This window comes from Exiguobacterium sp. s133, from assembly GCF_018618595.1.
Taxonomy (GTDB): Bacteria; Bacillota; Bacilli; order Exiguobacteriales; family Exiguobacteriaceae; genus Exiguobacterium_A; species Exiguobacterium_A oxidotolerans.
The window spans coordinates 345,770-403,440 of sequence record NZ_JACSMK010000001.1 but is presented as its reverse complement, the minus strand read 5'-3'; the positions used below and the strand labels follow the sequence as shown (position 1 = coordinate 403,440).

General features: G+C 47.2%; 53 protein-coding genes, 1 other RNA gene, 1 pseudogene and 3 other annotated features (2 of these 58 running past the window's edge). Of the genes and pseudogenes, 49 read left to right on the top strand and 6 right to left on the bottom strand.

What is annotated here, in order from left to right; all coding sequences use genetic code 11:
* From KNP96_RS02035 to KNP96_RS01995, 9 genes are all read left to right on the top strand, one after another.
* On the top strand, positions 1-421 hold the 3' portion of the coding sequence (locus KNP96_RS02035; RefSeq protein WP_214768687.1) for a septum site-determining protein MinC. The gene continues 254 nt to the left of window position 1, outside the view; the window shows 421 of its 675 coding nt (coding positions 255-675); the start codon falls outside the window, past its left edge; its stop codon occupies positions 419-421.
* A gap of 5 nt (positions 422-426) precedes the next feature.
* A complete protein-coding gene (gene minD, locus KNP96_RS02030) occupies positions 427-1,275 on the top strand; it encodes a septum site-determining protein MinD (protein WP_051667297.1) in 849 nt (282 codons plus the stop codon).
* A gap of 63 nt (positions 1,276-1,338) precedes the next feature.
* Complete coding sequence (locus KNP96_RS02025) at positions 1,339-2,685, top strand: ribonuclease E/G (protein WP_214768686.1); 1,347 nt, start codon at positions 1,339-1,341, stop codon at positions 2,683-2,685.
* Positions 2,686-2,751: 66 nt separating this feature from the next.
* Positions 2,752-2,821 (top strand) — a sequence feature (ribosomal protein L21 leader region).
* A 15-nt stretch (positions 2,822-2,836) separates the two neighbouring features.
* A complete protein-coding gene (gene rplU, locus KNP96_RS02020; protein ID WP_012370978.1) occupies positions 2,837-3,145 on the top strand; it encodes a 50S ribosomal protein L21 in 309 nt (102 codons plus the stop codon).
* A 3-nt stretch (positions 3,146-3,148) separates the two neighbouring features.
* On the top strand, positions 3,149-3,487 hold the full coding sequence (locus KNP96_RS02015) for a ribosomal-processing cysteine protease Prp (protein WP_029331048.1): 339 nt from the start codon (positions 3,149-3,151) through the stop codon (positions 3,485-3,487).
* A gap of 14 nt (positions 3,488-3,501) precedes the next feature.
* Positions 3,502-3,780: a 50S ribosomal protein L27 gene (gene rpmA / locus KNP96_RS02010; protein ID WP_012370976.1), complete on the top strand. Its 279-nt coding sequence runs from the start codon at positions 3,502-3,504 to the stop codon at positions 3,778-3,780.
* 68 nt (positions 3,781-3,848) lie between these two features.
* Positions 3,849-4,334 carry a Spo0B domain-containing protein gene (locus KNP96_RS02005; protein ID WP_029331047.1) on the top strand — a complete coding sequence of 162 codons (486 nt, stop codon included), beginning with the start codon at positions 3,849-3,851 and terminating at the stop codon, positions 4,332-4,334.
* Between the two features lie 15 nt (positions 4,335-4,349).
* A complete protein-coding gene (gene obgE / locus KNP96_RS02000) occupies positions 4,350-5,645 on the top strand; it encodes a GTPase ObgE (protein WP_029331046.1) in 1,296 nt (431 codons plus the stop codon).
* 45 nt (positions 5,646-5,690) lie between these two features.
* Positions 5,691-6,968, top strand: a complete 1,278-nt coding sequence (locus KNP96_RS01995; protein WP_088837530.1) for a hemolysin family protein — start codon at positions 5,691-5,693, stop codon at positions 6,966-6,968.
* 389 nt (positions 6,969-7,357) lie between these two features.
* Here the strand turns inward: KNP96_RS01995 and KNP96_RS01990 are convergent, their stop codons facing one another.
* Complete coding sequence (locus KNP96_RS01990) at positions 7,358-7,900, bottom strand: transcription repressor NadR (protein ID WP_088837529.1); 543 nt, start codon at positions 7,898-7,900, stop codon at positions 7,358-7,360.
* 26 nt (positions 7,901-7,926) lie between these two features.
* Positions 7,927-9,012 carry a cysteine desulfurase family protein gene (locus KNP96_RS01985; protein WP_214768685.1) on the bottom strand — a complete coding sequence of 362 codons (1,086 nt, stop codon included), beginning with the start codon at positions 9,010-9,012 and terminating at the stop codon, positions 7,927-7,929.
* Positions 9,013-9,109: 97 nt separating this feature from the next.
* On the opposite strand from KNP96_RS01985, the gene KNP96_RS01980 reads away from it, so the two are divergent.
* The 19 genes and pseudogenes from KNP96_RS01980 to KNP96_RS01885 all read left to right on the top strand — a co-directional run bounded on the left by KNP96_RS01980 (position 9,110) and on the right by KNP96_RS01885 (position 31,455).
* Positions 9,110-10,540 (top strand): L-aspartate oxidase, encoded by a 1,431-nt coding sequence (locus KNP96_RS01980; RefSeq protein ID WP_214768683.1) that lies wholly within the window; start codon positions 9,110-9,112, stop codon positions 10,538-10,540.
* Positions 10,509-11,351 (top strand): carboxylating nicotinate-nucleotide diphosphorylase, encoded by an 843-nt coding sequence (gene nadC, locus KNP96_RS01975; RefSeq protein WP_214768680.1) that lies wholly within the window; start codon positions 10,509-10,511, stop codon positions 11,349-11,351. Before KNP96_RS01980 ends, nadC begins: the two co-directional genes overlap by 32 nt.
* Positions 11,341-12,438 carry a quinolinate synthase NadA gene (gene nadA / locus KNP96_RS01970; protein ID WP_214768679.1) on the top strand — a complete coding sequence of 366 codons (1,098 nt, stop codon included), beginning with the start codon at positions 11,341-11,343 and terminating at the stop codon, positions 12,436-12,438. Before nadC ends, nadA begins: the two co-directional genes overlap by 11 nt.
* Before the next feature lie 127 nt (positions 12,439-12,565).
* Entirely contained in the window at positions 12,566-13,159 is a 594-nt protein-coding gene (gene ruvA / locus KNP96_RS01965; RefSeq protein ID WP_029331039.1) for a Holliday junction branch migration protein RuvA, read from the top strand.
* Positions 13,160-13,166: 7 nt separating this feature from the next.
* Positions 13,167-14,162: a Holliday junction branch migration DNA helicase RuvB gene (gene ruvB / locus KNP96_RS01960; protein ID WP_088837524.1), complete on the top strand. Its 996-nt coding sequence runs from the start codon at positions 13,167-13,169 to the stop codon at positions 14,160-14,162.
* Positions 14,163-14,165: 3 nt separating this feature from the next.
* A complete protein-coding gene (gene queA, locus KNP96_RS01955) occupies positions 14,166-15,209 on the top strand; it encodes a tRNA preQ1(34) S-adenosylmethionine ribosyltransferase-isomerase QueA (protein ID WP_088837523.1) in 1,044 nt (347 codons plus the stop codon).
* Entirely contained in the window at positions 15,206-16,351 is a 1,146-nt protein-coding gene (gene tgt / locus KNP96_RS01950) for a tRNA guanosine(34) transglycosylase Tgt (protein ID WP_088837522.1), read from the top strand. Before queA ends, tgt begins: the two co-directional genes overlap by 4 nt.
* 70 nt (positions 16,352-16,421) lie before the next feature.
* A complete protein-coding gene (yajC, locus tag KNP96_RS01945; protein ID WP_029331035.1) occupies positions 16,422-16,712 on the top strand; it encodes a preprotein translocase subunit YajC in 291 nt (96 codons plus the stop codon).
* A 153-nt stretch (positions 16,713-16,865) separates the two neighbouring features.
* Positions 16,866-19,077: pseudogene (gene secD, locus KNP96_RS16660) on the top strand (protein translocase subunit SecD).
* 70 nt (positions 19,078-19,147) lie between these two features.
* Positions 19,148-21,457: a single-stranded-DNA-specific exonuclease RecJ gene (recJ, locus tag KNP96_RS01930; RefSeq protein ID WP_088837521.1), complete on the top strand. Its 2,310-nt coding sequence runs from the start codon at positions 19,148-19,150 to the stop codon at positions 21,455-21,457.
* Positions 21,436-21,954 carry an adenine phosphoribosyltransferase gene (locus KNP96_RS01925; protein WP_029331033.1) on the top strand — a complete coding sequence of 173 codons (519 nt, stop codon included), beginning with the start codon at positions 21,436-21,438 and terminating at the stop codon, positions 21,952-21,954. The genes recJ and KNP96_RS01925 overlap by 22 nt, the downstream gene beginning before the upstream one ends.
* Before the next feature lie 140 nt (positions 21,955-22,094).
* Positions 22,095-24,293 (top strand): RelA/SpoT family protein, encoded by a 2,199-nt coding sequence (locus KNP96_RS01920; protein WP_088837520.1) that lies wholly within the window; start codon positions 22,095-22,097, stop codon positions 24,291-24,293.
* Between the two features lie 12 nt (positions 24,294-24,305).
* The gene (gene dtd, locus KNP96_RS01915; RefSeq protein ID WP_214766476.1) at positions 24,306-24,743 is read left to right on the top strand and encodes a D-aminoacyl-tRNA deacylase; all 438 of its coding nucleotides are present in this window, start codon (positions 24,306-24,308) and stop codon (positions 24,741-24,743) included.
* 56 nt (positions 24,744-24,799) lie between these two features.
* Positions 24,800-25,022 (top strand) — a binding site (T-box leader).
* Between the two features lie 43 nt (positions 25,023-25,065).
* On the top strand, positions 25,066-26,346 hold the full coding sequence (hisS, locus tag KNP96_RS01910; protein ID WP_088837518.1) for a histidine--tRNA ligase: 1,281 nt from the start codon (positions 25,066-25,068) through the stop codon (positions 26,344-26,346).
* Positions 26,343-28,106 carry an aspartate--tRNA ligase gene (gene aspS / locus KNP96_RS01905; protein ID WP_088837517.1) on the top strand — a complete coding sequence of 588 codons (1,764 nt, stop codon included), beginning with the start codon at positions 26,343-26,345 and terminating at the stop codon, positions 28,104-28,106. The genes hisS and aspS overlap by 4 nt, the downstream gene beginning before the upstream one ends.
* A gap of 122 nt (positions 28,107-28,228) precedes the next feature.
* Entirely contained in the window at positions 28,229-28,813 is a 585-nt protein-coding gene (locus KNP96_RS01900; protein ID WP_088837516.1) for a DNA-3-methyladenine glycosylase, read from the top strand.
* Positions 28,814-29,121: 308 nt separating this feature from the next.
* The gene (locus KNP96_RS01895) at positions 29,122-30,309 is read left to right on the top strand and encodes a DASH family cryptochrome (protein WP_214768677.1); all 1,188 of its coding nucleotides are present in this window, start codon (positions 29,122-29,124) and stop codon (positions 30,307-30,309) included.
* Between the two features lie 82 nt (positions 30,310-30,391).
* Positions 30,392-30,581: non-coding RNA, 6S RNA (gene ssrS / locus KNP96_RS01890), on the top strand.
* A 109-nt stretch (positions 30,582-30,690) separates the two neighbouring features.
* Complete coding sequence (locus KNP96_RS01885; RefSeq protein ID WP_088837514.1) at positions 30,691-31,455, top strand: tRNA threonylcarbamoyladenosine dehydratase; 765 nt, start codon at positions 30,691-30,693, stop codon at positions 31,453-31,455.
* Positions 31,456-31,496: 41 nt separating this feature from the next.
* On the opposite strand, the gene KNP96_RS01880 is transcribed toward KNP96_RS01885, so the two are convergent.
* Positions 31,497-32,810: a replication-associated recombination protein A gene (locus tag KNP96_RS01880; protein ID WP_214766470.1), complete on the bottom strand. Its 1,314-nt coding sequence runs from the start codon at positions 32,808-32,810 to the stop codon at positions 31,497-31,499.
* 67 nt (positions 32,811-32,877) lie between these two features.
* On the opposite strand from KNP96_RS01880, the gene cymR reads away from it, so the two are divergent.
* From cymR to KNP96_RS01860, 4 genes are read left to right on the top strand one after another with little or no spacing between them, the layout of a single operon-like run.
* Positions 32,878-33,285: a cysteine metabolism transcriptional regulator CymR gene (gene cymR / locus KNP96_RS01875; protein WP_088838504.1), complete on the top strand. Its 408-nt coding sequence runs from the start codon at positions 32,878-32,880 to the stop codon at positions 33,283-33,285.
* A 13-nt stretch (positions 33,286-33,298) separates the two neighbouring features.
* Positions 33,299-34,429, top strand: a complete 1,131-nt coding sequence (locus KNP96_RS01870) for a cysteine desulfurase family protein (protein ID WP_088837512.1) — start codon at positions 33,299-33,301, stop codon at positions 34,427-34,429.
* 12 nt (positions 34,430-34,441) lie between these two features.
* Positions 34,442-35,566 carry a tRNA 2-thiouridine(34) synthase MnmA gene (mnmA, locus tag KNP96_RS01865; RefSeq protein WP_214768675.1) on the top strand — a complete coding sequence of 375 codons (1,125 nt, stop codon included), beginning with the start codon at positions 34,442-34,444 and terminating at the stop codon, positions 35,564-35,566.
* Positions 35,520-36,236 carry a tetratricopeptide repeat protein gene (locus KNP96_RS01860; protein ID WP_235195163.1) on the top strand — a complete coding sequence of 239 codons (717 nt, stop codon included), beginning with the start codon at positions 35,520-35,522 and terminating at the stop codon, positions 36,234-36,236. Before mnmA ends, KNP96_RS01860 begins: the two co-directional genes overlap by 47 nt.
* A 216-nt stretch (positions 36,237-36,452) precedes the next feature.
* Here KNP96_RS01860 and KNP96_RS01855 read toward each other — a convergent pair whose 3' ends face one another.
* Positions 36,453-37,001 (bottom strand): VOC family protein, encoded by a 549-nt coding sequence (locus KNP96_RS01855; RefSeq protein ID WP_088837511.1) that lies wholly within the window; start codon positions 36,999-37,001, stop codon positions 36,453-36,455.
* Between the two features lie 122 nt (positions 37,002-37,123).
* Here KNP96_RS01855 and recD2 point away from each other — a divergent pair, with 122 nt between their 5' ends.
* The 15 genes from recD2 to KNP96_RS01780 all read left to right on the top strand — a co-directional run bounded on the left by recD2 (position 37,124) and on the right by KNP96_RS01780 (position 53,549).
* Entirely contained in the window at positions 37,124-39,349 is a 2,226-nt protein-coding gene (gene recD2 / locus KNP96_RS01850; RefSeq protein ID WP_088837510.1) for an SF1B family DNA helicase RecD2, read from the top strand.
* A gap of 331 nt (positions 39,350-39,680) precedes the next feature.
* Positions 39,681-42,323: an alanine--tRNA ligase gene (gene alaS, locus KNP96_RS01845; RefSeq protein WP_214768673.1), complete on the top strand. Its 2,643-nt coding sequence runs from the start codon at positions 39,681-39,683 to the stop codon at positions 42,321-42,323.
* A gap of 34 nt (positions 42,324-42,357) precedes the next feature.
* On the top strand, positions 42,358-42,627 hold the full coding sequence (locus tag KNP96_RS01840; RefSeq protein WP_029331017.1) for an IreB family regulatory phosphoprotein: 270 nt from the start codon (positions 42,358-42,360) through the stop codon (positions 42,625-42,627).
* On the top strand, positions 42,624-43,046 hold the full coding sequence (gene ruvX, locus KNP96_RS01835; protein ID WP_029331016.1) for a Holliday junction resolvase RuvX: 423 nt from the start codon (positions 42,624-42,626) through the stop codon (positions 43,044-43,046). The genes KNP96_RS01840 and ruvX overlap by 4 nt, the downstream gene beginning before the upstream one ends.
* Positions 43,047-43,059: 13 nt before the next feature.
* Positions 43,060-43,347 (top strand): DUF1292 domain-containing protein, encoded by a 288-nt coding sequence (locus KNP96_RS01830; RefSeq protein WP_214768670.1) that lies wholly within the window; start codon positions 43,060-43,062, stop codon positions 43,345-43,347.
* The gene (locus tag KNP96_RS01825) at positions 43,334-43,627 is read left to right on the top strand and encodes a DUF1292 domain-containing protein (protein ID WP_029331014.1); all 294 of its coding nucleotides are present in this window, start codon (positions 43,334-43,336) and stop codon (positions 43,625-43,627) included. Before KNP96_RS01830 ends, KNP96_RS01825 begins: the two co-directional genes overlap by 14 nt.
* Before the next feature lie 79 nt (positions 43,628-43,706).
* Positions 43,707-44,855, top strand: coding sequence for an endolytic transglycosylase MltG (mltG, locus tag KNP96_RS01820; protein ID WP_214768668.1), 1,149 nt, complete (start codon positions 43,707-43,709; stop codon positions 44,853-44,855).
* Between the two features lie 71 nt (positions 44,856-44,926).
* Positions 44,927-45,568: an O-methyltransferase gene (locus tag KNP96_RS01815; protein ID WP_029331012.1), complete on the top strand. Its 642-nt coding sequence runs from the start codon at positions 44,927-44,929 to the stop codon at positions 45,566-45,568.
* Positions 45,569-45,584: 16 nt separating this feature from the next.
* Positions 45,585-46,232 (top strand): uridine kinase, encoded by a 648-nt coding sequence (gene udk, locus KNP96_RS01810; protein ID WP_214766460.1) that lies wholly within the window; start codon positions 45,585-45,587, stop codon positions 46,230-46,232.
* A 56-nt stretch (positions 46,233-46,288) separates the two neighbouring features.
* Positions 46,289-46,762 (top strand): transcription elongation factor GreA, encoded by a 474-nt coding sequence (gene greA, locus KNP96_RS01805; RefSeq protein WP_088837506.1) that lies wholly within the window; start codon positions 46,289-46,291, stop codon positions 46,760-46,762.
* Between the two features lie 53 nt (positions 46,763-46,815).
* The gene (gene mtnN / locus KNP96_RS01800) at positions 46,816-47,523 is read left to right on the top strand and encodes a 5'-methylthioadenosine/S-adenosylhomocysteine nucleosidase (protein ID WP_088837505.1); all 708 of its coding nucleotides are present in this window, start codon (positions 46,816-46,818) and stop codon (positions 47,521-47,523) included.
* Between the two features lie 107 nt (positions 47,524-47,630).
* Complete coding sequence (locus KNP96_RS01795; protein WP_088837504.1) at positions 47,631-48,575, top strand: beta-ketoacyl-ACP synthase III; 945 nt, start codon at positions 47,631-47,633, stop codon at positions 48,573-48,575.
* 1 nt (position 48,576) lies between these two features.
* Entirely contained in the window at positions 48,577-49,818 is a 1,242-nt protein-coding gene (gene fabF, locus KNP96_RS01790; RefSeq protein WP_088837503.1) for a beta-ketoacyl-ACP synthase II, read from the top strand.
* A gap of 331 nt (positions 49,819-50,149) precedes the next feature.
* On the top strand, positions 50,150-51,697 hold the full coding sequence (locus KNP96_RS01785; protein WP_088837502.1) for a peptide ABC transporter substrate-binding protein: 1,548 nt from the start codon (positions 50,150-50,152) through the stop codon (positions 51,695-51,697).
* Positions 51,698-51,905: 208 nt separating this feature from the next.
* Positions 51,906-53,549 carry a peptide ABC transporter substrate-binding protein gene (locus KNP96_RS01780; protein ID WP_088837501.1) on the top strand — a complete coding sequence of 548 codons (1,644 nt, stop codon included), beginning with the start codon at positions 51,906-51,908 and terminating at the stop codon, positions 53,547-53,549.
* A 105-nt stretch (positions 53,550-53,654) separates the two neighbouring features.
* Here the strand turns inward: KNP96_RS01780 and trpS are convergent, their stop codons facing one another.
* Together trpS and KNP96_RS01770 are read right to left on the bottom strand one after the other, a co-directional pair.
* Positions 53,655-54,659, bottom strand: a complete 1,005-nt coding sequence (gene trpS, locus KNP96_RS01775; protein ID WP_239456910.1) for a tryptophan--tRNA ligase — start codon at positions 54,657-54,659, stop codon at positions 53,655-53,657.
* A gap of 50 nt (positions 54,660-54,709) precedes the next feature.
* Positions 54,710-54,918 (bottom strand) — a binding site (T-box leader).
* Positions 54,919-54,978: 60 nt separating this feature from the next.
* Positions 54,979-55,359 (bottom strand): DUF3899 domain-containing protein, encoded by a 381-nt coding sequence (locus tag KNP96_RS01770; protein WP_088837499.1) that lies wholly within the window; start codon positions 55,357-55,359, stop codon positions 54,979-54,981.
* A gap of 271 nt (positions 55,360-55,630) precedes the next feature.
* Between KNP96_RS01770 and KNP96_RS01765 the strand changes: the two genes are divergently transcribed.
* The gene (locus tag KNP96_RS01765; protein ID WP_088837498.1) at positions 55,631-57,238 is read left to right on the top strand and encodes a peptide ABC transporter substrate-binding protein; all 1,608 of its coding nucleotides are present in this window, start codon (positions 55,631-55,633) and stop codon (positions 57,236-57,238) included.
* A gap of 337 nt (positions 57,239-57,575) precedes the next feature.
* On the top strand, positions 57,576-57,671 hold the beginning of the coding sequence (opp3b, locus tag KNP96_RS01760) for an oligopeptide ABC transporter permease (protein WP_088837497.1). It continues 831 nt past the right edge of the window; only the first 96 of its 927 coding nucleotides appear in the window; it begins with the start codon at positions 57,576-57,578; its stop codon lies beyond the right edge, outside the window.

Below are 57,671 nucleotides of genomic sequence, written 5' to 3'. Positions count from 1 at the left end.
TGAGTGCCTGACGAAAGATGAAGCAAAAGCATTATACGGGGAACGGACCTTCCACTATTTTGGTGGAACTGCTAGGAGCGGTCATGTCCTTGATATTGAAGGGTCCATCGTCGTCATCGGTGACATCAACCCTGGTGCTGTCGTACATGCGACTGGCAGTATCTATTGTCTCGGAGCATTAAGAGGAACGGTTCACGCCGGTAAAGGTGGTAATGATGAAGCAGTCGTCGCTGCAAGTATGCTACAACCGAAGTGGATTTCGATTTCCGACATCGTCCATGATGAACCGTATGATGCACCGGTACCGGCCTTAGAAATGGGTTGTGCGTTTATAGGGGAAGCGGGAATTGAATTTTCTCGACTCCAAACCGTTCCGCTTGCGCGGATGGATCAGTTTGCGATCGATAGTGAAAGAGGGTGACAGACATGGAACAAGTGAAAGAACAGGTACATAGAGATGCCAAAACGAACGTCGGGCGGGCGATTGTCGTCACGTCTGGTAAAGGTGGCGTCGGGAAAACGACGACGACTGCGAACATCGGAACTGCGCTCGCATTGATGGGCCATTCTGTTTGTCTCGTCGATACGGATATTGGATTACGTAATCTCGATATCGTACTTGGTCTCGATAATCGGAGTATCTATAACATCGTCGACGTCGTGACGGGGCAATGTAAGTTGCACCAAGCACTCGTGCGTGATAAACGTTTTGAAGAGATGTATCTGTTGCCTGCTGCCCAGTCTAAGGACAAATCGTCCGTCACGCCGGAACAGGTGAAAGCGATCATTGACACGTTGAAACTTGAATATGAGTTCGTTCTAATCGATTGCCCTGCTGGAATCGAGCAAGGATTCATGAACGCGATTGCGGGAGCGGATGAAGCCGTCATCGTCACGACACCGGAAAAAGCCGCTGTTCAGGATGCAGACCGAATCATCGGCATGCTCGAACGGTCGGAGCGTGAAATCGTCCCGCGTCTCGTCATCAACCGTGTCCGTTCACACATGATGGCATCAGGCGACATGCTCGACATCGATGAAATCATGCGTATCTTGTCGATCGACCTGCTCGGCTTGATCGTCGACGACGAAGAAGTCATCGCGGCCTCGCACCGTGGCGTCCCTGTGACGATGAATCCGGATAATCGGGCCGGACTCGGTTACCGGAACATCACGCGGCGGATTCTAGGAGAGTCAGTTCCATTACTCGACTTAAACGAACAACCGCAAAAAGGGTTCTTCGTGAAATTGAAAAAAATGCTTGGTATGAAATAAGTTAGGGAAAATAGACGAGAAGAGCTATGTTGCTTCTGGTCTATTTTTTTTGGAGGAATTCGTATGAAATGGATTAGTGAACAAACCCCGTCGCTTGAGCGTGTTGCGTTAGTTGAAGGCGGACGGGTCGTCGAGTACCATGAGCGGATGCGAGATGAGATTCGTGTCGGTACGCTGCTCTACGCGAAAGTCGATCGGCTGCATCCGACGCTTGAGGCTGCCTTTTTGATTGCGACCGATGGAACACCGCTTTACTTACCGATCAACGAAACATTAGAAACGTTACGCCGTTACCCGGATGTCCCGACAATCGGTCAGGCTGTCCAAGTCGGTCAGACCGTTCTCGTTCAGGTCGTCAAGGAAGGCACGGCACCGAAACAGCATAAAGTGACGCAAAACATCACCTATGGCGGACGCTATCTCGTCTATTTCCCGTATGGTCGGCGTGTCCGCTTCAGCCGGAAACTCGATCTCGTCACGCAGCAACAATTAGCGGAGCTGATTCAGACAAGTGAGATGGAAGGCATCTTATACCGGACGGAAGCATCGCAAGCAGAAGCCGGTGTACTTGAGAAAGAACTGTTCCAGTTACGTGCCCGTCATGAACAAATGCTAAAGCAGGATAACTTAGAACAGGGTGAATCATTGATTGTCCAGGAAGCGAAACGGCTCCCGTTCGTCGAAGAAGCCTGTGTATCGAATCGAATGGAGAAAGAACGATTAGAGCAACTCGGATTACGCGTCGATCGTCCTGTATTGAAAGGACGGCTCCCGGAGATGGGGCATGTCGACCGCGTCATCGAGAAAGCGCTCGAAAAAGTCGTTTGGCTCGATGGAGGCGCCTATTTATTGATTGAAGAAGTCGAGACGATGACAGTGATTGACGTCAATAGTGGAAAGATGATTTCCGTCAAAGAGCAAAAGCGGACGTTTGACCAAATCAATGAAGCGGCAGCCGGTGAAATCATGCGCCAATTACGCCTGCGCAACATCAGTGGCATGATTGCCGTCGATTTCCTGCGGGGCTCAAGTAAAGGGCAGACGCGTGTGACGCAATTGCTAAAGGAACGCGCCGCCCAAGAAACGAAGCAAATCGAAGTCTACGGCTTTACGAAGATGGGCCTTTGCGAATTGACGCGGCAACGGCATGGAAAATCGTTACTCGAGCGTTCCATCGTACAAGGGAAGCCGTCACGGATTGCGATTCACCGGCAACTCGAACCGAAGTTGATTGAAATTGCGACCTATGCGGAAGCAGCAGTCGTCCGCGTGCCGACTGGCGAATTAAGTCCGTTGTTGCTACAAGATGCACCGGTCGAGCTGTTGATTGTCGAAGGCGAAACCGGTATCTTATTTACGGGAACGAAGCAGGAATGTGAAGAATTTATCGGTCGTCAGCAAAAACAATAAGAACGTTATTGACAATAGTCAACTTCATTTGGTATTCTGAATAACGTTAGTTCGTTTGGAAGCACCAAATGACTACAACCGCACAGACCGGGTTTTAAAGCATCCGCTGCCCGTGATGGCGAGTCTGAGTTCCTAAGAGGAGGTGCACGTAATGTACGCAATTATTAAAACTGGTGGTAAACAAGTTAAAGTCGAAGCTGGCCAAGAGATCTACGTTGAGAAATTAAACGCAGACGTCGACAGCACAGTAGAATTCGGCGAAGTCTTGATCCTTGGTGGTGACGATGTTAAAGTCGGCGCTCCACTCGTAGAAGGTGCGAAGGTCGTAGCAACGGTCATCAAACACGCTCGCGCGAAAAAGATCACAGTCTTCAAAATGAAAGCTAAAAAGAACTACCGTCGTAAGCAAGGTCACCGTCAACCTTACACGAAGGTCCGCATCGAGAAAATCGAAGCGTAAGCCATGATACGTGTTAAGATTCGACGAGATGAAGCGGATTTGATCCGTTCCATCGAAGTGACAGGACATGCCGAGTTTGCTGAGCCTGGTCTAGATTTAGTCTGTGCCGGCACTTCAAGCGTGATTTTCGGAGCATACAATGCAATCGAGTCACTACTCGGGCAGGTCCTGCTCCTTGAAATGGCAGAACAACAAGAGGGTGGCTACTTTTATGTAGAGCCGTACGCTGACTTAGCACCGGATGTCAGTGAACGCACCCAATTGTTACTGGAGGCGACTTTGGTCCAACTCGGAACCATCGCTGAAAGTTACGGTGAGTATATCCAACTTGAACAAATATAGGAGGTGGATTCCACATGTTGAAACTTAATCTTCAGTTCTTCGCATCGAAAAAAGGGGTAGGTTCGACAAAGAACGGTCGTGACTCGCAATCGAAACGCCTTGGGGCGAAACGTGCAGACGGTCAAACTGTTTCTGCTGGTTCAATCCTCTACCGCCAACGCGGTACGAAGATTCACCCAGGTATGAACGTCGGACGTGGTGGCGATGATACACTTTTCGCAACTGCAACTGGTGTCGTTCGTTTCGAACGTCTTGGACGCGACAAAAAACAAGTCAGCGTTTACCCAGCATAAGTGATCGATGAAGCAGACTCTAGCCACTTTCGGGGGTTAGGGTCTGTTTTTTTAGGAGGGAACGACCGATGAAGGATGAGCAGGTACTTGATCTTTTAAAGACACTTCGTCACGAATGGTTGAATCGATTACAACTCGTTCGTTCGTATAGCGCGATGGGTGACGAGGCGGCGGTTGAATCGATTTGTTCAGTCTATCGCGAGCAAGCGTCACGAGAAGGACGCCTGACGTTGATTGAACTACCGAAAACAGCGCTCACACTTCAACGAGCGGATTGGACAGGCTTGACTGTCGAATATGATGTGATCGAGAAACCGAAGCAGATTGATGACGTACGGCTAGCGAAAATCATCGAGGCTGCGATTGATATGATTGAAGTGGGAGATGGAGAAGTATCCGTGACCTTCCATGAGGGCGTGACCATCGAGGTCTATCGGGATCTACTAGATATGTCGCGCCTTAAGAATCTAGTGACGCCGATGGAAATCGAGTCACAGACAGCCAATGAGTGTGTGATCGAAATTGAAAGTCTTCCTGTAGGGGAAGAGAAGTAATAGGAGGGATCTGACATGTTCGTCGATCAGGTAAATATTTATGTAAAAGCAGGAGATGGTGGACGCGGGCAAGTTGCGTTCCGTCGCGAAAAATATGTTCCAGACGGTGGTCCAGCCGGAGGAGATGGTGGGCACGGTGCTCACGTCGTTCTTGAAGTGGATGAAGGACTTCGTACGTTAATGGACTTCCGTTACAAACGCCATTTTAAAGCCGTTCAAGGTGAAAATGGAATGTCGAAGGGGATGCACGGACGTAAGTCGGAGCACCTCGTCGTTAAAGTACCACCAGGCACGGTCGTCTACGATGATGATACGGATGCAGTCATTGCCGATCTCGTTCATCACGGGCAACAAGCCGTCGTCGCTAAAGGTGGACGTGGTGGACGCGGAAACTCGCGTTTCGCGACACCTGCGAACCCAGCTCCGGAACATGCGGAAAACGGGGAGCCGGGCGAAGAGAAGTACTTGAAACTTGAACTCAAGATGCTCGCTGATGTTGGACTTGTCGGATTCCCGAGTGTCGGGAAATCAACGATGTTATCAATCGTCTCAGCAGCACGTCCGAAAATTGGAGCATATCACTTCACGACAATCACACCGAACATCGGTGTCGTTGAAACGGAAGACAGCCGTAGCTTCATCATGGCCGACTTACCGGGACTCATCGAAGGAGCAAGTGAAGGTGTCGGACTCGGTCACCAATTCCTCCGTCACGTCGAGCGGACGAAAGTCATCGTCCACGTCATCGACATGAGTGGAATGGAAGGGCGCGACCCGGTTGAGGATTACAACATCATCAACAAAGAACTGGCAGACTATAACTTACGTTTGACGGATCGTCCGCAAGTCGTCGTCGCAAACAAGATGGATATGCCGGATGCAGAAGCGAACCTCGAAGCATTCAAAGAAGCTTTCCCGGACCTCGAAGTCTTTGCAATTTCTGCAGCGACGCGTCAAGGATTGCGTGACCTCTTGTTCCGGATCGCCGATCTCGTCGATGCGACACCAGAATTTGGTCTTGAAGAGCTTGAAGAAAAAGCAGCGACACCACGTGTTGTCTATGGTTACGAAGCACCAGAAGCTGGCTTTACGATTTCGAAAGATGAAGATGATTGCTTCGTCATCCAAGGACCACGGATCGAGAAACTCTTCACGATGACGAACTTCATGCGGGAAGAGTCGATTAAACGATTCGCTCGGACATTACGTCAAATGGGCGTCGATGATGAGCTCCGTAAGTTAGGTGCGATTGATGGGGACGTCGTTCGGATCCGTGACTTCGAATTCGAATTCATCGAGTCTTCGTTCTAAAGATCACGTAAATCATTCACTTAGGAAATGGAGTGTGAAATCATCGTGGACCCACTTCCCGCGATTCCGTTTATCTGGCTGCTCGTGTTATTGGTCATCTCAGCGTTCTTCTCTTCTTCTGAAACTGCTTTATCTAGCGCAAACCGCTTACGGATTTTGCATCAATCAGAAGAAGGCGACCGTCGTGCCTCACAAGCACTGCGCTTGTTCCAACGCTATGAAGAAACGCTGACCGCAATTTTGATTGGCAATACGATTTCGAACCTCGGTGTTGCGATGATTGGGGGATGGCTTGCGATGACGATGTCACCGGAGCCGTTACCACGCGTCGGCATCATTTTCGGAACGTTCTTACTGATTTTGTTATTCGGTGAATTGATTCCGAAATCTTACGCACGGGAACATGCTGAAAAGTACGTCCTCTGGATTAGTCGTCCACTGCGCATGTGCCTGAGTCTCTTCAAACCGGGAGTCTTCTTATTCTTAAAGTTGCGCCACGTTGCACTCGTCCTGATTGGTGCTGATCCGAAAGGACCGCTCGTAACGGAACAAGAACTTCGTGCACTCGTAGACATTAGCGAAGAAGAAGGCGTCATGGATGAAGCAGGGGCTGAGCTTGTCCACCGTGCCGTCGATTTTAAGAACATTACTGTCGAAGAAGCGTTGACACCACGAACAGATATTCAAGCGATTGATATCGATGACAGCTTCGAAGAAATTTTACGTGAGGTACAAAAAGGCGGTTTTTCCCGTCTGCCGGTTTATAAGGACTCGATTGACCATATCATCGGTGTTCTATCCGAACGTGATTTCTTACGCGAGTTCGTCAAAAATGGAACCGTCGACATCCGTGAGTGGATTCGACCGGTATCCTTCGTCGTCCCGCAAACCCATTTGATGGATTTGTTACCTGAACTGAAAGTGAAACAGTCACATATGGCTGTCGTACTTGACGAGTTTGGTGGAACGGCCGGATTAATTACGCTTGAAGATATTTTAGAAGAATTAGTCGGTGAAATTTGGGATGAGCATGATGAATCACTTGAATATACGAAACAGATTGGTGTAAACCGTTTCGAATGTCTCGCAGAGTATGATATTGAAGATTTTTGTGACCAATTCGAGTTGACGATGCCGGAAACAGAAGCCCAGTCGCTGGGCGGCTGGATTATGGAACGTGTCGGTCAAATTCCTGAAGTTGGTACAACGATGACATATGAGCGTGTCACGTTCACGGTACTTCATGTTGAAAACCGCCGTGTCCGAAAAATATTAGCAACATTCGCGTCTGAAGTTGCTGAAACGGTCGAAGAACGATCTTGATCGACTTGGAAGAGGTCTGAACACAACACGTTGATTAAAAGCCGATGATAAAAAAAAGAAGGGATTGCCATCTATCATGGATGTGCAATCCCTTCTTTCAGCGTGTAGACAAAGTGATATCTGAAAATAAAAGTGTCTTTTTTCGTTGCTTTCCTCGGGCGAGGCGCGAACTGTTGCTTCTCGATATCACATTTTTACGCTTTATAAGAGTTTGTCTACAGTCTAAAAGTCGAAGAGGCATATGCAATCATCGCTTAAAAATCAAACGTAATGAAAAACAGTTTCGCCCTGTGCGTAAGAAACGCCGATGTTCCCGCTTTTATGCGGAGTCATCGGCGTTTTCTGTACATACTTTTTTCGTTCATGACGGTCAGATGCATGCATTTTGGTTAGACGTCCAACTCGGAAACTAGGATGCCGAGATGATCTAACTTTTCAATTGCTGCTTCAAGCGCCTCATCACTGTCAGCTTCTAACGTATGGATGTGGACACCATCCGTCAGACTCGATAATGGGGTCGCCTGTGTTTCTTCAAGGCGTTCTATTAAAACGCGGACATCACGCCGACTTTTCAGCATCAACTCGCCCGTGATGAAACCGTAGACCGGATGTTCGACGATGACGTCAAGAACGGTGACGCCTTCGTCGACGATGGCGTCACATTCTTCTTTAAGTTGATCGTATCCATGACGGCAGACGATTTTTCGCCGTTTTCGTGAAGAATCGTTTTCTAGTTCATTGAGTAAATACCCGCGAGCCGTAGCTACGACTGGATGACCTTTGGCTTTTAATAACGATAAATCCTGAACGATGACTTGTCGGCTTACACCCGCCTGTTTCGCAAGTGCCGTACCGGTGATCGGATGATCACTATCCTCGATAATCTGTAGGAGTAAGTTTCGACGTTCTTCTCCAGATTGTCTTCTTCCCATTGCCACTCCTGCCCTTCTTCAAAAAATCATGTATCAAGTGTACTTAAAAAATCGATACACCGCTCGACTTCCTCTTTTGTCGTATGAAGTCCAAAACTAAGACGAATCAGGCCGTGTGCTGCCGTTTCATCATACTGGATGGCACGAAGCGTAGAATTCGGTCCATTTTCGCCTGCCCGGCAAGCGCTTCCGGCTGAAACAGCGATTCCAGCCCGGTTCAGGGCAAGTAAAACGAATTGTCCATCCATCCGTTTCGTATGAATGGCACAAATCGAAGCCAGTTGATCGGGTGACTCGACGACATGATAACCCGCATGAGGAAGTCTTTTTTGTAGCATACCACGAAATTTCTGACTTGCGGCTTGGAAGCGAGGATTTTCAGATTGATAGTGCTCACAAGCAGTCAGGAAAGCGACGATTCCCGGGATGTCGACCGTTCCGGGGCGAATTCCAAGCTCGTGGTGGGCAGCGTAGTAAGGGCTAAAGAGCGGACGGCGTAAATAGACGGCACCAAGTCCTTTTGGTCCGTAGACTTTATGACTGCTGCATGTATAGGCATCAAACGAGTCGATTGAGAGGGGGTGTTTGAGAAATCCTTGCACACCGTCACAGTGAAATAAGATCCCTCTCGCCTGACAAAATTGAGCGATTTCTTCAACTGGAAAAATGAAGCCTGTGTCCGAGTTGACGTGTTGAATTGAGACAACACCGACTTCATCCGTGCAGACGGTCTTGAAGTACGTCCAGTCAAATGAACCATTTGGAAGCAGTGGTAAGAGAATCGTGTTTGAGGCGAGCCGCTCCAGTGGCAGGAGAACGGAATCGTGTTCGCAAGCAAGTGTCAAGACAGTTGTCTTTTGACTTTGACGAAGGAGGTGCTGTATCGCAATGTAATTCGCTTCCGAGCCACTACCGGTGAAAACGATATTTCCATCAGTTTGACCGAGTAGAGCTAAGAGCTGTGTACGTGCTCGTTCGAGAATTTGTGCTGCTCGATTTCCTATGTCATGAAGTGAAGAACTGTTGCCGTAAGCTTGTTCAGCCGCCAATCGATACTGTTCAATTGCACCAGGGTACATCGGAGTCGTTGCCGCGTAATCTAAATAAATCATAAATGAATCGGATCCTTTCGTCTTGTCACTCGACTAAAAATATGCCAAACTTATTGTCAAGACAATAGTAAACTAAAAAAACAGAGGTGTAAAACAAATGTCTTTATATAAACATTTCGTGACCGATGTCTTGATTGTCGGGACAGGGCTTGCAGCAATCACGGTCGCACTCCACTTACCGGACAATCTGCGCGCATTACTCGTCACGAAAGGAACTAGAAGTGAGACGAACTCGATGCGGGCACAAGGGGGGATTGCTTCTTCGGCGCTCGAGGATGATCACGAGGCACATCGCGCAGATACAGTCCGCGCTGCAAAAGGATGGGTGAACCCTGAAGCCGTGGAGTTCGTAACACGCGAAGGAAGGACAGTGATTTCTGAACTCGAAGCACTGGGTGTCATCTTCGACCGTCAAGAGAATGGTGAGTACGCGGTTGGGCGCGAGGGAGCGCACGGTCTTCCGCGGATATTCCATAGCGGGGGTGACCAGACTGGGTGCCGGATGATGGAAACACTATCTGAAAAAATCACGCATCCAGTCCTTGAGCAGACCGTCATCACACAATTGTTAACGTCTGGCGGACGTGTCGTCGGAGCAGCAGGATATCGCGGCGAAGAGCGGATTGAAATTTCAGCACGTGCCGTCGTCCTGGCGACAGGGGGAATCGGCGGCCTTTTGTCGACTTCGACGAATGATACTACGATCACCGGAGACGGATTAGCACTTGCTGCTGCCGTCGGGGCAAACTTGTCTGATTTAGGATACGTCCAACACCATCCAACGATTTTAGTCCACCATGGAAAATCCGTTGGCTTAATCACAGAGGCGTTGAGAGGTGCGGGAGCATACTTAATGACGCGCGATGGTCACCGTGTGATGGACAATCATCCGGAAAGGGACTTAGCGGCACGGGACGAAGTGGCGGCTATGATCACGGCAGTCCGAAAACAGGAATCGGTTTACCTCAACACGACACCGGTCAGACAGTTGGCGGAACGATTCCCGACATTCGCTCGAAAATGTGAAGAATTGAACATAAATCCGGAGCTTGTCGAGGTGACGACCGGCGTCCACTTTTTAATGGGCGGAATCGAAACGGATCTTGCAGGGCGAACATCAGTCGCTGGTTTGTACGCAGTCGGAGAGACGGCATCAATCGGATTACACGGCACGAATCGTCTTGCTTCGAACTCGTTGCTTGAATGTTTTGTGATGGGAAAAGCCGTGGCACGGCAGTTACAGCTCGCACCTCGGAGGCCACTCCCTGCATTCCGACAGGTCTTTGGATGTGAGGATGATGTTTTACAGGAGAAGTTGAGTGAAGTCTTAACGGTTGAACTTAAAGAAGACCGTCTTCAAGCCACCCTTGAGCAATTAATGAGCGAGTCGGTTCAGCAAACGGGGCGGCAGGCGGAACAAAATCGATTACACATCATGACGGGACGTCTCCTCCTCGAAGGAGCATTACGTCGATTAAAAGAGGAGCGACAAACGAATGAACAGATGGCACCTGCAGCAACAACTTGAAGGATTTTTAATCGAGGATATCGGACATCAAGACATCACGAGTGAACTTTGTCTGACTGGACACGAGCAAGGGACGGGACGATTCCTTGCGAAAGAGGATGGCATCTTTTGCGGCGTCGCCGTGTTGCGTGAGCTTGCACGATTGCTAGAGGTGACATTCATTCAACAGGTTGAAGATGGACAAGCAATCAAGCGGGGACAAGTTCTTGCGGAATGGACGGGCGACTTGCGTTCGATTTTAAGCGGAGAACGGGTAGCGCTTAATTTGATTCAACGGACGTCAGGTATTGCGACATTGACACGCAGTGCTGTTGACCGGGCAGATGGACGAATTCGCATCGCGGATACACGCAAGACGACACCAGGTCTACGGATGCTTGAAAAACATGCTGTTCGCGTCGGTGGTGGCTTCAATCACCGGGGGCGCCTAGATGACGCCGTGATGATTAAAGATAATCACATCACGGCAGCAGGGTCGATCACGGAGGCAGTCAAACGGGCAAAACGTGCCGTCGGGCATACGACGCCGATCGAAGTCGAAGTCGAGACAGAATCGGAAGTCGACGAAGCGGTCAAAGCCGGTGTCGACATCATCATGCTCGACAACCGAACACCTGCAGAAATCAAACAGCTCCGGCAACTGATCCCATCGCATATCACGGTGGAAATTTCCGGCGGTATTACAGTTGATACGTTGCCAGACTACGCGGATAGCGGAGCAAATGTCATCTCAGTCGGGGCGTTGACACATTCAGCGCCGGCACTCGATATCAGTATGAAAATTCAAGGAGGAAAAAAAGATGAGCTTTGATTTATTGGCGAATCAAGGGATTCCCGGACAGTACTTAGAAAAAACAGAGGCAGAATTAATAGCAATCATTGAAGGGGTCAAACACCGGATGGGCAGTCGGTTGTTTTTGCCGGCGCACCATTATCAAAAGGATGAAGTCGTCCAGTTTGCTGACGCAACAGGGGACTCGCTTCAACTGGCGCAAATCGCGAAACAGATGACGGAGGCCGAGTATACCGTTTTTTGTGGTGTCCATTTCATGGCGGAAACAGCCGATATGTTAACAGATGCTGAACATACGGTCGTCTTACCCGATATGCGTGCCGGCTGTTCGATGGCGGACATGGCGAACGGCTATCAAACGGAACGTGCCTATGCCTATCTCGTCAATCGGCTCGGTGACTCGATTTTACCTTTGACCTACGTCAACTCGACAGCAGAAATCAAAGCGTTCGTCGGACGCCATGGGGGAGCGACGGTGACTTCATCGAATGCTGTCAAGATGGTCGAATGGGCGCTTGCGGAACGGGATATTCTGTTTTTCCTGCCGGATCAACATTTAGGACGAAACACAGCACATGCGCTCGGAATTCCGCTCGAACAGATGGCGGTCTGGGATCCAATCAACGATCAATTAGTATTTGATGGAGAAGACTCGGACATCCGCGTCATTTTATGGAAAGGGCATTGTTCGGTCCACGAAAAGTTCACGGTCGGTCAAATTGAACAGTTCCGGCTGACGGATCCGGCACGCCAGATTCTCGTCCATCCGGAATGCTCGTTTGAGGTCGTGGAAGCAGCAGATTTAAACGGTTCGACAGCGTATATCATCAATCAAGTGAAGCAGGCGGCAGCCGGCACGAAATGGGCGGTCGGAACAGAGATGAATCTCGTCAACCGGTTGGCGAAGGATTTTCCGGAGCAAGATATTGTATCCCTCAATCCATTCATGTGTCCCTGCTTGACGATGAACCGGATTGACTTGCCACACCTCGCCTGGTCACTCGAACAGGTGGAGTGTGGCACACCGGTCAACATCATCAGTGTCGATGCCGAGACGACAGAATATGCCGTCTTGGCACTGGAGCGGATGCTCGACCGATCATAAATCAGACAGCGCCTTGCCGATTAAACTCATCGGTGAGGCGTTTTTTGTCGGAAGAACATTTTGAAGCAAATCGGACTTATATGCTACAATAGCACGAGAGTTTGTAATTGGATGGGAGCGTTCTAAATTGATAGAATTCGTACGCGGCGAGGTCGCTTATGTCTGTGCGGAATTCGTGACGATCGAAGTCGGGGGGATTGGCTACAAAATCGTAGCACCGAACCCGTTTTTTTATCGGACCGGAGACGAACAGGTTATCGTATATACGTATCATTATGTGAGAGAAGATCAAGAAGTATTGTTCGGATTCCGTTCACGACGCGAACGTGCATTGTTCACGAAATTGCTTGGTGTGACAGGAATTGGTCCAAAAGGGGCACTCGCAATCGTCGCGTCAGGAAATGTTGACGCGCTTGTCGAAGCGATTGAACAGGAAAAAGAAAGTTACCTCATCAAGTTCCCGGGCGTCGGTAAAAAGACGGCGAAACAGATGACACTTGATTTAAAAGGGAAATTAGCCGAGCTCGCTCCGGATTATGTACCGAGCGAAGGGCTGTTCGCTCAAAGTAATGCCGAGTTGAACGAAGCATGTGAAGCCTTGACGGCTCTCGGGTACAGTGACCGTGAAGTCGAAAAAGTCAAAAAGGCGCTTCAAGCCGAAGTGCTCTCGACGGATCAATATGTCAAGCGGGCCCTTCAGTTGTTATTGAATGTGAGGTGAGGACAAAATGGAAGAGCGGATTTTATCAGAATCAGCCCATGCAGAAGATCAAGAAGAGTGGAGTCTACGTCCGCAAACACTTGATCAGTACATCGGTCAAGAGAAGGCAAAAGGAAACTTAAGTGTCTTCATCGAAGCGGCGAAGATTCGTCAAGAGACGCTCGATCACGTTCTGCTTTATGGCCCTCCTGGTCTCGGAAAGACGACACTTGCGACGATCATCGCCAATGAGATGGGCGTCGGTGTCAAGACGACAGCAGGACCGGCAATCGAGCGACCGGGTGACTTAGCAGCAATCCTCTCGTCACTCGAACCGGGAGATGTCTTATTCATCGATGAGATTCATCGGCTCAGTCGTTCAATCGAAGAAATTCTGTATCCGGCGATGGAAGATTATTGCCTTGATATCGTGATTGGGCAAGGCGAACTGGCCCGCAGCGTCCGGATTGACTTGCCACCGTTTACGCTCGTCGGTGCGACGACACGGGCCGGGATGCTGTCTGCCCCGCTCCGTGACCGCTTCGGTGTGACACTGAAACTTGAGTATTACACGATGCCGGAGCTCTCAGCGATTGTTACCCGGACGTCACGTCTATTCGGATTTGAAGCAGACCGGATGGCGGCGGAAGCCATCGCGCTCCGCTCGCGTGGAACACCACGGGTCGCCAATCGCTTATTACGCCGGGTGCGTGATTTTGCCCAGGTCGCCCATCAAACAGAAATCGATGCGACACTCGCGACGAGTGCACTCGACCGGCTCCATGTCGATGCGCTCGGACTGGATGATGTCGATCACCGGTTACTCCGTTCACTCGCTGAACGGTTTGCTGGCGGACCCGTCGGACTCGAAACGATTGCCGCAACGATCGGGGAGGACGCACAGACGATTGAAGACGTCTACGAACCGTACCTGTTACAACAAGGATTTTTACAACGAACCCCACGCGGCCGGGTTTTGACACCGTTCGCGCGGCAACATTTAGGATTGAAAGAAGGAAATTGACTCATGGATGTAAACTTATTTGATTTTCATTTGCCGGAAGAACAGATTGCCCAAGTTCCCTTACTCGACCGGACGAGCTCGAAGCTGATGGTGATTGACCGCGAGACGGGAGCGTTACGTCACGAACGGTTCCATGATATCGTCTCGCACTTCAATGCGGGCGACACGCTCGTCATCAATGATACAAAAGTCTTACCAGCCCGTTTGTTTGGTGTCAAAGAAGAAACCGGTGGAAAAATCGAGCTGTTGTTATTGAAGCAGACGAGTGATGATGTCTGGGAGACGCTCGCAAAACCAGCGAAACGTGTGAAGCCGGGAACGGTGATTACGTTTGGTGACGGCTTACTTAAAGCTGAATGCGTCGAAGCGCTCGACGATGGCGGACGAATTTTGAAGTTCTCGTATGACGGTATCTTTTATGAAGTCCTCGACGAGCTCGGGACGATGCCGCTTCCACCGTATATTCACGAGCAACTCGACGATCAAGATCGTTACCAGACGGTGTATGCGCGCGAACGCGGGAGTGCTGCGGCACCGACTGCTGGACTCCACTTCACACCGGAATTGCTGAAAGCATTGACGGATAAAGGCGTTACACTAGCACCGCTCACGTTACATGTCGGTCTCGGTACGTTCCGTCCGGTTTCGGTCGATGACGTCGACAGTCATAAGATGCATAGTGAATATTATGAACTGCCGGAAAGTTCAGCAGCAATTTTACGTGAGACACGAGCGCGCGGCGGACGGATCATCGCGGTCGGAACGACGTCGACGCGGACACTTGAGACAGTTATCCGTGATCATGGTGACTTCGTCGAAGCGACGGGGTGGACGGACATCTTTATTTACCCGGGGCAGGAAGTGAAGGCGATCGATGGTTTGATTACGAATTTCCATTTGCCGAAGTCGACGTTAATCATGCTTGTCTCCGCACTGTCGACCCGGGAACACATTTTACACGCATACGAAGAAGCCGTCGCAAACGGATACCGATTCTTTAGTTTCGGTGACGCGATGTTCTTAACAAGAGAGGAATTAAACCGATGACAAAACACGCAGTAACATACGAACACATTAAGACATGTAAACAATCAGGTGCGCGGTTAGGAATCGTCCACACGCCGCACGGTAGCTTCGAAACACCTGTCTTCATGCCAGTCGGAACGCAAGCGACGGTCAAGACGATGGCACCGGAACAAATCAAGGACATGAACGCAAACATCATTCTCTCGAACACCTATCATCTCTGGGTTCGTCCGGGGCACGACGTCATCAAAGAAGCAGGCGGTCTACACAAGTTCATGAACTGGGATGGCGCGATTTTAACTGATTCTGGTGGTTTCCAGGTCTTCTCACTCGCTGACCTCCGGAACATCACGGAAGAAGGCGTCCACTTCCGGAATCACTTGAACGGGGACAAGCTGTTCCTCTCACCGGAAAAAGCGATGGAGATTCAAAACGCACTCGGTTCAGACATCATGATGGCGTTTGACGAATGTCCGCCGTTCCCGGCGTCACACGAATACATGAAAGCATCGGTTGAACGGACAAGTCGCTGGGCAGAACGTTGCTTGACGGCACATGAACGGCCGCAAGATCAAGCCTTGTTCGGGATCATCCAAGGGGGCGAGTACGAAGACTTACGTCGTCAAAGCGCACGTGACCTTGCATCACTCGACTTCCCAGGCTATGCCGTCGGTGGTTTGTCTGTCGGAGAACCAAAAGACGTCATGTACCGGGCGCTCGAATTCACGACGCCACTCATGCCGGAAGATAAACCACGTTACTTGATGGGTGTCGGATCACCAGATGCCTTGATTGAAGGGGCGATTCGCGGTATCGATATGTTCGACTGTGTCTTACCGACGCGGATTGCGCGTAACGGAACGTTGATGACATCAAGCGGCCGGCTTGTCGTCCGTAATGCGAAATATGCACGCGATTTCCGTCCGCTCGACGAAAAGTGTGATTGCTATGCATGTAAAAATTACTCACGTGCCTACATCCACCACTTGATTCGTGCCCAGGAAACGTTCGGTTTACATCTCTGTTCGACACATAACCTTCACTTCCTCGTCAAATTGATGGAGGGCGTTCGCCAAGCGATTCGAGAGGACCGTTTACTTGATTTCAAGGATGAGTTCTTCGAAGAATACGGTTATAATTTACCAAACGCAAAGAATTTCTGAGTTATCGTCTGACAAATCAATCGTTTCAAGGTATAATGAACGTGATTTGAATGAAAAGGAGCTGAGTCAGATGCAACAACTAATCACATTCCTCCCGATGATTTTGATCTTCGTGGTGTTCTATTTCTTGTTGATTCGTCCACAGAACAAACGCCAGAAGCAAGTCCGTGAAATGCAAACGCAATTATCACGCGGCGACACGGTCGTTACAATCGGTGGACTCCACGGAGTCGTACAAAAGGTTGATGAAACGACAGTTACATTAAAATCAGGGAATTCCCAATTGACGTTCAATCGTAGTGCAGTCGCGGAAGTTACAAAAAAATCAACGACTGTCATGGACGACGAAACCGTCGAATAAGGCAAGAAAAAGACGCTTTCCGAATTTCGGAGCGTCTTTTCTGTCTTTATATGAGAAAAACGATTGCTATGATTACCAATTCTTATGTAAGCTAGGATAGGATACGAAAGTTGTCTGAAAATATACTGGGGTTTAGAGAAAGGACAATGTAGCATGGTTAAGAAAGGAAAACTAGCCACGTTCTTCATTATCGTCGCCGCATTACTCATCTTGATCGGCACGACGTCGACATGGCTCTTGAAAGACACGAAACTCGGTCTTGATTTAAAGGGCGGGTTCGAAGTGTTGTATGAAGTTCAACCCTTAAAAGAGGGGGATGTCATCGATGATACAGCGATGAGCGCGACGTTGACGGCAATCGAAAACCGTGTCAACGTTCTCGGTGTATCGGAGCCGGACATCCGAATCGAAGGGAAAGACCGGATTCGTGTACAACTCGCGGGTGTCAAAAACCAAAGCGAAGCACGTCAGATTCTATCTTCGACAGCCGAGTTATCATTCCGTGATATCGACGATAAGCTGTTGCTTGACGGATCGGATTTAAAGGCGAAGGGTGCGAAAGTCGGATATGATCCGAATACGAACGAACCACTCGTCGAATTAACATTGAAATCAAAAGAGAAGTTCTATGAAGTGACACAACAGATTTCGCAAAAACAAGCGCCGGATAATCGTCTCGTTATTTGGCTTGATTATGCGAAAGGTGACACGTACGAAAAAGAGATTCAAAAAGAAAATTCAAAAATTGTATCTGATGCGTCAGTCAATCAGCCAATCAACTCGGATAAAGCAATCATCTCGGGTGGCGATATCGACGCCGAGTACGGAAAACAATTGTCATCCATTTTAAATGCGGGGGCATTACCGGTTAAGCTTGATGAAATCTACTCGACATCAGTGTCGGCGGCATTCGGGAAAGATGCGCTTGATCAAACATTATTTGCATCAATGATCGGTGTTGCGGCAGTCTTCTTATTCATGTTGCTGTTCTACCGTGTATCTGGTTTCGTCTCAATCATCACGTTGTTGTTCTATATTTACCTCGTCATGATCTTCTTCAACGGAATCAATGCCGTCTTGACCTTACCGGGTATCGCGGCACTCGTCCTTGGAGTCGGGATGGCGGTCGATGCGAACATCATCACTGCAGAGCGGATTAAAGATGAGCTACGTAGTGGGAAATCTGTTTTGTCGGCATTCAAAGCCGGGAATCGCCGTTCATTCGGAACGATTTTAGATGCGAACTTAACGACGCTGATTTCAGCAGGTGTCCTCTATTACTTCGGAACGAGTACCGTCAAAGGGTTTGCGATCATGTTGATGGTTTCGATTGCCGTCACGTTCATCACGAACGTCTTCATCTCTCGTTACTTGATGCAACTTCTTGTCAGTAGCCGTTGGTTTGATAAGAAAAAATCATGGTTTGGCGTAAAGGAGAGTGAAATTCGTGAACTTTAATCCTACGAAATTCGATTATGTAAAACATCGCAAAGTCTACTTCACGATCACAATCGCTTTAGTTCTCCTGTCGGTTCTGTTGCTTTCATTCCGAGGCTTGAATCTCGGGATTGACTTCACGGAAGGGACACGGGTCGAAATTTCTTCGGAAAATCAAATCGAGGAAAGTGAAGTCCGGTCCGTCATTGAAGAAGCGGGAATCGACGCAAAAGAAATCGACGGGATTCAGTTCGCGCAAGGCGGTACGCTCGCGAACGTCACGTTCGTCGGTGAGTTCAGTCAAGAACAAGTCGCGGAAATGAACAAAACGATTGAAGCGAAATATGATAAAGCACCAAGTATTTCAACGGTCTCCCCACAAGTGGGTCGTGAGATCGCCCGAAATGCGATGTACGCTGTCTTGCTCGCTTCAATCGGAATTGTCATCTATGTCTCGTTCCGTTTCCAACCGACGTATGGAATCGCGACAGTGCTTGCTTTGCTCCATGATGCCTTGATGATCATCGCGTTCTTCTCACTCTTCCAAATCGAAGTCAACCTGTACTTCATCGCCGCCGTCCTGACGATTATCGGGTACTCGGTCAATGATACGATCGTGACGTTCGACAGGGTGCGTGAAAATTTAGGGCGTGCTGAAAAAGGCGGCAGAACCGTTTCGTTTGATGAATTATGCGACGTCGTCAACGAATCGATTCAGCAAACGATCATCCGTTCAATCAATACGGTCGTGACCGTCATCATGACGGCTGCCGCCCTCTATATTTTCGGAAGTGAAGCGATTCGTGGTTTCAGTCTTGCCTTGCTTGTCGGTTTGTTCATGGGGATGTATTCATCGATCTTCATCGCTGCGCAACTTTGGCTCGTCATGAAAAAACGCACATTAAAACAACCAAAACAAGCTTCATGAAGACAATCCGCGTTGGGTATCCCTGACGCGGGTTTTGTCTTATAATGGGGAAGTTGATTGGAGGGATTGGATGTATCATTCAAAAAAAACATGGCTCGACAAAGCAGTCGATCCGCTAAAAATAGACGAGCTGGTCGCGCAAGCGTCCGTCTCACCGAACGTAGCCCGTCTGCTAGTCCAGCGTGGTCTCGAGACGCCGGCTCAGGCAACGGCCTTTTTAGAAGCAGGACAAATGCCGTTCCACGATCCATTCCTGTTTCAGGATATGGAAAAAGTCGTCGCGCGGATTAAAGAAGCTGCCGATCAAGGTGAAATGATTTTAATTTATGGGGATTATGATGTCGATGGTGTCAGTTCGGCTGCGATTTTGTGGCATGCGTTAACTGAAATCGGGGCAATGGCAGAATGTTATATCCCGAACCGGTTCACGGAAGGCTACGGACCGAATGAAGCGGCCTTCCGCTGGGCGGTCGAAGAAGGATTCGGATTAATCATCACGGTCGACTGCGGGATTTCAGGTATCAAGGAAGCAGCCGTCTTAAAAGAGTTAGGTGTCGACCTCATCATCACCGATCACCATGAGGCGAAAGAAGTTCTCCCGGACGCCTATGCGATGATTCACCCGGGTGTCGATCGCAACTATCCGTTCTCAAAACTCGCTGGGGCGGGTGTTGCCTTTAAAGTCGCACACGCACTGCTCGAACGTGTCCCGACGGAGTTGCTTGACCTCGCCGTGCTCGGAACGATTGCCGACTTAGTACCGCTCGTCGATGAGAACCGGTTGCTTGCGACAAAAGGAATTGAAGCGTTGAATGGAAGTGAGCGTCCCGGCATCTTGGCACTACGCCAAGTCTGTAGTTTGACGGAAGACGAACTGACGGAAGAATCGGTCGGGTTCGCATTCGGTCCCCGGATCAATGCGGCCGGTCGACTCGATTCCGCGATGCCGGCACTTGAGATGTTACTTGCTGAGACACTCGAGGAAGCCGTCGTACTTGCGAACCAGCTCGACCAACAAAATAAACAACGGCAAGACATCGTCAAACAAATCGCGGAAGAAGCGACAGCACTTGTCGAAGAAAAATATCTAGAAGACCGTGTGCTTGTTGTTGACGCGGACAACTGGAACCCGGGTGTCGTCGGCATCGTCGCCTCACGACTCGTCGAGAAATATCACCGTCCGGTCATCATGCTTTGTCATGATGCGGAGAAGGGGACGGCGAAAGGGTCTGGTCGCTCGATTGCAGCCTTCGATTTATTTGCCGAGTTGACGCTATGTGAAGACATCTTACCGCATTTCGGTGGACACCCGGCAGCTGCCGGCATGACACTCTCGTCGGATGACGTCGTCACGTTACGTGAACGCTTGAATGCACAGGCTGCCAAACTACCGGATGAAGCCTTCATCGCGACGATTGAGATCGACTTGCGGCTATGCGTCTCTGACGTTTCAATCGGATTGATTGAGGAAATTGGTCGCTTAGCTCCGTTCGGTATGGGGAATCCGGCACCACGGATCGTCATCGAAGACGCTAAAATTCGGGACATGAAACGGATCGGCCGTGATTTGACCCATTTGAAGGCGCTCTTATCGGATGGAACGTCAGAGTTAGACGGGATTGGTTTCGGTTTCGGTGACGCGGTAGACGAAATTTCACTACTCGCTGAAGTCTCCTTGATGGGGAGTCTGAACATCAATGAGTGGAATGGTTTTCGGAAGCCGCAATTGATGATTCAAGATTTGGCTGTCGCCGATTATCAATTATTTGATTACCGCGGTGGGAAAAAACCATTAACGGACATTTTTGAGTTGCCCCAAGAACAGACGACGCTCGTTGCATTTTCGGACGAGACAAAACAAAAATATGCCGAGCGTCCGCTGAATGGAGCGATTCATGAAAATGTTGTGTTCCTCGACTTACCGGAGACGGAAGAAGCATTCTTACCGTACTTGAAACAGGCGGAGCGGATTTATTGTGCGTTTAAGGATGAAGGGTACTACTTCGAGGCGATTCCGTCGCGTGAAGACTTCAAGCATTACTTTAATTACTTCGCAAAATGTCCACGCGAAGAGTTGCGAATCGGACTCGTTCGTTTGTCGAAAACAAGAAAATGGTCGAAACGTTCGATTAACTTTATGCATTCAGTGTTTTCGGAACTCGATTTTCTTGTTACAATGGAGGACGGGCTACCGGGTGTGAACCCTGACGCTGAAAAACGAGATTTGACGGAGGCCGCGACGTACAAGCGTCATGAAGAACGTCAACGTCTCGAGCAACAATACATTTATTCGTCACTCGCTCAGTTGAAAGAGCGTTTTGATACTTTAGTGGAAGCGGCGAAGCAGGAGGAAATGACATGGAGTTCAAACAGCATATAAAAGAGGTCGAGAACTGGCCGAAAGAAGGAATCAGCTTTAAAGACATCACATCATTGATGGAAAACGGTCCGGCTTACAAACAATCGGTCGATGCACTCGTCGATTACGCACGCAAGCAAGGGGCAGACGTTATCGCAGGACCGGAAGCACGTGGATTCGTCGTCGGTTGCCCTGCGGCATACGCGATGGAAATCGGTTTTGTTCCCGTTCGTAAAGAAGGCAAGCTCCCTCGTGAGACAGTCCGTGTCGAGTATGGTCTTGAGTACGGCAAAGATGTCTTGACGATGCACCATGATGCAATCAAACCAGGGCAACGTGTTGTCATCCTGGATGATTTGCTTGCGACAGGCGGGACGATTGAAGCAACGATCAAAATGATTGAACAACTTGGTGGTACGGTTGCCGGAATCGGGTTCTTGATTGAATTGGATGGACTTGGTGGACGTGAAAAATTAGCAGGTTACGATATTTTGTCATTGATTCGCTACGAAGACTAATGACAGGAATACTCTCCCGACGAACTTGTCGGGGGGGTATTTCTTTTTATTTTGACATCTTATAAAGATTTCACGATAATAGGAGATATATATTAGGGATTTAGGCGGAAGCAATCCCGGGGACTGGGTGAGGAAAAGGGATGACAAATAAACAAATCGTAAACGTAGAAGACCTTCTCGCTCGATGTGCGGAATACATGACTGTGGCAGAAGTGAACGATATTGAACGTGCCTACCAATTCGCAAAAGACGAGCATGATGGACAATTTCGTCGATCGGGTGAACCTTATATCATTCACCCGGTACAAGTTGCCGGGATTCTTGTCGACATCGGACTCGATGCCACGACGATTGTCGCAGCGCTTCTTCATGACGTCGTAGAAGATACAGACATTACGCTTGAAGAGTTGACGGAACGCTTTGGACCGGACGTCGCGATGCTCGTTGATGGTGTGACGAAACTCGGGAAAATTAAATATAAATCCAAACGTGAAGAGTTAGCAGAGAATCACCGGAAGATGTTCATTGCGATGGCAGAAGACATTCGTGTCATCTTGATTAAGCTTGCTGACCGTCTGCATAACATGCGGACCTTGCAACACATGGTCAAAGAAAAGCAAGTTCAAAAAGCGGAAGAAACACTCGAAATTTTCGCGCCGCTTGCACACCGTCTCGGGATTTCGACGATTAAATGGGAGCTTGAAGACATCAGCCTCCGATACATCAATCCACAGCAATATTACCGGATCGTCTCGATGATGAAACAAAAACGAACGGAACGTGAAGCGCTCGTTAATTCCGTCATCGGAGAGGTCAATGAAGTGTTGGATGAAGTACAGATTGCTGCTGAGGTCGACGGTCGTCCAAAACACATTTACTCGATCTATAATAAAATGCAAAACTCGAAAAAAGAGTTCAGTGAAATTTATGATTTAATGGCAGTCCGAATCATCGTGGATTCAATCAAAGATTGTTACGCGGTCCTTGGTATCATTCATACGCAATACAAACCGATGCCGGGTCGATTCAAAGATTACATCGCGATGCCGAAACCGAACATGTACCAGTCGCTGCATACGACCGTCATCGGACCGAAAGGGGAGCCGCTCGAAGTTCAAATTCGGACACGGGACATGCACTTCATCGCCGAGTACGGAATCGCCGCACACTGGGCGTACAAGGAAGGAAAAGAGCAAGAGGCGAAATCGGGCTTCGAAGACAAGATTGCTCATTTCCGTGAGATCCTGGAGTTACAAAAAGATACAGCGGACGCGGAAGAGTTCATGGAATCCGTCAAAGTCGATTTCTTTAGTGATATGTTGTACGTCTTTACACCAAAGGGCGACGTCATCGAGCTACCGAAGGGCTCTGTCCCGATCGATTATGCTTACCGTATTCATACGGAGATCGGACACCGGACGATTGGTGCGAAGGTCAACGGACGGATGGTTCCAATCGATTATAAATTGAAAACGGGCGATATCATTGAAATCGTTACGTCGAAGCATAGTTACGGTCCAAGTAAGGACTGGTTAAAAATCTGTGTCTCGAGTCAAGCGAAAAATAAAATCCGTCAATGGTTCAAACGGCAACAGCGCGAAGAAAATGTCCTTAAAGGGCGCGAATTGATTGAAGCAGAAGTTAAAAAACTTGGTTTTGAACCGAAGGAAGTCATCACGGATAAAACACTCGAAGACGTCACGCGGAAGTTCAACTTCGGTCAAGAAGAAGACATGTACGCCGCAGTCGGTTACCATGGCTTGACGGCTGCCCAAGTCGCTCACAAATTGACGGAAAAGTTACGCAAAGATAAAGAATCTAAAAATCTTGAGTTGAATGACGCCATCAGTGAGATGAAAACATTTGACCGTCCGAAAAAACAAAATCCAGAAGGTGTGCGTGTCAAAGGCATCGACAATATGCTCGTCCGGATGAGTCGCTGTTGTAGCCCGGTTCCCGGGGACGACATCGTCGGTTATATTACGCGTGGACGCGGGGTGTCGATTCACCGTTCGGATTGCCTGAATGTTTTGAATGAACAAAATCCGGAACGCTTGCTCGAAGTCGAGTGGGAGCATGAAGGAAAAACGGTCAAGAGTTATAACGTCGAAATCGAAATCTCGGGGTACGACCGTGCGGGTCTACTCAATGAAGTATTGCAGTCTGTTTCAGCAACAAACACGAACATCGTTGCCGTCAGCGGTAAAGGCGATGACAGCAAACAAGCGAAGATTTCGATGACGATCGCGATCAATAACGTCAATCACTTACAAAAGGTCGTTGACCGGATTAAACAAATCTCAGACGTGTATGCAGTCCATCGCGTCATGATGACGTAAGGAGCGGATAGGATGAGAGTCGTTTTACAACGCGTCAAAGAAGCGAGCGTGACGGTCGACGAATCAATCATCGGTCAAATCGAACGGGGATTTTTATTGCTCGTCGGTGTCACGCATGAGGATACGCTCGATCAAGTCAATTGGTTAGCAGATAAAATTGCCGGGCTACGCGTGTTCGAGGATGAGGAAGAACGGATGAATCGTTCACTCGATGATGTCGATGGGAAGATTTTATCCGTCTCCCAGTTCACCTTATACGGAGACGTCAAAAAAGGGCGGCGTCCGGCATTTACCGAAGCCGCGAAGCCGGATCTTGCAAATGAACTTTATGAAGCTTTTAATACACGGCTTCGCTCGAACGGTGTAACGGTCGAAACGGGACAGTTCGGTGCGATGATGGATATTGCCCTCATCAATGACGGACCGGTCACGTTAATTTTAGAAAAGTGACCAAAGTCTTGACAGGACTTCGGGAACGATGCAATATAAATGGTAATAGAACGATTATAGAACCGATGACGAAGAGGAGTAGTCCAAGACCTCGTCTGCTTAGAGAGTCGCCCCTTGGCTGAAAGGGTGATCAGATGAATTGGGTGAAAGACCCTTCCGAGGTATTTTCCTGAACACTGCAGTAGGGAAAATCGTAAGCAGGCGTTAACTGCACCGAGTGGCTGAATTTTTTCAGCAACCAGGGTGGTACCACGGGATCTTCAAGTTCTCGTCCCTTTGCGGACGAGGACTTTTTTGTATTCACTTATAAGGAGGAATTAAGATGAAATTACCACGCGGTACGTTCGATATCCTTCCAGGGACGGTTGAGCGCTGGCAGTATATCGAAAATCAATTACGTGAGATCAGTAAACGATACAACTATAAAGAAATTCGGACACCGATCTTTGAAGAAACAGAACTCTTCAAACGGGGTGTCGGAGAAACGACCGACATCGTTCAAAAAGAAATGTTCATGCTCGAAAAACGCGGAAAAGATCAATTTACGCTTCGTCCGGAAGGGACGGCAGCGGTCGTACGTTCATTCGTGACGAACAAACTGTACGGAGCACCGAACCAGCCGACGAAATTGTTCTACATCGGACCGATGTTCCGTTATGAACGTCCGCAAGCAGGACGTTTCCGTCAGCTCCACCAGTACGGCGTCGAAGCACTCGGCAGTGAAGAACCGGCAATCGATGCAGAAGTCATCAGTCTCGCAATGAGCATCTATCGGTCATTCGGTCTGAAACAATTAAAACTCGTCATCAACTCGCTTGGTGATAGCGAAAGTCGTGCCGCACACCGCGAAGCACTCGTCAATCACTTCAAGCCGGTCGCACACGAGCTGTGTCAAGATTGTCAAAACCGTTTAGAAGCGAACCCGTTGCGTGTCCTTGACTGTAAAGTCGACCGGAACCACCCGAGTATGGCGACGGCACCATCGATTCTCGATTTCTTGAACACGTCATCGAAAGATTACTTCGATCAAGTCTTGTCACACCTCGATGCGTTAGGGATTGAATATGTCATCGATCCAACACTCGTCCGTGGTCTTGACTATTACAATCACACGTCGTTTGAAATCATGTCCGAGGCAGAAGGTTTCGGTGCGATTACGACGCTTTGCGGCGGTGGACGGTATAACGGTCTCGTCGAACAAATCGGTGGACCTGCGACACCGGGGATTGGGTTCGGAATCGGAATCGAGCGTCTCTTGATGGCACTTGAGAATGAACAAGTCCTGCCGGAAATCGACGAGGCAATCGATGTCTTCATCGTCGCCCAAGGCAACGAAGAAGTCGAAAAAACGGCGACACGTCTTCTCCAATTGATGCGTCTCGAAGGACTCACGGCAGATCGTGATTATCTTGGTCGTAAATTTAAGGGGCAATTCAAGGCAGCAGACCGGATGAAGGCGCGGTATACGGTCATCCTCGGTGATGAAGAAGTTGAACGTGGTGCCGCAGCGTTAAAAAACATGGAGACAGGCGAACAGACAGATGTTCCCTTGTCGGCGGTCGCAGATACGATCGTCGCAAAATTAAAGGAGGCAACACAATGATCGGACGCACACATATGAATGGACACGTGACGGAAGATGTCATCGGACAATCCGTCCAGCTAAAAGGATGGGTTCAAAAACGACGTGACCTCGGGGGCTTGATTTTCCTCGATCTTCGCGACCGGACAGGAATCGTCCAAGTCGTCTTCCAACCGGAAAACGAACAGGCACACCGCTTAGCAGAATCGATTCGTTCCGAGTACGTGCTTGATATTAAAGGGAAAGTCGTCCAACGTGAAAATCCGAACCCGAACATGCCGACGGGGCTCGTTGAAGTCGTTGCGGACGAAGTCGTCATTTTGAACGCTTCAAAAATGACGCCATTTCCAATCAGTGAAGAAGCAGAGCAAACGTCAGAAGATCTTCGTTTGAAGTATCGCTACCTTGATTTACGTCGTCCGTCGCTCCAAGAGACATTCCGCCTCCGTTCGAAAGCGTCGAACATCATGCGGAACTTCCTCGACGAACAGGACTTCCTCGAAGTCGAAACACCGATTTTGACGAAGTCGACACCGGAAGGCGCGCGTGACTATCTCGTACCAAGCCGTGTCCACCCAGGTGAATTCTATGCTTTGCCACAATCACCACAGTTGTTTAAACAGTTACTGATGGTATCTGGTTTTGAGCGCTACTTCCAAATCGCACGTTGTTTCCGTGACGAAGACTTACGGGCAGACCGTCAGCCGGAGTTCACACAAGTCGATATCGAAACGAGCTTCATGGACGTGGAAGACTTGTATGCGATGATGGAGTCGATGATGACACGTGTCATGAAAGAGACACTCGGAAAAGACATCGTGACACCATTCCCACGGATGCCATACGCAGAAGCGATGAGCCGGTTCGGTTCGGACAAGCCGGATACACGCTTCGGTCTCGAACTGATCGATGTTGCGGAAGCCGTCAAAGGGGCGGGCTTTAAAGTCTTCGACATGGCACTTGAAGCCGGTGGCGAAGTCAAAGCATTGAACGTCAAAGGGGCGGCAGACAACTTCTCGCGGAAAGACATCGATAAATTACAAGAGTTCACGGCCATTTACGGCGCGAAAGGTCTCGCCTGGGTCAAAGTGACTCCGGACGGCTTAAACGGACCAATTGCCAAATTCTTTGATGAAGTAGCGGCTGCCCGTCTTATCGCTGCGACGGAAGCAGAAACAGGCGACTTACTCGTCTTCGTCGCAGCAAAAGCGTCAATCGTTGCCGACAGCCTCGGCGCACTGCGTCAAAAACTGGCGAAAGAACTTGGTTTGATTGACGAAACGGTCTTTAACTTCCTGTGGGTGACGGACTTCCCGCTCGTGACATTCGAAGAAGAAGACGGTCGTTTCTATGCGAACCACCATCCATTCACGATGCCACGCCGCGAAGATCTTGATAAACTCGAAACGGACCCGGGCAGCGTCCTTGCCGTCGCCTATGACCTTGTCTTGAACGGATATGAGTTAGGTGGCGGATCGCAACGGATTTATGAGCGCGATATCCAAGAGCGGATGTTCAAATTACTTGGTTTCACGGAAGAAGAGGCGAACGAACAGTTCGGTTTCTTGATGGAAGCATTTGAATACGGCACACCACCGCATGCTGGAATTGCACTCGGACTTGACCGCTTGATCATGTTACTCGCGGGACGGACAAACTTACGCGATACGATCGCTTTCCCGAAAACGGCGTCGGCGAGCGACTTATTGACTGCAGCACCGAGCCCGGTCTCGGACGCACAATTAAATGAGTTGTCAATCCGGACGGCTGTCAAACAATAATCATCACAACAGACTTTCTTCCTCTTTTGGAAGGGAGTCTGTTTCTTTTAGTTGAATTGGTTTTGACTAATTCAAGATTCTGATTTCCGTAAGAGTGATTGGAAGAATAGGAGGAGACAGCAATGGAACGGAGTTTTTTTGAACGATCGCCGCTTGAGGTCGGCAAAGACTTGATTGGAAGTGTCCTGACGGTTGATGACGTCACGATGCGAATCGTCGAGGTCGAAGCGTATCTCGGACCGTACGATCAAGCTGCACATTCTTACAGTGGCCGCCCGACGAAACGGACGGCACCGATGTTCGGTGAAGCGGGGCATCTCTATGTCTACTTCACCTATGGCATGCATCATTGCTTAAATTTCGTCTGTGGAGACGTCGGACAAGGGTATGCCGTTTTACTGCGTGGGGCGGAAATCATCTCAGGTCATGAGATCATCGCCTACCGTCGATTTAATAGATCGTATCACGAACTGACAAAAGCCCAACTCAAAAACTTAGTCAACGGACCGGCGAAGCTTTGTCAGGCCTTCGGGTTAACGACTGCTGAGTCGGGAGAAGATTTGTATCAAGAACGTTTCCGGCTCGTTGCGGGTCAAGCCGGACAAATCATCGAGACGACACGAGTCGGGATTCCGAATGCCGGTGAAGCGACACACTATCCGTGGCGGTTTTATGAAGAGGGAAGTCTTGGTGTCAGTAAAAAATGACAACAAAAAAGACGCGAGGGACGATGAAGTCCGTCGCGTCTTGACGTTTTATTTAGGGGTATTCGTCGTTTTTTTAGATTGTTGTTGTTTATAAAACTTATAGACGATTGGTCCAACTGTCGTCGCGAGCGTGATTAACGTTCTTAATTTTCCTTTTTTAGCCATCTGCCTGTCACTCCTTACACCGTTTTGTATTAACTATATTCCACGAAAACAAAAAGCTGAAACCTTTTCGGCATATTGCAGAGTAGGCGAATCACGAAATCCTTGAGATGATGAAACTAGACGAGTGGAGAGGAGACGAGATGATGAGTGGAATCGTATGGTACCGTGCTGATTTACGTGTCGATGATCACGAAGCCTTAGCACAGGCACGGCAGGCACATTCAACGGTCAAAGCTGTTTTTGTTCAACAACCGTTAAATACGAGACGATTTGAACGGGGACATGCGCAACTGAAATTTGAGCGTGAAACGTTACAGACGCTTCAGGAAGAGTTAGGACGACTCGGAATCGAGTTAACGATTTTAACCGGGGACGTCAGCGAACAGTTGGGACGGTTTATGAAGCCGGGAGACGTCGTTTATTTTCATCGAATGACAGGGTATTACGAGTTGATTGATGAGCAGGCAGTGCTTGCACAATTCACGGCACGCATCTATGAAACACAGACGTTGTACCGCCGTGAACAAATCGGTAGCGATAAATTGGCGCATGTCTTTTCGGCCTTTCGAAAGAAAGTCGAGCGGTCGGGTCATTTTGAACAACCAATCGCGCTTGAATACCCTACGGCTGCTATTACGTTACCCGCTTATGACTCAGATGCTGCGTTTCCCTTTGAAGGAGGCGAGATGACGGGGAAAGCAAGATTAAAGGCGTATCTAGAAGGACCCGTTTTTACGTATAAGGAAACACGGAATGGTTTCGGTCGGGATGATTCCTCCAAATTATCGGCCTGGTTAGCGAACGGTTCCTTATCCCCACGCCGGGTCATGGCAGAACTTCAAAACGCGGAAAGACGCCATGGTGCTAATGAATCGACATACTGGTTGTATTTCGAGTTACTTTGGCGCGACTTTTTTCATTTCACGATGCGTGAGACAAAGAACCGATTATTTCTTGCACACGGATTAGGAGAAGGGAGTAAAGTCTGGTCGACGGACGAGTCAATCATTTCGATGTGGATCGAAGGACGAACCGGGCAACCGTTCGTAGATGCCTTCATGCATGAATTTCGAGAAACAGGATGGATGTCGAATCGTGGGCGGCAAATTACTGCGAGTTATTTGACTCATGAGCTTGGACAGGACTGGCGCGTCGGTGCGTCATACTTTGAAAGCCAACTGATCGATTATGACGTCGCTTCAAATTACGGTAACTGGGCTTATATCGCAGGTGTCGGAAACGCGACTCGAATTCCACGCTTCAATCCTACTTTTCAGCAGCAAATGTATGATCCGACAGGCGCCTTCACGAAGCGTTGGACATCACGCTGAGCCGTTAAAAAAATATCATTTTTTTAGAAGCAGATTGAGTTGCAATTCGGTTAGGGGAATGCTATATTAAATGCAACAGATGGGGTTCCTGAGATGTACGAGAGCCGCCTTTTATCTTTGAGCCACTCTTTTTTGATAGGGAGTTTGACGTTCCAACTAGTAGTACATGCCTCGTAACACAGCAGGAGGACGTACGAATAGGAATCGGATAAGACACCCACCTGCACAGCAGGTTCAAAAATAAGGTATCGACACGGCACTTCGGGTCCCATCGTCTTTTTATTAAAATTAAAAAACGTTTTAAAAAAGACACGTCGCATGACGTTTTTTTTTATGATATAATTCCGAGTAAAACAGTATGAGAATTGTGAGGTTAGAGAAATGTTGCATCAATTTTCACGTAATGAATTAGCAATCGGTAAGACGGGACTTGAAGCATTGGCATCAAAGTCTGTCGCTATCTTAGGAATTGGCGGCGTCGGATCGTTTTCAGCAGAAGCACTGGCACGGAGTGGTGTCGGACGATTGATTCTCGTCGATAAAGATGACATCGATATCACGAACGTCAACCGGCAAATCCATGCCTTGCTCCCGACCGTCGGACAGCCGAAAGTCGATGCGATGGCAGATCGTTTGATGTTGATTAATCCCGACATTGAGATCGTCCGTCTGAAGATGTTTTACAATGAAGAAACGTACGAATCCTTTTTTGAACAACAACCGGACTATGTCATCGATGCATCAGATACTGTCTCGTTCAAGATTCATTTAATTAAAGAGTGTAAACGACGAAACATTCCAATCATCTCGAGTATGGGGATGGCAAATAAAATGGATCCGACACGGATTAAGATCGTTGACATCAAAGACACGACATATGATCCGTTAGCGAAAGTCATCCGGACACGTTTACGCAAGGAAGGGATCCATAAAGGGGTTCCTGTCGTCTTCTCGGATGAACCACCTGTCAAAATCATCGAAGAAGTGCGTCAAGTCGTCGGAAATGACGAAGCGGTTATTCGAAAAGCGAAGATGCCCCCAAGTTCGAACGCATTCGTTCCGTCAGTCGGTGGTTTGATTGCAGCAAGTCACGTCATCAATGAGATCGTTCGCGAAGCAGGCGTTACGATCGAACGCGTCCGTTAAAAAAAGCGACCACTTCGGTCGCTTTTTCGCATCTTGAATGGTTACGGCTGTTTTTTCCAAAACTCGAGTCGGGCTTGGAGTTGTTTCTCAAAACCGCGTGGGCTCGGCTCGTAAAAGACCGGTTTCGTCCGCGCTAAGTTTTCCGGCCAATAGCTTTGTTTCACGTAAGCATGAGGAAACTGGTGCGGGTATTGATAAGCGACACCATTTCCGAGTGCTTCTGCACCGGGATGATGGGCGTCACGAAGATGCGGTGGGACCGGTCCGCCGTCCGAACGTCGTACGAGAGCGAGCGCTTTATCAATCGCTGTGATGACGGTATTTGATTTAGGTGCCGTCGCCAAATACAATACGGTTTCAGCGAGCGGAATCCGTGCTTCCGGAAAACCGACGTATTCACACGCGCGAGCACAAGCGTCGACAATCAACAGGGCTTGTGGATCCGATAGCCCGATGTCTTCTGCGGCATGGACGTACAATCGTCTGACGATGAAGCGAGGACTTTCGCCCGCTTCAATCATGACGGCGAGCCAATATAATGCTGCGTCGGGATCGGATCCACGGATTGATTTAATGAAAGCCGAGATGACATCATAATGGCGGTCGCCGTCTTTATCGTATTTCAATGCTTTTTGCTGAATCGATTCTTCCGCGACGGCGAGGTCAATCGTGATTTCACCGTCGACTTCCGGAGTCGTCAAGACGGCGAGCTCGAGTGCATTTAGCAGGGCGCGATAGTCGCCGTCGGATAGTTTAACGTAATGATCAATCGCTTCATCTGTAATGGAAATCGGATATTTTCCGAGACCGCGGTCTTTATCAGCTAACGTTCGGTTAAGCACGACACGTAAATCGTCTGCCGTCGGTGGTTCGAACCGAAAGACGGTCGCCCGAGAGAGTAAAGCGGCGTTGACCTCGAAGCTTGGATTTTCCGTCGTCGCCCCGATTAAAGTGATCGTACCTGCTTCAAGAGCAGGGAGCAACGCGTCTTGCTGCATTTTATTAAAACGATGGATTTCATCCAAAAAGAGAATTGTTTTTTGATCATCAAACTGTAAACGAGACTCCGCCGCCTTTAAGACGTCGCGTAATTGGTCGAGTTTTGCGGTGACGGCATTCAACTGTTCAAAAGCCGACTTCGTGTAACTCGAGATGACGCGTGCGAGTGTCGTTTTCCCTGTTCCTGGTGGACCATAAAAAATGACCGTCCCGAGCCGATCGGCAAGGATAGCGCGACGTAAGAGGGTCGTCTCTCCAATTAAATGCCGTTGACCAACGATTTCGTCCAGTGACTGAGGACGCATCCGGTTGGCGAGTGGTCCAGCAGGATATTTTGATTCAAATAAATTAGCCATAGGTAGCGTTCCTTCTTTCGACGTGGATTCAGCTCCTACTATACTAGAAAGGATGTTATTTCGCATGATGAAAATCTCGACGAAAGGCCGGTATGGTCTGACAATCATGATCGCACTCGCTAAAGGAGGCGAACAAAAGCCGTTATCCTTAAAGAAAATTGCGCAAATGTATAATCTGTCGGAGCATTATTTGGAACAATTGATTGCCCCGCTCCGAAATGGCGGGCTGGTCAAAAGTGTCCGTGGCGCTTACGGCGGTTATAAGTTAGGGCGTAAAGCGGAAGAAATCACGGCCGGCGATATCATTCGTTTGCTTGAAGGACCACTCGTCGTTGTCGAAGGGGACAATTCTGATGAAGTGACGAAACGAAAGTTATGGGATAAAATCCAAAGTGCAGTCGATCAAGTACTGGATTCGACGACATTAAAGGATTTAGCGGAAGACGATGATACTGGATATATGTTCTATATATGAAAGGTGAGACGAAATGATGTATTTTGATCATGCGGCGACAACGCCGATGCACCCTGATGTACTCCAAACAATGACTCCATATATGCTCGAGCAATTCGGAAATCCGTCGAGCGTCCACGCATTCGGTCGTTCGGGCCGGGCAGCGATTGACGCGGCACGTCGGACAATCGCGAGTGAACTGAATGCCAAACCGAATGAAATCATCTTCACGGCGGGGGGGACGGAGTCGGATAACTATGCGATTTTGGGTGCCGCGATGAAACATCAAGACAAGGGACAGCATGTCATCACGACACGCTTCGAACACCATGCCGTCCTGCGTGCGTTCGAAGAACTCGAAAAACGTGGGTTTGACGTGACGTATTTAGAAGTGCCGGAGTCGGGCATCGTCACGGTCGATGCACTCGCGGCAGCGCTTCGCCCGGATACGATTCTTGTTTCGGTCATGTTCGGAAACAATGAAGTCGGGACACTGCAACCAATCAAGGAAATGGGCCAGTTATTAAACAAACAAAACATTCTCTTTCATACAGATGCGGTCCAAGTCTTTGGCAAGCTGAGTCTCGACGTCGAAGCATGTCATATTGACCTATTATCGGCATCAAGTCATAAAATCAATGGACCAAAAGGTGTCGGGATGCTCTACGTCCGAACAGGCGTCCAGTTAGAAGTGCAGTCGTATGGTGGCGAACAAGAACGGAAGCGTCGCGCGGGAACAGAAAACGTCGCTGGAATCGTCGGTTTCGCAAAAGCCGTTCAATTGATCGTAGCAGAACGTGACATACTGAAAGCCCAGTCGGAAGACTTGCGTCGCCTGTTACTCAATCGTCTCGAGGCTAGTTCGATTTCCTATGAACAAAATGGGCATCCAGGACTGCCGCATATCGTCAATCTCTATTTCCCGCGTGTCGAGATTGAACCGTTTTTAATCATGCTCGATATGCGCGGAATTGCCGTCTCGAGCGGGAGTGCCTGTACGGCAGGTTCCATTGAACCATCTCACGTGTTGTCCGCGATGTACGGTGAAAATGACCGGACGCGGCAATCGGTCCGAATTAGTTTCGGCCGTGGAAATGATGCCGGGCAAGTCGAACTACTCGCACAAGGATTGATAGATGTCGTAAAATCGTTTCAGAACAAATAAGAGGTGAAAGCAATGAATACAAGAGCAAAAGCGCCAAGTGAGACGACAGTCGTCGTCGGAATGTCTGGCGGCGTCGACTCGTCCGTCACAGCACACTTGCTGAAAGAACAAGGGTACAACGTCATCGGAATCTTCATGAAAAACTGGGATGATACGGATGAAGACGGTTTTTGTACAGCGACGGAAGACTATGAAGATGTAATCGCGGTCGCCAATCAAATCGGCATTCCGTACTATGCAGTCAACTTCGAAAAAGAATACTGGGACAAAGTCTTCACGTATTTCTTGAATGAATATAAACTGGGTCGGACACCGAATCCTGATGTCATGTGTAACAAGGAGATCAAGTTCAAAGCGTTTCTTGATCACGCCATGCGTCTCGGGGCGGATTTTGTCGCGACAGGTCATTACGCGCGTGCGGTCTATGAAGACGGGGAACACAAGTTACTCCGTGGGATCGATACGAATAAAGACCAAACGTACTTCTTGAACCAACTCTCACAAGACCAAATTGCGAAAGCGATGTTCCCGATCGGTCACATGGAAAAGTCAGAAGTCCGGAAAATCGCGGAAGAAGCGAACTTGGCGACGGCGAAGAAAAAAGATTCGACCGGTATCTGTTTTATCGGGGAACGGAACTTTAAACAATTCCTCAGCCAATATCTCCCGGCACAACCAGGCGAAATGCGGACACTCGACGGAAAAGTCATGGGACGTCACGATGGTTTGATGTATTACACGATGGGACAGCGTCATGGGTTAGGGATTGGCGGAGACGGAGAGCCTTGGTTCGTTGTTGGAAAAAATCTTGCGGATAACGTCTTGTTCGTTGATCAAGGCTTCCATAATGAACTGCTCTACTCGGAAGGATTATATGCGTCGGACATCAGCTGGACGGCACCACTTAAAGTCGGCGATACATTCCGGTGTACGGCGAAGTTCCGCTACCGTCAAGAAGACTCAGGCGTGACTGTCCGCTTGCTTGAAAATGGACGTCTTGATGTTGCCTTTGACGAACGCCAACGGGCAATTACACCAGGACAAGCCGTCGTATTTTATGATGGTGATGTCTGCTTAGGTGGCGCAACGATTGACGAAGCGTACAAAGCGGGCGAACGTCTTACGTATCTTGCATAAGGGAGAGAACACGATGAATTATAACGAAGTAGGATTCAGACATTTAGAAGCGGGAAATTACGAACTGGCTGCGCAAGCCTTCAACGATGCGATTGAAGAAAACCCGAATGATCCGACGGCATATGTCAACTTGGGAACGTTGCTTCAATCGATGGATGATGCAGACCGGGCATTACGCTTTTATGAAAAGGCGCTGACAATTGACCCGACGTTCGCCAGTGCCCACTATGCAAAAGGGGCATTGTTCTTTGCGGCAGAGCAACTGGTCGAGGCAGAAGATGCCTTGCGGCTCGCCTTACTCCATGGACTTGATGACGCCGATCTACACTTCATGCTTGGTCTGACGTATCAAAAGCTCGGCGATCCTGTCCGGGGAATTCCTCGCTTGAAACAAGCGACGGAATTGAACGGGGTGGACGTCGAAATTGCTTTCCAATACGGCCTTGCGCTCGCACAAAACGAACAGATCGAAGAAGCGGCAGAAATTTTCGAGCAAGTCCTGTTGTTAGAAGAAACGCACACGGACGCACGCTATAACTATGCGATTGCCCTTGCATTTCTTGGTCAGCAAGAAGCGTGTTATACGGAGCTCGAGACGGTTCTTGAATATCAACCGAATCATACGCTTGCGCAAGATGCGAAAGCGAAAATGGATTCTTTGTTGAAATAAGGTCAATGAATGGGTCTGACGCATAAGTCAGACCAGCATCAAGCCGTGTGACGGATGTTTCCGTCCTTCAACAATCAAATGGCCGATGATCCCACTTTTCAAGGGACCATCGGCCATTTTTGTGCAATTTCTTATCGTTCAAGAGGGTTTAATCCTTGCCTGTGTCATGCGACCGCTTTAAAGCGCATTCCGTCTCTGATCGTTTTGAAGATTGCGTTAGTTTCCGACTTCACGTACGACGCGTTGCGGCGGACCAGAAAAGTCTTCGTACGCCTCGTCCATATTTTTTGTATAGAGCTCAATCACATTTTGTTCAGTATCTTTAAAATAAGCGGAGTATTCTTTATCATTCGAAGTTTCTTGTTCATCCCATTCTCGAATCTTAACGGCAATATCTGCTTCCCGTAAGACGTTCAGAGCGTCCTCGAATCGGTTTTTTTCAATGTAAAAGGCGCAGTGGACGTGAGTCCCTCCTTCATCATAAAGCGAATCCCACTTCGTGACCGGTAGATTTTTCACAGTCCGTTCCTCGAGTGTGAAATCTCGTTTGAGCCAGAGTCCAAGTCGCGTGTTTCCGCCAATATAGAGCCATGTCGCCCAAACGCCGTCTTGCGTCGCTTGTTCTTTACTTGGTTCCGCGTCATCTGGAGCCCATTGCTCGACAATCGGTATTCCGAGCGTCCCATGCCAAAAGTTGACAGCGCGTTCCATATCCTCTACTTCAAGTACTAATTCACATAAACCAGCAATTGGTAATCGTCCCACATGCTTCTCCTCCAATTCAATTTTTAGTTCAAGTTCACTTTCCCTGATTTTAAATCGATTAAACGAGTGCTATGATGATGAGAGCGTAGTAAATCGTAGTCTTTTAGAAAGTAGGTGGAGTGATGGAGCACCCTCATCAAGTCGTCGGTCGTGTTAAACGTGTGCTCTTCTCCTCCGAAGAAGAAGCGCATTCCATCGTATTGGTGGCTGTTAAGGAAAAAAACTTTGAATTGAAAGAAACTGAACTCGTCGTGACGGGAACGGGAGTCGGGATTGAACTTGGCGGTACGTATCAGGCGTTTGGCCGTTTAGTGGACCATCCACGGTTTGGTAAACAATTAAAGGCAGAATTAATTCGCCGTTCTGTCCCGATGACGAAGCATGCCGCTGTCCGCTTTTTGACGAATGGATCGTTTACCGGCATTGGTCCGAAAACAGCGAAAAATATCGTCGAGGCACTTGGCGAGGATGCGATTGATGTCATCTTAAAAGATAGCCGTGCCCTCGATCGTGTGCCTGGACTTAAACAAAAACAAGCTGACGTCATCTTCAGTCGACTGGCAACGCTCTATGGCGTTGATCAATTGATGTTGTTTTTGGCACCGTTCGACGTCACGCCGAAACTTGCAGCTAAAATTTATGCGGCGTACGAAGGGGATGCGATGGCGCGGATTCGTGAAAACCCGTATTCCTTGATGTACGAAGTGAGCGGGATCGGTTTTAAGACGGCCGATCAAATTGCCTCCCATCTCGGCTTGATTGGTCTTCACCCGGAACGCGTTGCAGCGTCCGTCATGCACATACTTGAGCAAGAGGCAGGGGAAGGACATGCTTTTGCGACAATTGATTCATTGTTGCAGCGGGCACCCCGCCTGCTAGGCGAAGACCCAGGAGAACGACTCGAACAGGCAATCGAGTTGTTGTTGACAGAAGATAAAGTAAAACTCGAAGAAGGCTGTCTGTATCTGCCGACGATTTATTATGCGGAAGTCAGGGCGGCAAAAGAGCTGGCACGCGTCATGGCGAATGGAGCAGAGCAAGAAGTCGATGTCGCGACGATCTTAACGGCAATCGGTCAGCTCGAAGAACGTTTCGGGATGGAATATGCGACGCAACAACGAGAAGCGATTGAACTGGCCGTCAAAGCACCATTGATGGTCTTGACCGGTGGACCAGGAACCGGTAAAACGACGGTCATCAAAGGAATCTTACATGCCTTACAAGAAATCCACGATTGGCCGCTCGAAAAAAGTCAAGTCAAATCAGGTGATGTGTATCCGTACGTTCTCGTCGCACCGACCGGGCGTGCTGCAAAACGATTGTCGGAAGCGACCGATGTTCCGGCGATGACAATTCATCGGCTGTTGAAATACGACGGCTCAAATTTTCAATTGAATGAAGATCAACCAATCACCGGAAAAGTGTTGATCATCGATGAATCATCGATGATTGATATCTACCTCTTGTCGAGTCTCCTTCGCGCCGTACCGAACGGGATGAAAATCTTGTTCGTTGGTGACCGGGATCAACTGCCGTCGGTCGGTCCGGGACAAGTTTTGGCTGATTTAATGGATACGGACGGGATTCCGGTCGTACGACTCAATGTCGTACACCGTCAAGCGGAGGATTCGTCGATTTTACGATTGGCTCATGATTTGAAAAATCGGGTCACATCAGCTGATTTATTGGCACCGTTATCGGACCGTCGTTTTTATTCACTTGCTCCGCAGGAATCATTACGCGGGATTGCCGCCTTCGCTGAAAAAGCGTTAGCAAAAGGTTACTCGAAGTTCGACGTCCAAGTCCTCGCCCCGACATATCGCGGACAAGTCGGGATTGATGAACTCAATCTCGCGCTGCAAAATGTCTACAATCCGGAAGCACCGAAAAAACGGGAAGTGAAGCAAGGGAATCGGCTGTACCGGAGTGGAGATAAGATTCTTCAGCTCGTCAACAATGCGGAAGAAAATGTCTACAATGGTGATATCGGCGAAATCGTCAACATCTTTTTTGCGAAAGAAAACGTCGATAAAGTCGATAAAATTATCGCGCGGTTCGACCAGACGGAAGTCGAATACAATCGCAGTGACTGGGACCAATTCACACATGCCTATGCGATCACGATCCATAAAGCCCAAGGGTCGGAGTTTCCGATCGTTCTGATGCCGGTCTTCTTTACGGGCGCCTTTAAGCATTCGAGAAACTTAATTTATACGGCCGTGACCCGTGCGAAAACAAGTTTGTTGTTGTTCGGAGATCCACGCGCCTTTCACAAGGCATCACAAGAAGAAGAACCTCGTCGACGGACGCGGTTGATTGAACGTCTGGGTGGTGCGACAAAGACTTGACGGAATACGTTGGATAGGTAATAATCACGTTAGATGAATGGACGCAAAACGTTGATAGAAGATAAGTAGAGTGATGCAATCATGACGAAGAGAGAGATGGATTTGCTGCAACCATCTCCATGATGAATCATTTGAAGCTCCTTCTTGAGTCGAGTGAAAACACTTGCGGTTAATCCCCGTTATTGGATTTTTCGAGGTAACATCCGTAACAGAGGATGTTGCGAACGAGGGTGGTACCACGAGAGCGATGCTTTCGTCCCTTTCCTAGGGGATGATGCATCGTTTTTTTTGCGTTCAGGATGAACTTATTAATTAATTGGGGGTATTTTCGATGAAACCATTAAAACCGTTGACTGGCGCACAAATCCGTCAGATGTATCTCGACTTTTTCCAATCGAAAGGTCACGCTGTGGAACCGAGTGCTTCTCTCGTACCAGTGGAAGATCCAACATTGCTTTGGATTAACTCAGGTGTCGCGACATTAAAAAAATATTTTGATGGACGTGTCATCCCAGACAATCCACGAATCGTCAATGCACAAAAATCGATCCGGACGAACGATATCGAAAACGTCGGTAAAACGGCACGTCACCATACGTTTTTTGAAATGCTCGGTAACTTTTCAGTCGGTGATTACTTCCGTGAAGATGCGATCAAATGGGGCTGGGAACTCTTAACGAGTGACGAGTGGTACGGTCTAGATCCAGAGTACTTGTCTGTTACGATCCATCCGGAAGACGATGCGGCACGCCAAATCTGGCTTGAGCTCGGTGTTCCGGCTGAACGGATCATTCCGCTCGAAGATAACTTCTGGGAAATCGGTGAAGGTCCATCTGGTCCGAACACGGAAATTTTCTTTGATCGTGGTCCAGACTTCGGTGACGACCCGAACGATTCAGAACTCTACCCGGGTGGCGAAAATGAACGTTATCTTGAAATCTGGAACATCGTTTTCAGTCAGTATAACCATGATGGAAACGGGAACTACACAGAACTTCCACGCAAAAACATTGATACAGGAATGGGTCTCGAACGGATGGCTAGTGTCTTACAAAACGTGCCGACGAACTTCGATACGGACTTGTTCATGCCGATCATCCATAAGACGGAAGAAATGAGTGGTAAAAAATACCGTGATGACGCGAAGCTGGATGTAGCATTCAAAGTCATCGCTGATCATATCCGAACAGTTTCGTTTGCGATTGGCGACGGCGCATTGCCATCGAACGAAGGACGCGGGTATGTCCTCCGTCGTTTACTTCGCCGGGCAGTCCGCTATGCGAAGATGCTTGGAATCGAACGTCCGTTCATGTACGAGCTCGTGGATACGGTCGGTGGCGTCATGGTTGACTTTTACCCACAAGTTCCAGAGAAGGCGGACTTCATCAAACGTGTCATCAAGAATGAAGAAGAACGTTTCCATGAAACATTACAAGATGGTCTCGCGATTTTAAATACGGTCGCTCAGACGGCTAAAAATAATGGAGAGCATACGATTAGTGGGGAAGATGCATTCCGTCTTTACGACACGTACGGTTTCCCCCTCGAATTGACAGTCGAATATGCAGAAGATCATCAAATGGCAGTTGACGAAGAAGGCTTCAAACGGGCGATGGATGAGCAACGTAAGCGGGCCCGTGCGGCACGTGAAGATGGCGGATCGATGCAACAGCAATCTGAAGTTCTTGCGACATTGACGGTACCAAGCCGGTTCGTCGGTTATACGGATGTGAAGACGGATGCAACGATCGTCGCATTGCTTCATGATGGAGAACATGTCACGGAAGTCGCAGCAGGCGAACAGGCACAAGTCATTTTAGACATCACGCCGTTTTATGCTGAGAGCGGTGGTGAAGTCGCGGATACAGGAACGATTGAAGGAAAAGATTTCGTCTTAGACGTCAAAGACGTACAAAAAGCACCGAACGGTCAAAACTTGCATACGGTCATCGTTCGGACGGGGATTGCACTCGCGGACGCTTCAGTCATCGCAGAAGTCGAAGGCGCAGCACGTAAAGCCATTACGAAAAACCATACAGCAACACACTTGTTGCATAAAGCACTAAAAGATACACTCGGCACGCACGTCAATCAAGCAGGATCACTCGTGTCAGCAGATCGTCTCCGCTTTGACTTCTCTCACTTTGGTGCAGTCACGGCAGATGAACTGAAAACGATTGAACAGGATGTCAATCAGGCAATCTGGGCATCGCTGGCTGTCAATATCGAAGAAATGAACATCGCCGATGCAAAAGCAAAAGGGGCAATGGCACTGTTCGGTGAAAAATATGGTGAAACGGTCCGCGTCGTATCGGCAGGAACGTATTCAATCGAATTATGTGGCGGGATCCACGTCAAGAACACGGCGGAAATCGGTCTTTTCAAAATTGTTTCTGAATCAGGTATCGGTGCTGGTACACGTCGGATTGAAGCGGTCACAGGAGCTGGTGCATATCGTGTCATGAATGCGCATCTTGAGACGCTCGAACAAGCAGCACGTGTCCTGAAGACGAAAACGACGGAAGTTCCGAGTCGAATCGAAGCGTTACAAGTTCAATTACGTGAGACAGAACGCGCAAACGAATCACTCCAAGCAAAACTTTCGAATATCGAAGCAGCATCACTTAAAGATGACGTTGAACTGATCAATGGTGTGCAAGTCCTTTCGAAACGTGTCGATGTGTCTGATATGGATGCATTACGTGGGATGATGGATGAATTGAAAGGTTCACTCGAGTCAGCAATCATCGTCCTCGGCAGTGCGCAAGGCGACAAAGTGAACCTCGTCGCAAGCGTCTCAAAAGACTTAATCGACCAAGGTTATCATGCTGGGAAATTGATTAAAGAAGTTGCGACACGTTGTGGCGGCGGTGGCGGTGGTCGCCCTGATATGGCCCAAGCAGGCGGGAAAGATGCTTCGAAATTAAATGAAGCGTTGGCGTATGCTTCACATTATGCGCAATCACTGGCATAATAGAAAAGTAGTGTAAATGAAAGAGGTGATTAACGTGAGTCAGATGGATCAAACGATGAAATTTAATTTTCCGGAAGACGATAGTAAAGCAGCGACACGGGAAGTGTTGTTGACGGTCTATCACGCTTTGGAAGAGAAAGGATATCATCCAATTAATCAGATCGTCGGATACCTTCTATCTGGGGATCCTGCTTACATTCCTCGTCATAATGATGCACGTAATCTAATCCGTAAGATTGAACGAGATGAATTGCTTGAAGAACTCGTCAAATCCTATCTGTCGGAGAGTGGAGACAAAAAATGAAGCGTGCGATCGGACTCGATGTCGGTTCGAAGACGATTGGAGTCGCGGTGAGTGATTTGATGGGCTGGACGGCGCAAGGCGTCGAGACCGTCAAATGGACAGAACCCGATTATCCTGTCGCCTTCAAGCGACTAGAGGCAATCATTAAAGAGTACGGTGTCGAAATCATCGTCATCGGACATCCGAAAAACATGAACGGTTCGATTGGTCCGCGAGCAGAAGCAAGTGAAGCGTTCGCGCGTGAAATCGAATCAGCGACAGGACTTTCAACAGTTCTCGTCGATGAGCGTCTCACGACGATGCAGGCAGAGCGTATGTTGATCGACGCAGATGTCAGTCGAAAAAAACGAAAACAAGTCATCGATAAGATGGCGGCAGTCATGATCCTACAATCGTATTTGGATCGGGCGAACCGGTAAAGGAGGAAATGAGATGTCTGAAGAAAAGCGCCAGTATCTCTTTCCGGATGAAGACGGTGGCGAACATCTTTTCGAAGAATGGTACCGTTATGTCAGCGAGCGAACAGGGAAAACGTATCTGTTCCTCGAAATGATAGGGAATCCAGAAGATGGCGCAGATGATTTAATCATCTGTGAGATTGATGAGTATGGAGAAGGCGACGATGATTTTGAACTGAGCCTGATCGATGAAAATGATGAGCAGATTTGGGATGAACTCGAGACTGCATTAAAGGAGCGGATGAATGATGCAACAGAATGAACCAACACGTTACGTAATTCCAGATGGTGAAGGTAATGATTTCGAATTTATGGAGCGGTTACGTTATGAGAGCCCACGCTCAAACAAAACGTATATCTTCCTCGAGCCAGTCGGTGCTGACTACGACAACGCGGAAGAAGTCGACATCTTCGTTTACGAACTAGACGAGTATGGCGACGGAGACAATGACTTCAATCTTGTTCCGATCGAAGAAGATGACACGGAAACGTGGGATGAAATCGAAGAAGTCTTCAATACATTAGAAGACGAGCTTGAATAACCGACTCGTGTATAAGGTGATGTCGAAGGAGCAATGCTCTTTCGAGGTCACCTTGTTTTAAGAGAAAAAGGAGGAACCGATGGAGAACGAATGGAAGCACAATGCTGAAATCGAAAACAAGCGCCGCCGGACATCACGCCGGATTACGCTCATCATCCTTTCAGTGTTATTCACGATTTTCTTAGTAGCAGGTGCGGCAATCTATATCTTTTTAAAAAATTCACTCGAACCCGTCAACGCGGACGCAACAAAATCCGTGAAAGTCGAAATTCCGTTAGGTGCTGGAACAAGTACGATTTCAAATATCCTAAAGGACAAAGAATTGATTGCAAATGAAACGATTTTTCGCTATTACGTTCGCTATAAGAATGAATCGTCATTCCAAGCGGGAACGTACACGCTGACGCAAGCGATGACACCGGACGAAATCATCAATAAGTTGAAAACCGGTAAAGTCATGAAAGCAGCAGATGTCAAGATGACGATTCCTGAAGGGATTACGATGGATCGGCAAATCGCCGTGATTGAAAAAGCAACGGGCTTTAAGCAAGAGGCTGTTCGTAAAGCACTGACGGATCAAACGTACATCAACAGTTTGATTGAAAAGTATCCGATGTTAACGGATGAAGTGAAACAAAAAGGAGTACTCTACTCCCTTGAAGGTTACTTGTTCCCGGCGACGTATGAATTTGATAAAGGGAAAAACATCAATCAAATTGCTGAGACGATGCTTGACGAGATGGAAAAAATTTATGATGCAAATGCAGATGCGATTAAAGAATCAGGAATGACATTCCATGAAGTCCTCAGTCTTGGATCGATGGTTGAACGTGAAGCGGCAACAGCGAAAGACCGCCGTGAAATCGCTGGCGTTTTCAAAAATCGTCTTGATGATGGTATGAAACTTCAGTCGGATCCAACAGTCTGGTATGGTACGGGGGAAAACACGGCATTAACGACATTGAAGGATCTTGAGAATAACTCGAAATACAATACGTATAAATATGAGGGAATTCCAATCGGTCCGATTTCAACAGTCAGTAAAGATTCCGTACTCGCCGTACTCAATCCGAATAAAACAAAGTATGTTTATTTCTTTGCTCGGCCACCGAGTGAAAAAAATCCAAAAGGACAGATTCTTTACGAAGAGACGTATGAAGAACATCAACGTAATGTCGTAAAGTATAAACCGGAATGGGTTGAATACGAAGCAAGTAAAGAGCAATGAGCATCGGGTTGGTTTGGGACGAGTATTTTCGTTCCAGGTCAACCTGTTTATGCGGAGAAGGAGTAGTTCGAATGAATGAGTTTACAGCGTATGTTGAAGCAATGATTAAGCCACGTGATTCGCTACTCGAAGAGATGGAAGCATATGCTAAGGAACATCACATCCCAATCATTGAATTGACGGGGTCAGAAGTGTTATTATCCTTGCTGACGCTACAACAACCAAAGCGGATACTCGAACTCGGGACGGCAATTGGATATAGCGCGATTCGAATGGCACGTGCATTGCCGAACGCACGCATCACGACAGTCGAACGAAATGCAAAACGGTATGAAGAGGCAAAAGCATTCATCGCCCGGTCAGATGTCGCGGACCGAATTGACATCGTTTTTGCAGATGCAGTAGAATTAGCCGAAACCCTTGACCAAGAGTTCGATGCAATCTTCATCGATGCGGCGAAAGGGCAGTATAAAAAATTCTTCAACGGTTATGGGCGGCTTGTGCCAATAGGCGGGATTTTATACACGGATAATCTGTTTTTACATGGTGATGTTTTAGAAACAGATCCAAAAACGTTTGATCGAAGAAGACGACGACTCGTCCGTCTCGTCAAGGAATTCACAGTCTGGATGATGGAACAAGAACAATACGATACGACGATTTTTCCACTCGGAGACGGTGTTTCCGTAAGTCGAAAAATCAAGTCGGAATGATGGAGGAACAAAATCAATGCAAAAACCGGTTGTAATTGGCGTTGCTGGAGGTACGGGATCAGGAAAGACGACAGTCGCACGCTCACTCGTCGCAGCTTTCCCGAGCGAATCGATCGTCATGATCGAGCAAGATGCTTACTATAAAGATCAAAGTACACTCTCGATGGAAGAAAGATATCAAACAAATTATGACCATCCGTTTGCATTCGATAATGATTTGCTGATTAACCACATCAAATCGTTACGTGAAAACATTGCGGTCGAAAAACCTGTTTATGATTACGTTGCGCATACGCGAGCGGAGGAGACGATCAAACTCGATCCACGTGATGTTATCATCGTCGAAGGAATCTTAGCGCTTGAAGATGAGCGTTTACGGGAATTGATGGATATTAAAGTGTTTGTCGATACAGATGCGGACGTACGGATTTTACGACGGATGCAACGTGATATCAACGAACGTGGTCGATCAATCGACTCGGTCGTCGAGCAGTATACGAATGTCGTCCGTCCGATGCATCTTCAGTTTTGTGAGCCGACAAAACGCTATGCAGATATCATCGTTCCGGAAGGTGGAGAGAATCATGTCGCGATTGATCTCCTCGTAACGAAGATTCGTGCCATACTCGATTATCGAACAGCACTTGATGAAAGAGGATATTGATTCCAAAAAAGATGTGAATATACTATACTAGTGGAATAAAAAGGAGCGTGACAAAAATGGCAGAAAAACAGTATTATATGACGCTTGACGGTAAAGCGAAAATTGAGAACGAGTTAAACGAACTGAAGTCAGTCCGCCGTAAAGAAGTAGTTGAAAATATTAAGATTGCCCGATCTTTCGGAGACTTGTCTGAGAACGCAGAATATGATTCAGCGAAAGAAGAACAAGCGATGGTCGAAGGACGAATTGCACAACTTGAGGAAATGCTACGTAACGTAGCAATTATTTCTGAAGAAGAAAAGGATATTTCGGTCGTTAGTATCGGAACGACGGTCACATTCTTGATTCTTGAAGATGATGAAGAAGAAACGTACACGATTGTCGGAAGTGCAGAAGCGGATCCGTTCACAGGTAAAATCTCGAACGAATCACCAATCGCTAAAAGCTTACTCGGACATAGTGTAGGTGAGAAAGTATCGGTACAGGCTCCAGGTGGAGATTTCGCTGTAAAAATTACATCGATTAAATAAATAAAACGATGAAGCCGGAGCAATCCGGCTTTCTGTATGATGGAGGAATGAGTATGCCAATCGCTATCATTGGAGCAATGGAAGAAGAGGTCAACTTACTTCGGAATGAACTTTCTGAACGAAAAGACACGATGATTGCTAACTATCATTTTTATGAAGGTTTGTTGAACAGTGTGCCAGTCGTCATCTTGAAATCAGGCATCGGGAAAGTGAATGCTGCGATTGGAACGACATTGTTACTGGATCATTTTAAACCCAGTGCCGTCATCAATACGGGTTCTGCTGGTGGATTTAAGGCAGGGCTGACTGTCGGTGACGTCGTCGTCTCGACAGAAGTCCGTCATCATGATGTCGACGTGACAGCATTCGGATATGAATATGGACAAGTACCGGGTATGCCAGCTGCTTACGTGGCAGACGAAAAACTTGTCGCGACAGCTGAAGCCGTCATCGAACGGATGGAGTCGATTAATGTCGTTCACGGTCTAATCGTGACAGGAGATTCCTTCATTCAGGATACAGAGCGCTCGACACTCATTAAAAAGAACTTCCCGGACGTCGCAGCAGTTGAAATGGAAGCAGCACCGATCGCACAAGTCTGTCATCAATTCGATGTTCCTTTCGTCGTAACACGTTCGATCTCGGATAGTGCAGATGAGGAAGCTTCACTCTCATTTGATGAATTTTTAGAAATTGCGTCGATTAACTCTGCGAAGATGGTCATGGAAGTTGTACGAACGCTAGCAGATTCAGAAGCGTAAGGTGGACGGAGGAGGGCCTTGATTGAAGGGACCCTTCTTTTTTCTTTGACAAAAAAGGATTAACGCTTTATATTAGTACCAGATACTAATACTAAAGGAGCGACCACATGAATATCGGGATTGTAGGACTAGGGACGTCATTACCAGAACGTCGAATTACAAATGATGATTTAGCGAAAACGCTTGATACGAGCGATGAATGGATTCGGACACGAACGGGAATCGGTGCAAGACGGATTGCAACAGACGAAGTCGATGTAACGGATTTAGCGACAGAGGCCGCTAAACAAGCATTGATCGATGCGGACCTAACAGCAGACGATATCGGATTGATTGTCGTCGGAACAGCGACGGGACGTGCCTTTCCTTCAACAGCCTGTATCGTTCAGGAACGGTTAGGGGCGCTAGGCGCGACGGCATTTGATGTTAGTGCTGCCTGCAGCGGCTTCATTTTCGCTCTTCAAACAGCATCAAGCATGATGGAGACGACGAACTCTAAATATGCGCTTGTCATTGGGGCAGAAAAAATGTCGAGCATCGTCGACTGGTCAGACCGGTCGACAGCAATTTTATTTGGAGATGGTGCGGGTGCAGTCGTCCTCGGACCAACAGAACAGCAAGGGTTGAATGCGTTTGAACTCGGAACGGATGGGCGAGGAGCGCATCTGTTGTTTAAAGAGTTGGATGGGCCAATTGAAATGAACGGACGAGAAGTGTTTAAATTTGCCGTTCGAAAATTACCAGAGATTGTCGATAAAGTCATTCAAAAAGCGAACGGATCGTTGGAATCACTTGACTTATTGATTCCGCACCAAGCAAACTTACGGATTATCGACGCGGCACGCGAACGATTAGGCATCGATGAAAAGAAAGTCATCGTCACGATTGATGAACATGCAAATACATCAGCGGCTTCGATTCCGTTGGCTTTAGAAGAAGCGCGGCGTCAAGGGCGACTACAGCCGGGAACGACACTCGTTCTCGCAGGCTTTGGTGCCGGATTGACTTGGGGAGCTTCTTACATTACTTGGACTAAAGGGGAGAACATATAAGATGACGAGAAAACGAGTAGTAGTTACTGGTATGGGTGCACTAACACCGATTGGAAATGATGTGGATACATTTTGGAATGCATTAAAAGCAGGTGAAAACGGGATTCGTCCGATGGAGCGACTTGATATCGATGAGTATCCAACAAAAGTGACGGGTGAGTTACAAGGGTTTGATATTACAGAATTCATCGAAGCAAAAGAAGCACGCAAGATGGATCGATTTGTTCACTATTCACTGGTCGCAAGCATGGAAGCTGTCAAAGATGCAGGACTTGATGTCAAGTCGAATGCTGAACGTACAGGCGTATGGATTGGTTCAGGGATTGGTGGCGTGGAGACGATTGAAAAACAAGCGAAAATCTACTTTGAGCGCGGACATCGTCGTGTCAGCCCGTTCTTCATTCCAATGATGATTCCGAATATGGCTAGTGGTCAAGTTTCGATTTATACAGGAGCGAAAGGTCCAAATAACTGTTCTGTCACTGCCTGTGCTTCAGGTACGAATGCAATCGGTGAAGCGTTACGCGTAATCGAACGTGGTGATGCGGATGTCATGATTGCCGGTGGGGCGGAAGCACCAATCACGAACTTAGCGTTCGCCGGTTTTTGTGCGAACAAAGCGATGTCGACAAATCATGACCCGAATACAGCGAGCCGTCCATTCGATGAGGGACGCGATGGATTTGTCATGGGAGAAGGGGCAGGCATTCTCGTCCTTGAAGAATACGATCACGCGATTGCTCGTGGAGCAAAAATCTACGCAGAGGTCAGTGGATACGGTCTGACTGCAGATGCGTATCATATTACTGCTCCAGATCCGGATGGTGATGGAGGCGCACGTGCGATGGCGATGGCGATTCAAGATGCGAACATCGAGCCAACTGCTGTTCAATATATCAATGCGCATGGTACGAGTACGCCAATGAATGATGTTCTGGAAACGAAAGCCATTCATACGGTCTTCGGAGAACATGCAGCGAAACTCGCTGTGAACTCGACGAAATCAATGATCGGTCATTTACTCGGTGGTGCAGGTGGCGTCGAGGCGATTGCAACAATCAAGTCGTTGCAAGAACAAACGGTTCACCCGACGATTCATCTCGAACAACCAAGCGAAGGCTGTAATTTAGATTACGTTCGTGAAGGTAGCAGAGCATGGGACGTCGAGTATGCAGTAAGCAATTCGCTCGGTTTTGGTGGGCACAATGCATCACTCGTCTTTAAGCGGTACCAGCAAGCATAATTCTTGAAGGATTGCGCTCTAAACCGCCTGCATGCCCGGTTTTCCGTCACGGTATTACCTAAAAAGTGTCATATTTCGTTGACTCCTACGGGAAAAGTGCGTGTTTAACGCATTGTCAGAGGCAGGCAAGACCTTGCTCGTTGGCCGCTAGGATCCAAGGAGCAACAGCTTGCGCAACGCCCGAGGAAAGCAACGAAAAAAATGCTTTATCTCTTGATAACACTTTGTCTACAGCCTGGAGCGACCTACTGTCAATAAGACAGTAAGGTCGCTTTTTTGGTTGAATTCTGTTTGAATAATAGAGTCACTTTAAAAATAAAAGGGGAAAAATATGTCTAAGCAATTTAAACTGTTTGTTTTAATGTTTTTAGTAATCGGAGTAATCATTAGTGGATTCGTTGTGTTTCAACAAAACACAACAGAGGAAGCCTCTACAAAAAAGCAACAACAGCATATGACAATCATTGAGTCATCGATGCCACGAGTACCGGATATTGCACAGGCAACAGATAATCGTTCACAAACGTTGCTTGCACAATTATATGAAGGACTATTTGTGTTTACTGGCGGTCCATCTGTCCGAAAAGGTCTCGCCCGAACGATGACTGTTTCGGATAACGGCTTGACGTACACGATTGAACTAAAAGAAACAAAGTTCGTTGACGGTACGCCAGTCGAAGCGCAAGATTTTGTTGATAGTTTTCAACGTGTTGCTTCAAATGAGACAAATTCACCATATGGTTTTTTATTTGAAGTTTTTAAAAATGGACGACAAGTCAATGATGGCGAACTCCCACCGAATAAACTTGGTGTTAGAGCAGAAGGAAAATCAACGCTAATCATTGAATTAAATCAGCCGGTTTCGGATTTATCACAATTACTGGCCATGTCTGTCTTTTATCCACAACCTGAAGTAAGCGAATGGTCGGATTTGAATGAAAATGGTCCATTTAAAATGCGTGAGATGAAAAAGGCATCCTACATGCTTGAAAAAAATGATCATTATCATCAAGCGACTGTGGTTCAGCTCGATACCGTCAAAAGTATCACCGCTAAAAGTATGTCAGATCAGGTGACAGCATATCGAAATGATCAGGCAGACATGTTGCCATTAATTGAAGGATTTGATACAAATCTTTTGATGGGGGACGAGCCTACTTATCAAAAAAGTCGGAGCGGAGTCTTTTATCTGGCCTTTAATATGAACGACCCATTATTTAAAAGTCGAAATGCCCGTCAAGCCATCTCTTCTACACTGATGAATCAACAAACACTGAACTTGCCGCTCGGATTATCAGGGAAACCGACGAATCGTTTTGTAGTAACGGCGAGTGACTGGATTTCTCCACCTCAAGAGCAAACAACGACAAAGTGGAAACAGGCAACTAAGAAAAAAGTGAAGGTTGAATTGTTGAATTTTGATGATCAAAAAGCATTGGAGCTAGGGAAAACAATTGAAAAAATTCTTGAAAAGCAGCTGCCTGGAATCGATATTGTTACTAAAAATGTAGATATCGAAGATAAAATACGCCTTGAACAATCTGGTGATTTTTCCATGACGCTGACAGGCTGGATGCCTGACTACCCAGGTCCTCTCGCATATTTAAATCAATTCGTATCCGATAATCCTTTGAATAAAGTAAATTACAATTCAAAAGAATATGACAAATTGATTAAAGAAACAAGAAATGTAAAGACAATAAAAGAAAAAACTGTAGGTTATCGAACTGCTGAAAAAAAATTGATTGAAAAAGATGCGGTCATTATTCCACTTTATCAGACAACGGAAAATATGTTGGTAAAAGAAGGGATAAACGGCTTGACGGTGCCAATTTATGGACCTGAATATTTGCTTCGAACAGTAAAGAAATCGAATTAATCAATTAAGGAAGGACATGGGATGCACCCATGTCCTTCTTATTTTTTTGAAAAAATATTTAGAAAAATCGGATAAAAGCTTTGCAAAATTATCAGAACATTGTAAACTATTTGTAACGGAGAGTTTTGTTCGGCCAAAAAGTACTACTTTTTTTCGGACAAAAACTTTAGATTACTAGCTTTGGAAATTTTAGGGGGGTCATCGTATCATGAAAAAGAAAAGTTTTGCACTCGCTACCTCGGTAGCGCTCGTATCAAGCGCATTCCTTGCTGCTTGTTCGACGACTGATTCAAATGATTCATCGGGCGATAACGGTTCGGACAAAAAATCAAGTGAGCAGACGCTTAACCTGATCGAAAGCGCGGATATCCCGACGCTTAACCCAACAACTTCTACGGACGCTGTTTCTTTCAACGTCTTGAACAACACGATGGAAGGTCTTTACCGTTTGGATGACAAGCAACAGCCAACACCAGGTATTGCAGAAAGCCATACGGTTTCTGACGACAAATTGACGTACACGTTCAAGCTACGTGATGCTAACTGGTCTGATGGTACACCAATCACTGCAAAAGACTTCGAGTACGCTTGGAAAGAAGTGCTTAACCCAGAAAACGCATCGCAATATGCGTACGTATTCTACAACATCGAAGGTGCTGAAGAATACAACACGAAAAAAGGCGAGCGTGACGCGGTAGGCGTTAAAGCAGTTGATGATAAAACGTTCGAAGTAAAATTAAAATCACCTGCAGATTACTTCCTCGGATTGACTGGATTCGGTCCATTCATGCCGAAATCGGAAGAACTTTCGAAAGAAATCGGTAAGGGCTTCGGTACGACAGCTGACAAATCACTTTACAATGGACCATTCAAGTTAACAGAATGGACACGTGAACAAGGCTGGAAAATGGTTAAAAACGATAACTACTGGGATAAAGATAGCGTCAAATTAGACACGATCAATGTTAAGGTCGTAAAAGAAATTTCGACTGCTGTTAACCTTTACGAAAAAGGGACGATCGACCGTACAGGTCTTTCATCTGAATTCGTAGCTCAGTATCAAGATAATAAAGAATTTGAAACTAAAGGTGAATCAACAATCTTCTACCTTTACTTGAATACGAAAGTTGAAGCACTCGAAAATGAAAAAATTCGCCGTGCGATCGACATGGGATATAACAAAAAAGGAATCACGGATGTCATCCTTGCAAACGGATCACTTCCAGCAAACTATCTTGTACCAAAAGACTTCGCGAAAGATGCTGACGGAAAAGACTTCCGTGAAAAGTATCCAACATTCAACGAGTTCAATGCGGATGAAGCGAAAAAACTTTGGGAAGAGGGCTTAAAAGAAATCGGCAAAGATTCAGTCGAACTTGAGCTTCTTAACTATGATAGTGATGATGCGAAGAAAATCGGTGAGTTCTTGAAAGGCGAGCTTGAAAAGAACCTTCCAGGTATGAAAGTCACAATCAAGCAACAACCGTTCAAAAACAAACTTGATCTTGAAAACAAAGGCGACTTCGAATTCTCATTCGCAGGCTGGGGTCCTGACTATCAAGATCCAATGACGTTCCTCGATCTCTTCTTGACTGATGGACCATATAACCGTGGTGACTGGTCAGATCCAGAGTACGACAAACTCATCAAAGATGCACAAACACAAACGGATGCAGCAAAACGTTGGTCTGAGCTTCAAGAAGCAGAGAAAATCCTTCTTGATTCTGCGGGAATCTCACCTGTTTATCAACGTGGACGTGCGTTCCTCGTTAAACCATACGTAAAAGGTGTTGTCGAGCATAACTTCGGCGCAGACTTCTCTTACAAATGGGCTTCGATCGAAGGTAAATAAAATGTCAAGAGAGCGTCTCTAGTGTAGAGATGCTCTCTTTTTTTGACAAAAGGTCCCATACTCTTTACACAAAGAGCACGGGACCTTTTTTAATGAAAGAATTGATTATTTTTTGACTTTAGCACGTTTGCGTTGGAGCCCCATGGCTTTTTCTACTTTAGCAAGTTTACGAGAAGCGACGAGGTCAGCTTTTTCACGGCCTTGATCTAAAATGACATCGAGTTCTTCTGAATCGATTAACTCATAATAGCGCTTTTGAATCGGCTCGAGCTCGGCAATGATTGCTTCAGCAACATCTGCTTTGAACACACCATAATTTGAACCTTCGTATTTCGCTTCGAGCTCGGCGATGGAGATATTAGCGAGTAGTGAATAGATTTCGAGTAAGTTTGAGACACCCGGTTTGTTTTCCCGATCGAACTTAACAATTCCTTCCGAATCCGTCACGGCCGACTTAATTTTTTTACGGATACTAGCTGGTTCATCGAGCATCGTGATGTAGCCTTTTGGATTCGTATCTGTTTTAGACATTTTTTTCTCTGGTGTCGTCAAACTCATGATACGAGCACCTGTTTCTGCGATGACTGGCTCAGGCATTTTAAAGGTCTCATAGTACCGGCTATTGAATCGTTGTGCTAAGTCGCGTGTCAACTCGATGTGTTGTTTTTGATCTTCACCGACAGGGACGAGTTCCGCATCATATAAAAGGATGTCAGAGGCCATTAACGTCGGATAGACGAAGAGACCTGCGCCAATCCGCTCTTTTCCTTGTGATTTATCTTTATATTGCGTCATGCGTTCAAGTTCACCCATACCTGCTAGGCACGTTAACATCCATCCGAGCTGCGCGTGTGCTTTGACTTCTGATTGGACGAAAATCGTCGCTTTTTCTGGGTCGAGACCACTTGCAATATACAGTGCAGCGAGGGCACGTGTATTGTTCATCAACTCGACACGGTCAATCTCGACTGTGATCGAATGGAGATCGACGATACAATAATAGGCATCATGCTCATCTTGTAAGTTGACAAAATGCTTCATCGCCCCAATGTAGTTTCCTAGGGTGACTGTACCGGTTGGTTTAATACCTGAAAAAATCGTTTTCATAATCGTTTCCCTCCGAAAATAGAATAAAAAAAGATGACTCGTCCCTTGAATAATCAAGGGACGAGTCATCGCGTTGCCACCCAAGTTGCTATGATAATAGCCGCTCTAAACTGCTGTAACGGGCAATCCCGTCTGACTCTACTTCACTGTTCAAGTCAGCCACTCCGAAGTCCATTCCATCTGCATCCACTATCCATTCACACCAACCATGGACTCTCTTAAAGTGACGACTCGATGTACTACTCTTCTTCACCGTGTTATTATACATGTAACTTAACAAGATTTTACCATAGACCATTGTCTAGCGTCACGAAAAATTCGTTTAAACGAATGATAAAAGCAATGAGAAAACAATGCACAATAAGCCGCTAGACAAGTATGGCCCTGTCCGGTTTAAAGAACGTTTCCGCTTTTCTTCATACACTTCGTGCTCTTCATCCTCGTCCTCGTGATACTCACCATCGATTTCTCGTAATCTTGCCTCACGTTGTTTTTTGAACCCGGCAGTCAGTCCTCTAAAAAATCCATTTGCAGACATGTTAGAAAATAATCCGATTGCCATTAAGATGAATCCTGAGATAAATAACCCACCCGAAAAGTGATAAAAAAAAGAATGGGTTGAATCCGTGAAACTCGCCCAAATGGTGTAAATAATCGATAAAATTAAAGCGATTAAAATCGGACGAAACAAGTGAAAACGCATAGTAGTCCCCCTTAATATGGATTATGAATTCATTATACGCAATGCTCCCGAAAGTTACGAATTTATTACGGTTATATATCTTAAAACAGCAAATAGTGTGACTATTCACTTGACGTTATTGTTATTCTCACATAAAATCAACTTATCACTTCGTTTGAATTTTCGAAACCAGGTCAATGCATTTTGGGGAATGCATGTGGATTCGATCCAACGTTATTGATGTCATAACTGTTTATGGCAACTTGAAAATTGAAAAGGAGATGACTCACCGATGAAGAAAAAAACTGTCGGTCTCGCGTTATCAGTCATGCTAGCAGGGAGTGTAGTCCTTGCAGGATGTTCGACGAGCGGAGATAAAGATTCAGGTTCTTCAGACAAGAAAAACTTGCGCTTAACGAGTACGTCCGATATTACGACGGTCGACCCGGCTAAAGCAACGGATTCAGTCGCATTTGATATGATTGGGAACACGATGGAAGGACTCTACCGGTTAGACAAAGAAGGTAAGGCGATTCCTGCACTAGCCGAAAAAACAGATATCTCGAGTGATAACCTCACGTACACGTTTACACTTCGTGAATCGAAATGGTCTGATGGTTCTCCAGTCAAAGCACAAGATTTTGAATTTGCTTGGAAACGTGCAGTTGATCCAGAAACAGGTTCAGGATATGCCTATATCTTTGATACCGTCAAAAATGGTGCAGCTGTCTCACAAGGGAAAAAACCAGTTGATGAATTAGGAGTCAAAGCACTTGATGATAAAACGCTTGAAGTAACACTTGAGCGTCCATCGCCGTACTTCTTGTCACTGACGTCATTTGGAACATATACACCGATTAGTGAAGATTTTTATAAAAAGAACGAAAAAGACTTTTCACTTCAACCGGATAAATTGTTATACAACGGACCATTCGTTTGGACCTCTTGGAAAACAGATTCAAAACGTGTCTTGACTAAGAATGAAAACTATTGGGATAAAGATGCCGTCAGTCTTGACGAAGTAACGATTCGTGTCGTTAAAGATTCGTCAACGGTTACTAACCTGTATGAATCGAATGACATCGATTATGCTGGCTTAACATCTGAACAAGTTGCTGTTTATGAATCGAAACCTGAATTCAATACGGCATTACGTTCTACGATCGCTTATTTGAAGTTCAATAACGAAGATGCGACGATGAAAGATGTCAATGCCCGCAAAGCGATCGCTCGCGCAATTGATCCTAAAGGCATCACGGAAACGTTACTTGCGAATGGTTCGATTCCAACAACAAGCTTCATTCCAAAAGACTTCATTAAAGATGAAGCTGGAAAAGACTATACGAGTGACATTAACTGGTTCGATCGTGATGGGAACGAAGCAGCTGATCTTTGGAAAAAAGCAAATGGCGATAAGAAAACAACGATTGAACTATTATCGTTCGACAGCGAAGACTCTAAAAAGACAAGTGAGTACATGAAAGGTCAAATTGAAAGAAACTTGCCGAACGTGACAGTTTCAATCAAACAACAGCCATTCAAGAACAAACTCGATTTAGAGTCTAAAGGTGACTACCAAATGTCGTATTCACTTTGGGGTCCTGATTACCAAGATCCAATGTCGAATTTGTCGATCTTTGAATCAACAAATAGTCAAAACGATGTTAATTACGACTCATCAGCATATGATAAGTTGTTGAATGCTGCCAATAAAGAAGCAGATGTTACGAAACGTCTCGACTTGTTCAAGCAAGCGGAAGCCCAATTGATCGAGAAAGATCAAGCAATTGCGCCATTGTATCAAGCAGGTGCAGCTTACTTGAGCCGTCCGACAGTTGAAAACTTCAAACGCCAATTGTTTGGTGCGGATTTCCAATACAAATATGTTGATATGAAGTAAAAAAACTGGAGCGTCCCGAATTAGGTTCAGGGAACGCTCCTGTTTTATACTACTTTTTCTGAATGTGTAATCATTTCTAAACGAAATGTGAACTATTTGTAAAAAAGATGTTCTAATTACTTTGTTAGCAAAGTATAATGGAATCAAACGAAAAATTCTGAAATATTGGTTAACTGTGAAAAAACAGTGATCATGGGGGGGCATCATATCAGGTTGGGACAAAAAAGAATTTAAAATTTTACAACAAAATTCTTGAATGTTCCGACAATTTTACGTCATACTGGTTTTATTGATGTTTTCGAAAAAAACAGAAAAATCTTTATAGGGGGTGCCATCTATGGGCCGTTATTTAGCTCAACGCCTTACTTACGGCGTACTGACGTTTTTACTCATCGCTTCATTCACGTTCTTCTTGATGGATCTGTTACCAGGT

Excerpts from the sequence above, each read along its gene's own strand:
- nadA (WP_214768679.1), top strand. The coding sequence starts at position 11,341 with ATGAGCTTTGATTTATTGGCGAATCAAGGGATTCCCGGACAGTACTTA.
- KNP96_RS01990 (WP_088837529.1), bottom strand. The coding sequence starts at position 7,900 with ATGGGAAGAAGACAATCTGGAGAAGAACGTCGAAACTTACTCCTACAG.
- rplU (WP_012370978.1), top strand. The coding sequence starts at position 2,837 with ATGTACGCAATTATTAAAACTGGTGGTAAACAAGTTAAAGTCGAAGCT.
- mnmA (WP_214768675.1), top strand. The coding sequence starts at position 34,442 with ATGAATACAAGAGCAAAAGCGCCAAGTGAGACGACAGTCGTCGTCGGA.
- ruvX (WP_029331016.1), top strand. The coding sequence starts at position 42,624 with ATGAAGCGTGCGATCGGACTCGATGTCGGTTCGAAGACGATTGGAGTC.
- KNP96_RS01785 (WP_088837502.1), top strand. The coding sequence starts at position 50,150 with ATGTCTAAGCAATTTAAACTGTTTGTTTTAATGTTTTTAGTAATCGGA.
- rpmA (WP_012370976.1), top strand. The coding sequence starts at position 3,502 with ATGTTGAAACTTAATCTTCAGTTCTTCGCATCGAAAAAAGGGGTAGGT.
- recJ (WP_088837521.1), top strand. The coding sequence starts at position 19,148 with ATGTATCATTCAAAAAAAACATGGCTCGACAAAGCAGTCGATCCGCTA.
- fabF (WP_088837503.1), top strand. The coding sequence starts at position 48,577 with ATGACGAGAAAACGAGTAGTAGTTACTGGTATGGGTGCACTAACACCG.
- aspS (WP_088837517.1), top strand. The coding sequence starts at position 26,343 with ATGATCGGACGCACACATATGAATGGACACGTGACGGAAGATGTCATC.
- KNP96_RS02025 (WP_214768686.1), top strand. The coding sequence starts at position 1,339 with ATGAAATGGATTAGTGAACAAACCCCGTCGCTTGAGCGTGTTGCGTTA.
- KNP96_RS01920 (WP_088837520.1), top strand. The coding sequence starts at position 22,095 with ATGACAAATAAACAAATCGTAAACGTAGAAGACCTTCTCGCTCGATGT.
- KNP96_RS01980 (WP_214768683.1), top strand. The coding sequence starts at position 9,110 with ATGTCTTTATATAAACATTTCGTGACCGATGTCTTGATTGTCGGGACA.
- dtd (WP_214766476.1), top strand. The coding sequence starts at position 24,306 with ATGAGAGTCGTTTTACAACGCGTCAAAGAAGCGAGCGTGACGGTCGAC.
- KNP96_RS02015 (WP_029331048.1), top strand. The coding sequence starts at position 3,149 with ATGATACGTGTTAAGATTCGACGAGATGAAGCGGATTTGATCCGTTCC.
- mtnN (WP_088837505.1), top strand. The coding sequence starts at position 46,816 with ATGCCAATCGCTATCATTGGAGCAATGGAAGAAGAGGTCAACTTACTT.
- recD2 (WP_088837510.1), top strand. The coding sequence starts at position 37,124 with ATGGAGCACCCTCATCAAGTCGTCGGTCGTGTTAAACGTGTGCTCTTC.
- queA (WP_088837523.1), top strand. The coding sequence starts at position 14,166 with ATGGATGTAAACTTATTTGATTTTCATTTGCCGGAAGAACAGATTGCC.
- KNP96_RS02005 (WP_029331047.1), top strand. The coding sequence starts at position 3,849 with ATGAAGGATGAGCAGGTACTTGATCTTTTAAAGACACTTCGTCACGAA.
- ruvB (WP_088837524.1), top strand. The coding sequence starts at position 13,167 with ATGGAAGAGCGGATTTTATCAGAATCAGCCCATGCAGAAGATCAAGAA.
- KNP96_RS01880 (WP_214766470.1), bottom strand. The coding sequence starts at position 32,810 with ATGGCTAATTTATTTGAATCAAAATATCCTGCTGGACCACTCGCCAAC.
- greA (WP_088837506.1), top strand. The coding sequence starts at position 46,289 with ATGGCAGAAAAACAGTATTATATGACGCTTGACGGTAAAGCGAAAATT.
- nadC (WP_214768680.1), top strand. The coding sequence starts at position 10,509 with ATGAACAGATGGCACCTGCAGCAACAACTTGAAGGATTTTTAATCGAG.
- KNP96_RS01795 (WP_088837504.1), top strand. The coding sequence starts at position 47,631 with ATGAATATCGGGATTGTAGGACTAGGGACGTCATTACCAGAACGTCGA.
- KNP96_RS01780 (WP_088837501.1), top strand. The coding sequence starts at position 51,906 with ATGAAAAAGAAAAGTTTTGCACTCGCTACCTCGGTAGCGCTCGTATCA.
- cymR (WP_088838504.1), top strand. The coding sequence starts at position 32,878 with ATGAAAATCTCGACGAAAGGCCGGTATGGTCTGACAATCATGATCGCA.
- KNP96_RS01765 (WP_088837498.1), top strand. The coding sequence starts at position 55,631 with ATGAAGAAAAAAACTGTCGGTCTCGCGTTATCAGTCATGCTAGCAGGG.
- KNP96_RS01895 (WP_214768677.1), top strand. The coding sequence starts at position 29,122 with ATGAGTGGAATCGTATGGTACCGTGCTGATTTACGTGTCGATGATCAC.
- KNP96_RS01825 (WP_029331014.1), top strand. The coding sequence starts at position 43,334 with ATGCAACAGAATGAACCAACACGTTACGTAATTCCAGATGGTGAAGGT.
- obgE (WP_029331046.1), top strand. The coding sequence starts at position 4,350 with ATGTTCGTCGATCAGGTAAATATTTATGTAAAAGCAGGAGATGGTGGA.
- KNP96_RS01830 (WP_214768670.1), top strand. The coding sequence starts at position 43,060 with ATGTCTGAAGAAAAGCGCCAGTATCTCTTTCCGGATGAAGACGGTGGC.
- udk (WP_214766460.1), top strand. The coding sequence starts at position 45,585 with ATGCAAAAACCGGTTGTAATTGGCGTTGCTGGAGGTACGGGATCAGGA.
- KNP96_RS01900 (WP_088837516.1), top strand. The coding sequence starts at position 28,229 with ATGGAACGGAGTTTTTTTGAACGATCGCCGCTTGAGGTCGGCAAAGAC.
- minD (WP_051667297.1), top strand. The coding sequence starts at position 427 with ATGGAACAAGTGAAAGAACAGGTACATAGAGATGCCAAAACGAACGTC.
- hisS (WP_088837518.1), top strand. The coding sequence starts at position 25,066 with ATGAAATTACCACGCGGTACGTTCGATATCCTTCCAGGGACGGTTGAG.
- yajC (WP_029331035.1), top strand. The coding sequence starts at position 16,422 with ATGCAACAACTAATCACATTCCTCCCGATGATTTTGATCTTCGTGGTG.
- KNP96_RS01815 (WP_029331012.1), top strand. The coding sequence starts at position 44,927 with ATGAATGAGTTTACAGCGTATGTTGAAGCAATGATTAAGCCACGTGAT.
- alaS (WP_214768673.1), top strand. The coding sequence starts at position 39,681 with ATGAAACCATTAAAACCGTTGACTGGCGCACAAATCCGTCAGATGTAT.
- KNP96_RS01770 (WP_088837499.1), bottom strand. The coding sequence starts at position 55,359 with ATGCGTTTTCACTTGTTTCGTCCGATTTTAATCGCTTTAATTTTATCG.
- KNP96_RS01870 (WP_088837512.1), top strand. The coding sequence starts at position 33,299 with ATGATGTATTTTGATCATGCGGCGACAACGCCGATGCACCCTGATGTA.
- KNP96_RS01885 (WP_088837514.1), top strand. The coding sequence starts at position 30,691 with ATGTTGCATCAATTTTCACGTAATGAATTAGCAATCGGTAAGACGGGA.
- mltG (WP_214768668.1), top strand. The coding sequence starts at position 43,707 with ATGGAGAACGAATGGAAGCACAATGCTGAAATCGAAAACAAGCGCCGC.
- tgt (WP_088837522.1), top strand. The coding sequence starts at position 15,206 with ATGACAAAACACGCAGTAACATACGAACACATTAAGACATGTAAACAA.
- KNP96_RS01925 (WP_029331033.1), top strand. The coding sequence starts at position 21,436 with ATGGAGTTCAAACAGCATATAAAAGAGGTCGAGAACTGGCCGAAAGAA.
- KNP96_RS01985 (WP_214768685.1), bottom strand. The coding sequence starts at position 9,012 with ATGATTTATTTAGATTACGCGGCAACGACTCCGATGTACCCTGGTGCA.